The following is a 57,671-nucleotide window of genomic DNA, read 5'->3' as shown; positions in this document are numbered from 1 at the left end:
CGCCGGTCAAGGGGGTGGTGATGGATGTGTCCCCGGACCGTTTGACTGACCCTGACGGGCGGGCCTATTTTCAGGCGATGGTTGAAATTGATGCCGAAAACCTTGCTGAACATGAAGGCATGGCGCTTTATCCTGGCATGGCGGCGCAGTTGGAAATCGTCACCGGAGCGAGAACGATTCTTTCCTATCTGTTTGCTCCGATTACCGAGAGCTTTGATCGCGCATTTCGCGAACAGTGATTGAATTTAATAACGTATAGGACGCTATTCGATCCTATACAATCTGACAAATCCTGACAAAATCAAACTATCTCCCGTAATCTGCTCTTAAATCACAGAAATAGCCAAAAAACGGTTGTTTTTCGTCGATTATTGGGCGATCTTTGAAAAAGTGATTCTATACGGTTGTATATTAGATTTTGGGCGGAAACATACGCCCATCCGGCATATCTCTTAAATCCCATGTAGGGAGTTTGTCTTTGGGCTCGCCCGCCGATCAGGATGATGGCCTCGGCCTCACCGATATGGATATCGAACAGATACTGGATGGCCGCACGGAAGAGAATTCCGATGCGGGCGTTTCTGATTCCGGTTCGGTTTTTCCGTCGGCTTTCGGGCAACCTTCCACAGCGACCCAGATTTTTACCAATATCCAGAATGTCATTGGCACGGCTTATGACGATGTTCTGATTGGCGATGATGCCGACAATTCCCTGTCGGGCGGGGCGGGGGACGATGTTCTGGTATCCGGGGGTGGTTCTGACCGGATGAGCGGCGGCGAAGGCCGTGACACCTTTGTGTTCCGGTCTGGTTTTGATCGCGACATTGTGACTGATTTCAACCCGGCAGAAGACATGCTGGCGTTTGAAAATCTTGGTGTTACCAGTTTTGCCGATCTGGTTTCTCTGGTAGTGAATGACGGGCAGGGAAACACTGTCATCACATTTGCCACCGGGGATGTTTTGATTCTGCAAGGGGTTGCCGTTGCGGACTTGATCCCGGCAAATCTTGTGGATGCCCCGGCGATTGTTACGCTGGCCGATGAGGCTTCCGGCGGTGATGCAAATTCCGGCAATGTGACCGAAATGACTGGCACATCGGGCGATGATACGATTGCCGGGCAGGGCGGTTCGGATGTTGTCGATGGCGGCACGGGTAACGACACCCTGTCTTTTGCCGGGGCGGATGCCGGTGTGTCGGTTGATGTGGCAACGGGTATTGCGGCCACTGTATCGGGTGGCGATACGGTGGTTTTTGAGAATATCGAAAACATCATCGGTTCGGATTTTGATGATGTCATTACGGGCGATGAAGATGACAATGTTCTGCTGGGCGGCGCCGGGAATGATACATTTGCGCCGGGCGGCGGTCATGATGTCATTGATGGCGGTTCGGGGAGCAACAGTCTTGATTTCAGTGATGCCGATCAGGGGCTGATCGTTGATCTGGAGGCAGGGCAAGCCGAAAGCGATTCGACGGCACCGGTTACGGACGATATTTCGGGCGGTCAGAATGATGACAGTCCGGTTTCTGGTGAAGATGATGGTGTTGATGGGGGCGCATCCCCCCCTGATACCGGTTCGGGCGATATCGTCGAAGATGGTCGTGCTGCGGATGAAGCAGGCGACGACAATCCTATTTCGGAAACTGCCGATGCTGACACCGGCAATGGTTCGGATGTGCCGGATGCAGATGATGCGTTGTCCTCCGATGATGAGTCGGGGGCTGTTGCTGACGGCGCCGATGGTGCCGCCGACGAAGATGGCGGCGAACTTGCTGCCGGGTCTTCTCAGGATGATGTGGGCGATAACGTTGGGGATGAAGGCGTAGAACCTGACGAAACCGTTCTGACGCCGGAAAGCGAAGAAATTCCGGCTGGGTCAGGTGGGGGTGCTGACACCGGGCAGCAGGAAGGCAATCTTGGCACCGGTTCTGGTGCAGGCGATACGCCTGTATCTGGTAGTTCATCGGATCATCAGGATGACGATATTCTGTCGGATGAAACCGGTGAGGGGAATGCCACCGACGGCAGTGACCCGGAAACCGGCCTGGAAGCGGGTGATGCACCCGGCGATCCGTCGGGTGCGGATGATGTTCCGGCCAGTGCTGGCGATGAGGGCGAGGCATCGTCTGCTGAAGATGTCTCCGGCGATGCTGAAACAGAGTTCGGTAATTCTGAAAACGATGAAAACCCGATTTTGGCCGGTGGTGAAACCGGCGGGGAATACACCACCGACGGCAGTGACCCGGAAACCGGACTGGAATCGGGTGATGCACCCGGCGATCCGTCGGGTGTGGATGATGTTTCGGTCAGTGCCGGTGATGATGATGAGGCATCGCCCGCCGGCGATGCCGAAACAGAGTCCGGTGATTCTGAAAACGATGAAAATCCGATTTTGGCCGGTGATGAAACTGGCGGGGAAGACACCACCGACGGCAGTGATTCGGAAACCGGACTGGAAGCCGGTGCAAATGACGATGTCGGTTCCACCAGTGATCCGGTGGCCGGTGATGCGGGCGGCGATGTTCTGGACGGCGGAGATGAAGAAAACACCGGTTCCGGAGCGCTTTTGGGTGATGCCGCCGATCCGGAGGATGCCGGGTCGAGTGATGGTCCCGCCGATGATGGCGGGGCATTGCAGGGAATCGATCCGGAAAATGGGGGCGAAAGCGACCCGATCGTTACCGGCACCATTCAGAATGACATCCTGAATGGCACATCGGGTGATGACATTATATTTGGCGGTGTTGGCGATGATACCCTGCAAGGCGGTGCGGGTAACGATACCCTGTCGGGCGAAGCGGGCAATGATATTCTACAAGGTGGTGCCGGTAACGATATTCTAACTGGCGGAAGCGGTAACGACACCCTTCAGGGTGCTGATGGCGATGATATTTTATCGGGCGACGCAGGCGATGACGTTTTGCAGGGCGGTGCGGGCAACGATACGCTGTTTGGTGGTGACGGGAACGACATCCTTCAGGGCGGTGCAGGCGACGATTTCCTTCAGGGCGGCCTTGGCGACGACCATATTCAGGGTGGTGCCGGCATTGATACGGTGTCCTATCAGGATGCGGTTGCCGGGGTTGATGTCAATCTGGCGACGCAAACGGCCATTGGTGGTGCTGGTAATGATCTCGTCCAGATGGTTGAAAATGCTATCGGGTCGGATTTTGATGACCGGATTACCGGCGATGCGGGCGACAATATCCTGTCGGGCGGCGATGGCATTGATACCCTGACCGGTGGTGCGGGCAACGATACCCTGACCGGCGGTGCCGGGGTTGATGATTTTTACCTGACCGAAGGTTTCGGCGATGATGTCGTCACCGATTTCACCGCAGGTGAGGATATTATTGATCTGTCGCGTTTGGGTGTTGCCAGTTTCGAGGCATTGACACCGATGATCGCCGGTGACGGTGCGGGCAATACCGTCATTACCTTTACCAATCATGGTACGCTGACCCTTGAAGGTGTTGCGCCGGATGCCCTGACTGCCGACAGTTTTCGCGGATTTGGCCGTGTTTATGGCGATGACGGCAATGACACGATCATCGGCACCGACGGCGAAGATGCGATTTATGGTTTTGCCGGTGACGACATCCTGTCAGGCGGGGCAGGGAATGACGTGCTGTCCGGTGGTTTGGGTGACGATACGCTGATTGGCGGTGCTGGCGATGATACGCTGCGCGGTGAAGATGGCGTTGATACCGTTGATTACAGTGGTGCCAATGGCAGTGTAACCGTCGATCTTGCCGCCGGAACAGCCAGCGGTGCCGATGGCAACGATATTCTGGATCGTATTGAAAATGTAACCGGGTCGGGTTTTGACGATATTCTGACCGGCGATTCCGGTGCCAACCTTCTGCGGGGCGGTGCCGGTGATGACACGCTTTATGGCGGGGCTGGCAACGATATTCTGGATGGCGGGGTGGGAAATGATACCTTCTTTGCCGAGGCCGGAAACGACACCTATAGCGGTGGTGCGGGTATCGATCATCTCGATCTAAGCAGCCTTGATGTGGATATCGGCGTCAACATGAATGCCGGAACAGTGATTTCCGGGGCTGAAACTGACCTGATCAGTGGTATTGAAAACATCACCACCGGCAGTGGCAACGACACCGTAACCGGTGATGGCCAGGACAATATCATCACGACCAATGATGGCGATGACCTGATTGTTGGCGGGGCTGGCAATGACACGATTGATGGTGGGGCCGGGTCCGATACCGTGTCCTATGTCGATGCCGGAACGGTGGATGTCGATCTGAATACCGGGATTGCGGTGGCTGATCACGGTACCGATACGCTGTTTAATATTGAAAATATTACCGGGTCCAATGGTGCCGACCGGATCGTCGGGAATGATGAAGATAATCGGCTTGATGGTTTAGACGGTGCCGATCAACTGATTGGCGGCGGCGGCAATGATGTTCTGCGCGGTGGTGCCGGCAACGATATTCTGGAAGGTGGCACTGGCAATGACACCCTTTTGGGCGGCGAGGGTGTTGACACCCTGCGCGGGGGTGAGGGTGATGACACGCTGGATGGCGGTGCCGGTCACGATACCGCAGATTATGCCTATGTGACAGGCGATATGAGTGTCGATCTGGCGGCAGGAACGGCGGTCGGTGAAGGAAATGATACGCTGATCGGAATTGAAGATGTCATTACCGGTAGCGGCGACGATATCATCTCAGGTAACAGTCAGATTAACCGAATTGATGCGGGGACTGGCGATGATACGGTTCTGGGCAGCGAAGGTAACGATACGCTGGATGGCGGCACCGGGAATGATACGGTTTCGTATGAGCGGATTTCAGGGAATGTGGTGATTGATGTTGCCGCCGGAACCGTGCGTGGCGAAGGCTTTACCAATACGGTTGCGAATTTTGAGACCTATGTCGGGGGCAGTGGCAACGATACCCTGATCGGCGGTTCCGGCAATGATATTTTGACGGGCGGCGCAGGCAGCGACGTCTTTGTGATTTCTGCGGAAACCGGACAGCATGTCATCACTGATTTCGATCCGGCAACCGACCAGATCGATGTTCGTGCCGATGGCCTTAAAATCTTTGGCGATGTTGCGCCAATGATTGGCGTCGATGCCGACGGCAATGCGACCATTACCTTTGGGGATGGTGTTCTGACATTGTCGGGAGTGTCGCCGGATGATCTGAATGCGAATAATTTTGTCGGTATTCGTGGCCTTGAAGGCACGGAAAACGCTGATATTCTGACCGGAACATCGCGCAGCGACATCATTGACGGTCTTGCCGGTGACGACACCATCGATGGCGGGGCTGGAAATGATACGCTTTTGGGCGGCGATGGCAGTGACACGCTGATTGGCGGTACGGGCAACGATACGCTGGATGGTGGCAATGGTGCTGATACTGCTGATTATTCCGGACGGTCAGCCGGGGTCACTGTCGATCTTGAAGATGGTACCACCACGATAGGCAGCGAAACCGATACCCTAATCAGCATCGAGAACGTATCTGGTGGTCAGGGCAATGATATTTTGTTGGGGGACAGCGGCAACAATACCCTCTGGGGCCATGATGGCGACGACGTTCTGTGGGGGGGAGACGGTGCTGATCATCTGATGGGCGGTTCAGGCCACGATACGTTGGGTGGCGGCCTGGGTGACGATATTCTTGACGGCGGAAGCGGTAATGACACCGTGACCTATGCAGACATTACCGAAAGTGTGCAGATGAATTTGATGACCGGCACAGCAACCGGTGGCGGTGGTTCAGACACTTTGTCAAGAATCGAGAATGCCATTGGGTCGGCTGGTGATGATCATATTATCGGCACTGACGGTTCCAATACCCTTCAGGGTGGCGAGGGGAATGACACCCTTGATGGCGGTTTTGGCAATGACGTGCTGAGCGGTGGCGATGGGGCGGATGTTTTTGTGTTCCGCAAGCCGGTCATCAATGCGAACGGAATATCCACAAATTATAGCGACAGGGTGACAGATTTTGATCCGGCAATCGACCAGATTGATTTGTCATCCTTTGGTATTCCCAACTGGGAAGCCTTGCAAAAACACATCACCACCAATGCGTCCGGTGATGCCGTTATCCAGATTGACGGTGCGACCATTACGCTTTCCGGTGTCAGTCCGGATACCTTGGGTAGTGGCAGTTTTGTCGGTATCGAAAGCCTTGGCGCATCTGAAAACAATGATGAGATTCAGGGTACAGGTTTTGCCGAAATCATCGACGGCCTTGCAGGTGACGACATCATTCGCGGCGGTGGTGGTGACGATACCCTGTTTGGCGGCGAGGGGAACGATACATTGTCCGGGGACGCGGGCAATGACCTGATTGATGGCGGGGCCGGTCGCGATGCGGTCGATTACAGCGCGTCTGGCAGTGGCGTCACCGTCGATCTCGCCGTGGGGACCGGTGGTGCCGGTACATCCAGTATGGATACCCTGATCAGCATCGAAGATGTGTATGGATCGGACTTTGCCGATACCATCACCGGGGATGCCGGGGCCAATCATCTGGTTGGTAATGGCGGGAATGACATTCTGTCGGGGGGCGCAGGCAATGATACCCTTGATGGCGGAACCGGGAATGACATCCTGACCGGTGGAGAAGGTGATGATACCCTGATCGGTGGGGCGGGGAACGATACAGCATCATATGCCGAGGCAATCGGCGATGTGGTGGTCGATCTGGTCAGTGGCACGGCAAGCGGCGATGCGGGCAATGATGTGCTGTCGGGTATCGAGAATATCATTGGCGGATCGGGTAACGATATTCTGATTGGAGATGCAGGCGATAATATTCTGCGTGGTGGTGCAGGTAACGATACTCTGATTGGCGGGGCGGGGAACGATACGGTCGATTATTCCACATCTGCCCCGGTCCGTGTCGATTTGTCGGTCGGAACAGCCAGCAGCGCCGATGGCAATGATATTCTGTCCGATATCGAAAATGTAACCGGATCGTCTGGCGACGACATCCTGATTGGCGATGCCGGAATCAATACCCTGATCGGTGACGGGGGGAACGATACCTTTGTATCGGGGGCCGGGAACGATGTGATGACTGGCGGCAGTGGTGCCGATGTTTTCGTAATCAATCCCGGCGACGGACAGGATGTGATCACCGATTTCAACGTTCTTGTTGATAAAATTGATATTCAGGCTCTGCCCGTAGATTCCTACGGCGCGTTGCGCGATATGATGACGATTGATGCGAATGGCAATGTCGTCGTCAATTTCGGGGAGGGCAACAGCCTGACATTACTTGGCGTTCCGATGGGCGCAATCAACGCGAATATCTTCGTCGGCGTCCGCGATTTGGTAGGGACAGATGGCGATGATGTGCTGTCGGGAACCGATGGCGACGATGTGCTTTCGGGGCTTGATGGCAACGATACGCTGATTGGCGGTGTCGGTGACGACACGCTTTATGGTGGGGCGGGTAATGACCTTTTGTCCGGGGGCGGTGGTAACGATACGCTTGATGGTGGGGCGGGGATTGATGCGGCTGATTATCGCCTTGCCGAAGGGACAGTGAACGTTAATCTTGAACAGGGTATCGCCAGTGGTGCACATGGCGAGGATCGTCTGATCAATATTGAAAATGTGGTCGGCGGGGCCGGTAACGACATTCTGATCGGCGATGTGGGCGACAATATTCTGGATGGCGGGTCCGGTAACGATACTCTGACTGGTGGGGCGGGGAACGATACGCTGTTTGGGGGAACCGGTGCCGATACCGCTAGCTATGCCGGTGTGGAAGGTGCGGTTAATGTTGATCTGGCCGCATTTGCCGCGACCGGGGCGGCAGGGAACGATGTTCTGGTCAGCATCGAAAATGTTACCGGCGGCAATGGTGACGATGTAATTTCCGGCGATGCCGGGGACAATGTGCTGGTCGGAATGTCAGGCGATGACCGTCTGATCGGCGGCGGTGGCAATGACACACTGGATGGGGGCATGGGCCGCGATACGGTGGATTATACTGGTGCCACCAATGCCGTGAATGTCGATCTGGTTACCAGTATTGCAACGGGTGATGGTCTCGATACCCTGATCAGTATTGAAAATATCGATGGGTCGACCTTTGGCGATGTGCTGACCGGCAACAATTTGGACAATATTCTGAACGGTTTTGCGGGTAACGATACCTTGTCCGGCGGCGGTGGCAACGATACGCTGGATGGCGGAACCGGGGACGATCTGCTGATGGGTGGCACAGGCGCGGATACCCTGATTGGCGGCGATGGCAATGATACGGCGTCCTATGCCGATATTCCGGCGCGGTTGGGGGCGGCGACCCAGGGCGTTAGCGTTGATCTTTCTGCCGGTACCGCCAATGACGGGACAGGAATTGATACCCTGATCGGCATTGAAAACGTCACCGGATCGGTACGTAACGATGTTTTGGTCGGGGATGATAACGCCAATATCCTTGATGGCGGTGCCGGTGATGACATCCTGATCGGCGGGACTGGGGATGATACCCTGATTGGTGGCGAGGGTACTGATACAGCGGTTTATGCCGGTGCGCATGGTGCGGTAACGGTCAATTTGCAAGCCGGGACGGCCAGTGGTGCTGATGGCAATGACAGTCTGGCGTCGATTGAAAATGTCACCGGGTCGGACTTTGATGACGTTCTGACCGGCGATGCAGCCGACAATATTCTGTCTGGCGGGGCGGGTAACGACACCCTTGATGGGGGCGCTGGCGACGACACCATACTTGGTGGCGCCGGTGACGATGTTCTGCGTGGTGGTGCCGGACGCGATGCCGTCGATTATGCACAGGTTGCAAGCGCGCAAATCATCAATCTGGCCGACGGTACGGCAACCGGTGGCGATGGCAATGACGTCCTCGACGGGTTTGAAGACGTCATTGGCACCGCCTATAACGATGTCATTACCGGCAATGCTGCCAATAACAACCTTGTCGGAGGGGCTGGCGACGATACGCTGGATGGCGGGGCTGGCGACGATATTCTGGATGGCGGAACCGGTGACGATTTGTTCATCGGCGGGGCTGGCAACGATACCTATCTGGGCGGGGCTGGCAACGATACGGTTGATTTCGGCGCCGTTGCCGCAGCGGTCAGCATTGATCTTGCCGCCGGGACCGCAATGGGGGCAGCCAGTGGCGCAGATGTCCTGACCGGCATCGAAAACATTATTGCCACCGGTTTTGACGATGTTGTGACCGGCAATGACGATAACAACGTCATTCGGGCCGGTGACGGCAACGATACGGTTTCGGGGGGCGGTGGCAACGATACGCTGTCAGGTGAAGCTGGAAATGACGTTCTTCTGGGCGGTGACGGCGACGATGTTCTGGACGGCGGGGCGGGTGATGACCTTCTGATTGGTGGGGCGGGCAATGATACGCTGGATGGCGGTGATGGCATCGACACCGTTTCCTATGCCGACACCGTGCAGGGTGTGACCGTCAATCTGACAACCGGGAGAGTGACCGGTGATGGTGTGGACCGTCTTGCCAATATCGAAAATGTCACGGGCTCCGATTTTAATGACCTCATCATCGGTGATAGCGGCGATAACCTTTTGCAAGGTGGTCTGGGTGACGATACCCTGACGGGCGGCGGTGGCAACGATACGCTGGATGGCGGTGACGGGCGCGACATGGTTGACCTGTCGGTCAACGGCAATGATGTGACAATCGATCTGTCCGCCGGAACCGCGACCGATGGGACTGATACTGATACCCTGATCAGCATTGAAGATGTACGCAGTGGCGCTGGCAATGACATCCTGATCGGCAATGACGTCGCCAATCGTCTGGAAGGCGGTTCCGGTGACGATACCCTGCTGGGCGGCGGCGGTAACGATATGCTTCTGGGCGGTGAAGGCAACGACACGCTGGATGGTGGCGCTGGTGATGACATCCTGATTGGCGGAGCGGGCGATGATGTCCTGCGCGGCGGAGATAGTTTCGATACTGCGTCCTATGCCGATCTGTCCGGACCGATTACCGTCGATATGGAAAACAATCTTGTCACCAGTGCGACGGGCCATGACACGCTTGACAGTGTCGAAGCCGTCATTGGTTCGTCTGGCAACGATACTTTTCTTGGTAGCAGTGGCAGCGACACCTTTGACGGCGGTGCAGGCAATGATTTCTTTGATGCCGGTACTGGCGATGATCGTCTGACAGTGGGTGCGGGGAATGACACGGTGATGTTCCGGATTGGGGATGGCAATGATGTCATTACCGATTTCGGCCTGACTGGTGATGTTATCGACCTGACCGCCTTTAACATCGCCGGTTTTGGTGCATTGCAATCGATGTTTGTCGATGATGGCAACGGCAATACCATCATCCAGTTGAACCCGAACGACTCCATCACCTTGCTGGGCGTTTCGCCCGATCAGCTCGGTCTTGATCATTTCCAGGGCGTTGATGCGCAATTGGGTACCGAAACGCCCGATGAGCTGGTTGGAACCGATGGTGATGACATCATCAATGGTCTTGAGGGTGACGACAGCCTTGAAGGCGGTATGGGCAATGACCGTCTGATCGGTGGCGACGGCGATGATACTCTGAACAGTGGCGATGGTGATGACTGGCTTGTTGGCGGTTCGGGCAATGATGACCTGAATGGCGGTGCTGGTAACGACACCATTGATTATTCCGGGGAAAGTGCGGGGATATTTGCGGATCTGGTCCATAATACCGTGACCGGTGGCGATGGCGATGATGTGCTTTCCAGCATCGAAAATGTCGTGGGAACGCAATTTGACGATATGCTGACCGGTAATGATGATGACAACACCCTCAATGGCGGGGCGGGAAACGACATATTGTCGGGCGGTGATGGCAATGATGTGCTGCTGGGCGGGCTTGGTGATGACACACTGTCAGGTGGCGCGGGTGACGATATCATCAATGGCGGAGCCGGAAACGACACCGTTGATTATTCTGCGGCAAGCCAGGGGGTAAATGTCAATCTGCGGACCGGTGTGGCGACGGGCGAGGGTAACGATACCCTGACGGGCATCGAAAATGTGATTGGTTCCGGTTTCAACGATATTGTTTTCGGCGATGCCGGGAATAACAGGATAGAAACCGGCGCAGGCAACGATGTGGTTAATGCCGGGGCCGGGGATGACATTGTTGTTGCCGGAAGCGGCAGTGACGAAATTTATGGCGGTATCGGCGACGATCAACTGGATGGCGGCGAGGGTGACGATGTCATTGATGGCGGCGCAGGCAATGATGTTCTGGAAGGCGGAGCCGGTGACGATATCGTGCATGCGGGGACCGGGAATGACACCATCATTGGCGGTGCGGGCGATGATATTATCGATGGTGGTGAGGGCATCGATACTGTCGATTATTCCGGCCTGAACAGTTCTGTTTTTGTTGATCTGCGCAATCAGTATTCCGAAAGCGCCGAAGGCATCGACATTATCCGTAATGTTGAACGTGTGATCGGCACCGATTACGCCGACCTGATCATCGGGACTGACGGGGTCAATACCCTTGATGGCGGGTCGGGCAATGACACGCTGATTGGCGGCGCGGGCGATGACATCATCATTACCGGGGAAGGTTCCGATCTTATTGTTGTCGCACCGGGGGGCGGCAGCGACACCATCACCGATTTTGATCCGTCGTCCGACATGATTGATCTGTCGGCCTATGGTATTGATACCTTTGATGAATTGTCATCCAGAATGTTTGCCGATGCGTTTGGCAATACGGTCATTTCGCTGGCGCCGGGCGAAAGCCTGACGCTGGAAGGTGTCGATCCCGATGATCTTTCCGCCGGTAATTTCTATGGCTATGAACGCATCGAAGGTACGGAAAATGATGACGTTCTGAATGGCAGCCAGATCGGCGATGAAATTTACGGGCTGGCGGGTGATGACACCATTTACGGCCATGCCGGGGATGACATCATGAATGCCGGAGACGGCGATGACACCCTGACCGGCGGGGCGGGCGACGATACCCTGCGCGGTGGCGAGGGTAACGATACGGCAAGCTATGCTGATACCGATGGTGACGTTCAGGTGAATCTTGGTGCGGGAACGGCAACCGGGGCTGCGGGCAATGACGTTCTTGACAGCATTGAAAATGTGGTTGGCGGGTCTGGCAACGATGTTCTGATCGGGGATGGCAACAACAATATTCTGGATGGCGGGCAGGGTGACGATACCATCATGGGGGCCGGTGGTGATGATATCCTGATTGGCGGTACCGGGATCGATACTGTTGATTACAGTGATGCGGCGACGGGTGTCACAGTGGATCTGGCCGAAGGAACCGCCGGGGGTGGTGCGGGCAATGACAGCCCGGATGGTTTTGAAAACGTCACCGGGTCGGCATATGACGATGTGATTGTCGGTGATGCCGCCAGCAATGTGATCAATGGCGGTGCCGGGAATGACACATTACAGGGTGGTGTCGGGGACGACACGTTGATTGGTGGTGCCGGTGATGACATCGCCGATTACAGTGACCGCATCGATGATGTTGTCGTCGATCTGTCGCAGGGTACAGCCTTGACCAGTGATGGCAACGATACCCTGATCGAGATTGAAGGTGTAACCGGTGGGACCGGGAATGACACGCTAATCGGATCGGACGGCGATAATATTCTGTCGGGCGGCGTAGGAGATGACGTCCTTGTCGGTGGGGCTGGCAATGACACAATGTCTGGTGGATCGGGCGCCGATACGCTGGATGGTGGTGATGGCGACGATGTTCTGGCATTTGGCGCGGATGGTGTTGTCGGGGCGGGCAGCGTTACCGATCATGTCGGCAGCCCCGGCATTGACGGCACCGGCGATGTTGCCGATATCGCAGGCAAGAATGTCAGCGATGATGTCTTCCTTGGCGGTGCCGGGACCGACACCTTGTTGGCCGGTGACGGCGATGATGCGATTATTCTGGACCGGGATCACGCCAATGGCAGTGCGGCTTCGCCGTCGATTGTCGATATTGAATATATTGATGCCGGTGCCGGGAATGATGTGGTTGACCTGACCAGTTCGGTGCATGGTTATGGCGATGTGACGATTGATGGCGGCGCGGGGGATGACACCTTGTGGTCGAATGCCGGAAATGACGTGATTTTCGGTGGCGATGGCAATGATTATATCGACGGCGGTGCGGGCGACGATACCGTGTTGGGTGGTGCTGGTGACGACATCGTGCTGGCCGGTGCCGGGAATGATGTTCTGGATGGTGGAACGGGTGCTGATACGCTGGATATGAGTGCGGCCCTTGGCGGTGCGAGGGTTGATCTGGCGGCGGGCACGGTGCATTCGGTGGAAACCGGTTTTGATACGGTTTCGGATTTTGAAAATGTCATTGGTTCGGTCGGCAATGATGTGATTACCGGTGATGCGGGTGATAACATCATTGACGGTGCGGCGGGCGATGACACGATTATTGCCAGTGCGGGCAACGACACCCTGACTGGTGGCAACGGGATTGATACCCTTGATCTGTCCGTGGCGGCGTCCGGTGCGACGGCTGATCTGTCGGCAGGCACGGCAAGCAGTGCCGAAACCGGTTCGGACATGGTTTCGGGTTTTGAAAATGTCATTGGTTCGGCTGGCAATGATGTTATCACCGGCGATGCGGGTGATAACATCATTGATGGCGGCGCAGGCGATGACACGCTGTCAGGCGGGGATGGCAATGATACCCTGACAGGCGGAGAAGGTGCCGATACCTTTATCTTCGCCGATGGTGGGGATGATGATCTGGTCACCGATTTCAATCCATCCGAAGATCGTATTTCCCTGCAAGATACCGGCATTACGGCATGGAGCGACCTTTTGCCGTTGCTGTCAGAAAATACAGCAGGCCATGCCGTGATCTCCCTGCCGTCGGGTGGTACGGTCACATTGATGGATGTGGCGCTGGACGATCTTGCGCCGGATCATTTTGTAGGCATCGAAAATACAGGGACGCCAAATGACGATACCCTGACTGGCGGGGATGGTGATGACGCCATTGATGCCGGTGCCGGTGACGATGTTGTTGCAGGTGGTGACGGCAATGATGTGATTGACGGTGGATCGGGTAACGATACGCTAAGCGGTGGTGCTGGTAACGACACATTGTCGGGGGGACCGGGTGCCGATACGCTGGATGGCGGCGATGGTGACGATGTTCTGGAATTTGGCGCGGATGGTGTCGCCGGGGTGGGCAGTCTCACCGATCATGTCGGCAGCCCCGGTGTCGATGGAACCGGTGAAATTGCCGATATCGCGGGCAAGAATATCAGCGACGATGTGTTCCTTGGCGGCGCAGGGAACGATACCTTGCTGGCTGGTGACGGCGATGATGCGATCATTCTGGATCGGGATCATGCCAATGGTGGTGCGGCTTCGCCGTCGATTGTCGATATTGAATATATCGATATCGGTGCCGGGAATGACGTGGTTGACCTGACCAGCGCCGTGCATGGTTATGGCGATGTGACGATTGATGGTGGTGCCGGGAATGACACCTTGTGGTCGAATGCCGGAAATGACGTGATTTTCGGTGGCGATGGTAACGACCATATCCACGGTGGCACAGGCGACGACATTCTTGATGGCGGTGATGGCAACGACATTTTGGACGGTGGTCTGGGCGACGATACTGTTTCGGGCGGTGCCGGGGATGACATCGTGCGAGCTGGTGCCGGAAATGATGTGCTGGATGGCGGCGCGGGTACTGATACGCTCGATATGAGTGAGGCCCTTGGCGGTGCGATAATTGATCTGTCTGCCAGTACGGCAAGCAGTGCCGAAACCGGTTCTGATACGGTTTCGGGTTTTGAAAATATCATTGGTTCGGCTGGTAATGATGTGATCATCGGCGATGCGGGTGATAACATCATTACCGGTGGTGAAGGTGACGATACGCTGAATGGCGGTGCTGGAAATGATATTCTGACCGGTGGAACCGGGGCAGATACCTTTGTCTTTGCCGATGGTCCGGATGCCGATCTTGTAACGGATTTCAATCCGGCTGAAGATGTTATTTCCTTGCAAGATACCGGCGTTACGACATGGAGCGATCTGTTGCCGCTGCTGTCGCAAAATGCTGCCGGGGATGCGGTGATTGCCTTGCCTGCTGGGGGGGCGGTGACGCTGGCGGGGATTGCCCTGTCGGCCTTGACCTCGGATATGTTTGTCGGCATTGAAAATACCGGCACGCCAAACGACGATACCCTTGCCGGGGGCGAAGGTGATGACGAGATTGATGCCGGGGATGGCAGTGATACGGTCGATGGTGGCACAGGCAACGATGTCATTGATGGCGGTGCGGGTGACGATACGCTGAATGGTGGCACAGGCAATGACACGCTGGATGGGGGTTCCGGCGACGACGTTCTGTCCGGTGGTCAAGGCAATGATACCCTGTCGGGCGGATCGGGTGCAGATACCCTTGTGGGCGGGGATGGTGACGATACGCTGATTTATGGTGCGGATGATGTTGCCTCTGGCCAGTCGGTGAGCAATGAGGGTAGCCCGGATGTGCCGGGGACTGGTGCTGTTGTCGATATCAGCGACAAAAATGTTTCCGATGATACCTATATCGGTGGCGAGGGGCAGGATACGCTGGTGATGGGTAGCGGCAACGATGCCCTGATTCTGGATGGCAGCAAGGTTGCCGGATCCGCTGAACCTGAAACTCGTCAGTTTGGTATGACATCGCCGGGCAGTGCCGCAGAAATGCAGGCCGCCTGGCAGGATGCCGGTTTGTATGCCTTTGATTTTGGTACGCCGCATGTCGATGAAAACGGCAAACTGATACTGGGGAACGCCAATGACAGTATTGCCTATGATGGGCGCGGCATTGGCAATAATGGCGGGTCGCCCGCAGGTAACCAGATAAACCATGATGCCGGAACCGGCCAAAGTGAAACCATCGTTGTCGATCTGGGAACAAATGCCAGCATGGCGCGGGTTCAGGTTTCCAATCTGATTGCCAACGAGGAAGACGGCGAAACCGGTCGCTGGCAGGCATTCGACGCCGATGGCAATCTGGTCGGTGAAGGCATTTTGGATGCCGGAACAGTAATCTATACGCCGGGCGATAACGGTGCCGGATATGCCGATATTGCGATTGTCGATGCGACGGGCAATCCCGTTGCGTTCCGCTATCTCAGCTTTAATGCTGAACCCTATGCCATTCCGGAAAACAATCCGTTGGGTGATAGCAGCGATTTCTTTGTCCGGTCGATCAGTTTTGAAACGTTGCCTGATTCCGAAGCCGGAGCACGGCTTGACGGGATTGAAACCATCATGGCCGGTGATGGCCATGATGTGATTGATCTGACCAGCGAGACGCTCAGCTATGGCGACGTCTTTATTGATGGTGGCAATGGCAATGACGTGATCTGGGCCAATGCCGGGAATGACACCCTGACCGGCGGTGCCGGAAACGATGACATCTATGGCGGTGCCGGGAACGATACGCTGGATGGCGGGATCGGCAATGACATGCTGGATGGCGGCGTTGGCAACGATACCCTTCTGGGCGGGGCCGGGAATGACATCCTGCGCGGCGGGGCGGGCGACGACATGATCAATGGCGGCGCAGGCAACGATTATGTTGTCTATGACGATGCCACATCCGGGGTGATGGTTGATCTGGCGAACAACACCGCCACGGGTGGGGGCGGGAACGACAAGATTTATTATGTCGATAACGTCACGGGTTCTGATTTTGACGATGTGCTGATTGGCAATGGCAATGCCAATATTCTGGATGGCGGTGCAGGCAACGATACGCTGCGCGGTGGGACGGGTAATGACACCCTGATTGGCGGCGAAGGTCGTGATGCAGTTGATTACAACACCTCGACAACCGGAGTGAATGTCAACCTTGCCACCGGTAAGGGTCAGGCAGGCAATGCAAGTAACAGCATTGATAGCCTGATTTCGATTGAGGATGTCATCGGGTCAAACCATAACGATATTCTGCGGGGTAATGCAGGGGACAACCTGTTGTCGGGCGGGGCAGGTAATGACACGCTGTATGGCGATGCCGGGGCCGATACGCTGGATGGCGGTGATGGCGTCGATATGGTCAGTTACCAGAATTCCGGCTCCGGTGTTGAAATTTATCTGGGAGATACCGACGCCCATGCCAAAACGCCGGGAGTTGGCGGTCGTGGCTTTGGCGGCGATGCCGAAGGCGATGTTTTGAGCAATATCGAACGTGTTATTGCCTCGGCCCATGACGATTATGTCTATGGCAACAGTGCTGACAATTATGTCGATCTGGGTGCGGGCAACGATATTTTCGATAACCGCGAGGCCGATATCAGCCGCGATACCATTTATGGTGGCGACGGCAATGATACCATCTGGACCGGCGACGGGGCTGACACGCTGTTTGGTGGCAATGGCGACGACAAGCTGTATGGCGAAAAGGGCGATGATACCCTTTATGGCGGTAATGGCAATGACTGGCTGGATGGTGGCGAAGGAAATGATACGCTGGATGGCGGGGTGGGTAATGATACCATCGTCACCGGATCGGGTGCCGACCATATCCTGATCAGCAGCAATACCGGTCACAAGGTCATCACCGATTTCAATACCAGTGTGGATCGTATTTCTCTGACCTCGCTGGGCCTTACGCAATGGTCGCAACTGACGTCACGCCTGTCCGAAGTCAATGGCAATCTGGTGATTGATATTGGTCCGTCCGGGTCGGTGACTTTGCTGGGAGTCCGTTTGAACGCCATTAACCCGGATATGTTTGTCGGCATAGCCGGGCCGGTTGGTCCGACCCAGTTTGACGATTATCTGGTTGGCACCAGTGGCGATGACTACATCAACGCCCTTGCCGGAGATGACACTGTTTATGGCGGTGATGGCAACGATACCCTGAATGGCAATGAAGGCGATGACACACTGTCCGGTGGTTCGGGTGATGATAGCCTATCGGGCGGTATCGGGAATGATACATTGTCTGGTGACGATGGTAATGACAGCCTGAACGGCAATGAAGGCGACGACGTTGTTTCAGGCGGTGCCGGGGATGATACCCTTATTGGCGGTTCGGGTGATGACACGCTGTTTGGTGATGACGGTGGCGATTACATCGACGGCATGGAAGGCCACGACACCATTCATGGCGGCGAAGGCAATGACAGCCTTCTGGGTGGTTCCGGCAATGATGTGATCGACGGTTCAGGTGGCGATGATGTTATCTGGGGCGGTGATGGCGACGATATCGTCAATGGTGATGCCGGTAACGATACCTTGTGGGGGGGTAACGGCAACGACACGCTTTCTGGCGGCGATGGCAATGATCTGATGTTTGGCAATGACGGCCACGACCTTTTGAATGGCGGGGCTGGGAACGATACGCTGGATGGCGGTAATGGCAACGATACCTTTACCACCGGTTCGGGTGCCGACCTGATCATTGTGTCCGGCAATTCCGGCGACAAGGTGGTGACGGATTTTGACCCGGCAGAGGACCGTATTTCGCTGGCAGGGCTTGGTATTACGCAATGGTCGCAACTGACTCCGCGCCTGTCCGATGTCAATGGCAATCTGGTAATCAATCTGGGCGGCGGGACATTGACCCTGCTGGGTGTCGGTCTGGCCCAGGCGACGGCCAGTATGTTTGACGGGGTTGATTCCGGTCCGACACCGTTTGACGATGTGCTGTATGGCACCAGCAACAACGACAACATCAACGCACTGTCGGGTAACGATACGGTTTATGGTCTTGGTGGTCAGGACACCCTGTATGGCATGGCGGGCGACGATACCCTGTATGGCGGGGACGGGAACGACAAGCTTTATGGCGGTGCCGACAATGATGTTCTGGATGGTGGCAGCGGTCAGGATACCCTGTGGGGTGATGACGGCCATGATACCTTGCAAGGTGGTGATGGCGACGACAAGCTGTATGGTGGAAATGGCAATGACGTCCTTGACGGCGGCAATGGCAATGACCGGCTTGAAGGCAATGATGGGGACGATACGCTGTCGGGTGGCTCAGGCGATGATTCGCTTCTTGGCGGTGCCGGAAACGATATCTTGCATGGTGACGCCAATAATGACCGCCTGTGGGGCGGCGACGGGGACGATACATTGTTCGGCGGTACCGGCGATGACAGCCTGAATGGCGATAGCGGAAATGACATTCTGGAGGGCGGGGATGGTCATGATCGTCTGTGGGGTGGATCGGGCGACGATACCCTGACTGGTGGCCTCGGAAATGACTATCTGAATGGCGGCAGCGGCAATGACACCGCAAGTTATGCCGATGCTACGGCGTCGGTTGCGGCAAACCTTGCCTCGGGTAGTGCGTCCGGCGGGGCTGGAACTGATGTTCTGGTGTCGATTGAAAATCTGATTGGCTCGAACTTTAACGATTTTCTGTTTGGCGATGCCGGGGCCAATTTGCTGTCGGGTCTTGACGGCAATGATCTGTTGTCGGGGGGCGGTGGCAATGACAGCTTGCAGGGCGGTGACGGTAATGATTTGCTGAATGGCGGGGCCGGAACCGATTATCTGGATGGCGGGGCCGGCGACGACGAACTGGAATATCATGCCGATGCGGCGTGGACGTCGGGCTATAATGCGAAATATGTCGGCGATCCGGAAAATGGTGGCACCAACGAGCAGATCAATCTTGCCGGATATAAAAGGTCTCAGGATATTTTTGACGGTGGTGACGGGCATGACACGCTGACCATGAGTGCCGGGAATGACGCCCTGTTCCTGCATGACGATCATACCGCCCCCGAAATCTCACCGCGCCTGATTGATGTCGAGGTAATCAATGCCGGAAATGGCGATGATCTGGTCGATCTGAGCAGTGACACCGAGACCTATGGCGATGTCACCATTGATGGCGGCAGTGGCGATGACATTATCTGGTCGAATGCCGGCGATGACCTGCTTTTGGGGGGAGATGGCAACGATACGCTGTATGGCGGATCGGGCAATGATACCCTGTCGGGCGGGGCCGGTCAGGATATTTTGGCCGGAGGTGCTGGCGATGATGTTTTGATGTATCATGCCGACAATGTCTGGAGTTCGCAGTGGCATGCTCTTAATGACGGGTCGCCGGATACGGATAGCCACACAAACACCAATGGCAACGGTCATGGTGGTCATTTCGGCAATGGCTGGGGCCACGGGACGAATGGGGATTCCGGCACCGGCGAATATGTCAACGTTGGTGGCTATAACCAGTCGAACGATATTTTCGATGGCGGCGACGGACACGATACCTTGCGCCTTGGCGATGGCAATGATGCCTTGTTCCTGGCCGATACTGTCAGCGATCCGGGTATTTCACCGCGCATCCGCAATATCGAGGTAATCGAGGCCGGGGATGGCAATGACATCATTGATCTGACCAGCACCTATGAAAGTTATGGCGACGTTACCCTTGATGGCGGCAATGGCAACGACATTCTGTGGAGCAGTTCCGGCAATGATGTTCTGCTGGGCGGGGCGGGGAATGACACGCTATATGGTGGGGCGGGTAACGATACCCTGACCGGTGGGTCGGGCTGGGATGAATTTGTGATGGCGCGCAGCGACGGCCACGACATCATTACTGATTTCACCGCAGGCGAAGACATCATCAATCTGAGCGAATGGAATTTCAGCAATTTCAATCAGGTTTACAATGCCATGACCACCAATGCCGATGGCAATACCATCCTTGATCTGGGCAATGATGCATCGGTGACATTGATGGGGGTGGATCGCAACGATCTGGACGAAAATGATTTTGGTCTTTGACCGGGTTGTCAGTCTGCCGGATAAAAATTGCCGCCGGTTTATTCGGCGGCAATTTGTTTTGGGGGATGTTGTGCTGCATCGGACAGGATCTGACGCAGCATATTCGCATCTGTGATGCGCCGAATGAGTGCAAAAAAATCATCGGCCTCTGCATAGCCGCGACGTAGCAGGGCCATCCATTGTTTTATCCGGCCTGCCTTATGTTCATCATTGTCGGTATCGACCATTAGATCAAGATATGTGACCATCAACTGCAAGATATCCGGCCATTGCCATGTTTTCCATGCCGGTCCACCGGTTCTATCTTTGATTTTCCGGGCAAGATCCGGTGTTGCAATTGCTCCGCGTCCCAGCATGAAAGACGAGCAACCCGAAATATCGCGGCAGCGGATGAAATCTTCGACTGTCCAGATTTCGCCATTGGCTGTCATGGTGATCGAAATTTCTTCGCGAATGCGCGCCAGATATTCCCAATGCGCAGGCGGTTTATAGCCTTCCATTTTGGTGCGGGCATGTACGGTAATATGTTGTGCGCCACCTGCCTCAACCGCCCGGGCATTATCGAGAAACAATTCCTTGTCGGCATAACCCAGTCGGATTTTCGCACTGACCGGAATATCTGCCGGAACAGCGCGGCGCACTGCACGGATGATGTGAAACAGATTGTCCGGGCATTTTAACAGGGATGCCCCGGCTTCGTGCCGGTTTACCGTCTTGGATGGACAGCCAAAATTGATGTCAATGCCCGGTGCGCCCAGTTGTGCGGCAACAACCGCATTTTCCGCCATCAATTGCGGGTCATGGCCCATCAATTGTACCAGAACCGGTTGTCCCGATGCAGTTTTGCCGCCGGTCATCAATTCCGGGCAATAACGGTAAAATACATGGGCGGGGAACAGGTTTTGCGACACACGGATAAATTCGGTGACGCAATGATCAAAGCCGCCGGTCGCGCTCAGCAATTGCCGAACGCGCCAGTCTACCAGCCCTTCCATCGGTGCCAGCACCAGATGCGTCATGATCAATCCATTGTTTCTTTGAGTGTCGCCTTTTACCACATCCTGTTGCCCTGTCCCGGTCAAAAACATAAATCTGCACTGCCCGGATACGTTTTATGCCGAAAAAAAATGATCATTTGACGCATGTCGTTGACGTGCAGGGAAGCCTGATCCAGATTGGGCTTCATCGTTATTGAAGGAGGCATAATTGCTTTATATCATTGAAAAAGCACTGGAAGAAATCGAAGCCATGTCGCGTGAGAAACGCGAAAGTCTGTCGCATCTTGACGCCGAAATTAATGACGCAGTTGAAAAACTGAAAGTGCTGAGAGACAAGCTGGAAGAAAACCGCGAGACGAAATAGGTCGATATGAGAATTGAGGCCCTCCACCCGATATCTACCGGAATATGGCTTATTTGACATTCCGGGATTCGGGTGGGGGGATCATGCGCAGAAGTTCTTCAACTGCCGCCGTGGGGTTGATGATACCGGCCAGAACATCGATCTCGATCGTTTGCAGGCGGGCGGCAACATCGGGGCGGGCGGTAAAGGTTTCCAGCAGGCGATCCCGCAACATGGTGCGCATCCAGTCATGTTGCTGACGGGACCGTTTGGCGGCAAATTCGTCTTCGGTTTCCATGATCTGGCGATGCTGGCAAATCAGGTCCCAGACCTGATCCAGCCCCTCGCGGGTCAGGCTGGAAATCATGATCGATTGCGGGCGCCAGTGTTTGCTGGTTGGTTGTAAAATACGCAGGGCCGATGAATATTCACGTTTGGCCTCCCGCGCTTTGGCCGGGTCGGCATCGGATTTGTTGACGGCGATGACATCGGCAATTTCCAGAACGCCTTTTTTGATCCCCTGCAATTCATCACCCGCGCCGGGCAACATCAGGACCAGGAAAAAATCGGTCATCTGGGCGACCATGGTTTCACTTTGTCCGGCCCCAACGGTTTCGACCAGAACCACGTCAAACCCGGCGGCCTCGCACAGCAAAATCGTTTCGCGGGTCATACGATTGACCCCACCCAGATAGCCGCTGCTGGGCGAAGGGCGGATATAGGCGTTTGGATCGATAGAAAGTTCGTTCATCCGGGTTTTATCGCCCAGAATCGATCCACCGGATCGCGCACTGGTCGGATCGACAGCGAGAACTGCCACTTTTTTACCAAGGCCGGTCAGGTTTTTGCCGAATGCCTCGATAAAAGTCGATTTGCCGACACCTGGCACGCCGGTAATGCCGATGCGGTGTGCACCGCCGGTATTGGGCATCAGGCAGGCCAGAACATTCTGCGCCTGTTTGAAATGATCGGGGTTGCGGCTTTCGACCAGTGTGATGGCACGTGATAAAATGGTGCGATTGCCTGCCAGAACCCCGTCAACAATTTCGTCGGTGGTCAAGCGCCGTCTGCGCACCACCGGTCGCGGCGATGTCCTGCCGGGGCCACCCGATATGGTGCGCAATGTTTCGGTCACGTTGTTCTTTCCCGTCAGGCGGCGTTCGCCGGTGTTGCGGCAATCAGTTTTTCTAGCAGTTCTGATGCCGCTTCGGCAATCACCGTTCCGGGCGGGAAAATGGCCTCGGCCCCGGCGGCAAACAGCCGGTCGAAATCCTGCGGCGGGATCACGCCACCGGCAACAATCATGATATCCTCGCGGCCCAGCTTGTCGAGTTCCTTGCGCAATTGCGGCACCAATGTCAGATGACCAGCCGCCAGTGAACTGGCCCCGACAATATGCACATCGTTTTCAACCGCCTGCTTTGCGGCTTCTTCGGGGGTCTGGAACAACGGGCCGATATCGACATCAAATCCCAGATCGGCAAAGGCGGTGGCGATGACTTTTTGCCCGCGATCATGGCCATCCTGGCCCATTTTGGCAATCAGGATGCGGGGGCGGCGGCCTTCAATTTTCTGGAAATTGTCGATCAGGGTGCCGACTTTTTCCAACGCTTCGTTATTGGCTCCAACCTCGGTTTTATAGACGCCGGCGATGGAGCGGATCACGGCCTGATGACGGCCATAAACCTTTTCAAGGGCATCGGAAATTTCGCCGACCGTGCACATGGCGCGGGCAGCCTGCACGGCCAATTCCAAAAGATTGCCGGTATTGTTTTGGGCCGCATGGGTCAGGGCATCAAGCGCATTGGCAACTGCTGTATTGTCGCGTTCGGTGCGCAGACGTTCCAGTTTGGCAATTTGTTGACGGCGGACTTCTTCGTTATCGACCTGAAGCACATCGACCGGGCGGTCATCGGTGACGCGGTATTTGTTAACGCCAACCAAAGTCTGGCGTCCGGCATCAATGCGGGCCTGGGTGCGGGCGGCGGCTTCTTCGATCCGCATTTTCGGAATTCCGGCTTCAATTGCTTTGGCCATGCCGCCCTGTTCTTCGACCTCGACAATATGCGCCCATGCCTTTTCGGCCAGATCACGGGTCAGGCGTTCAACATAATAACTGCCACCCCAAGGGTCGATGGACCGGGTGGTGCCGCTTTCCTGTTGCAGGAAAAGTTGGGTATTACGGGCAATCCGGGCTGAAAAATCGGTCGGCAGGGCCAATGCCTCGTCCAGCGCATTGGTATGCAGGGACTGGGTATGGCCCTGGGTGGAGGCCATGGCTTCGACACAGGTGCGGATGACATTATTGAATACATCCTGCGCGGTCAGCGACCAGCCCGATGTCTGGCTGTGCGTGCGCAGCGATAGCGATTTGGCACTTTGCGGATCAAATTGTTTGATCAGTTTGGCCCAGATCATGCGTGCCGCCCGCATTTTGGCGATTTCCATAAAGAAATTCATGCCAATCGCCCAGAAAAACGACAGGCGCGGCGCAAATTGATCGATACTCATGCCGGTTGCCATGCCTGCACGGGCGTATTCAACGCCATCGGCAAGGGTATAGGCCAGTTCAAGGTCGGCTGTCGCCCCGGCTTCCTGCATGTGATAGCCGGAAATCGAAATGGAATTGAATTTCGGCATATGTTGTGAGGTAAAGGCGAAAATATCGGAAATGATCCGCATCGAGGGTTTGGGCGGATAGATATAGGTGTTCCGCACCATGAATTCCTTGAGGATGTCGTTCTGGATGGTGCCGCTGAGTTGTGCGTGCTTTACCCCCTGTTCTTCGGCAGCGGCGATATAAAGCGCCATCACCGGCAAGACTGCGCCATTCATCGTCATGGATACCGACATTTGATCCAGCGGAATGCCGTCAAACAGCGTGCGCATGTCGTAAATACTGTCAATTGCCACCCCTGCCATGCCGACATCGCCAGTGACACGGGGATGGTCGCTGTCATAACCGCGATGGGTGGCAAGATCGAAGGCAATCGACAGGCCTTTTTGTCCTGCTGCCAGATTGCGGCGGTAAAAGGCATTGGATTCTTCGGCCGTTGAAAACCCGGCATATTGCCGGATCGTCCAGGGTTGCTGAACATACATGGTCGGATAAGGGCCGCGCAAAAACGGCGGCAGGCCCGGCATGGTATGCAGATGATCCAGTCCGGCCAGATCGTCCCTGCCATAAACCGGTTTGACCGGAATGCCTTCGGGTGTTTGCCAGCTTTCGCCAGTCAAAGAGGCAGCAGGGGATTGCGCATCGCCAAACAGCGGGATATGGGCGAAATCGGGAATCCGGGTCATGGTTATTTCACTCCCAGATGATCAAGGGCGGTGCGGCATACCGCCGTCACATCGCTGCCGATGAAAATAAAATCGTCAATTCCGGCATCCTGCCAGACTGCCCGGTTATCACCGGGATGCCCGGCCAGATAGATACGGGTGGCGCCACTTTGCCGCAGGGCGTTGGCAAAGGCCGGGGCGTGATCGGCATATTGCGCGTCCGATCCGCAAATCACGGCGATATGTGCGCCGCTTTTGGCAAAGGCGGTTGCCGCATCCGGTGCACTGGTAAAACCGGTGTTGCGGGTGGTGGCAATGCCGCCGGCCTCAAAAAAATTGCGAGCGAACATGGCGCGGGTAGTGTGGTGGGCCACCGGGCCGATATTGGCCATAAAAATCTGGGGGTGCTTGCCATTGGTTGCAGCATGTTGCAGGGCGCGACGGCGTAACTCTTCAAAATCTTCGGCCAGGCGATGCTGTGGCAGGGGGGTGATCATAACGCCTTTCGGGTTGTCTCCATAAAGGGCGGTATGAAGGGCTGCAATACCGGCTCCATTCCGGGCGGCATCAACCAGACTGGTAAAATCCGGTGCGCTGATTATCGACCCGGCGGGGGATTTTGCCCGTGCCGTTTTGCGCAGGGCCTCAATATCGGGCTGTGCGGGCATCACGGGTTTTTCGTCAATATCGGGGAATTCCGAAACCCCGGTCAGGGGATCGCGCCGGGTGGCGATTTTGGTGCGGCGGGCCTGCCATGCTTCATCAGTTTCCGTCGCCAGCGTCCCGTCAAGTATCTGCGGGATGATGCCGCCATTCTGTTCAATCGACTGGAATTTGGCCCAGGCATTTTCGGCGATGTTTTTGGTCAGGTTTTCAATAAACCATGCGCCGCCTGCCGGGTCGATCACACGATGGACATTGCTTTCTTCTTGCAGGATCAATTGTGTGTTGCGGGCAATGCGCCGCGAAAATCCATCCGGAAGCCCCACCGCATGGTCAAAGGGCAGGCAGACAATACTGTCGGCCCCGCCCAGACCGGCGGCAAAGCTGGTTACTGTGGTGCGCAGCATATTGACCCATGGATCAACCTTGCTGATCACGCGCTCTGCTGCCATTGCTGTTATACTGCTGCTGTGGCACGGTGCGCCCGATGAGCCCAGAATCCGTTGCCACATCAGACGCAAGGCGCGCAATTTGGCAATCCCGGCAAAAAAATCGGTATCAAGGGCGGTGGTAAAGGTGATGGTGCTGGCCGCTTTGTCAACTGTCATGCCGCCATCAGTCAGGGCACGCAAATAGGCCACCCCGGTTGCCATCGCAATGGCCAGTTCCATGCTATCGGTTGCCCCGGCATGGTGCCATGCGGTGGTATTGACATTGATAGCGGTGGCGGCGGGGTATTTTTCCGCAATGTCGCGGGCAAAACCGGCGGCCTGTTTCATGGCGGATGATAAATCGGCGGGCCAATATCCGTCGCGGACCAATGTGCCCAGCGGATCGAAATTAAAGGCGGGGGCTTTCTCACCTTCGTCCTGATCCAGCCTTGCGGCCAGAATCGCACTGGCAGCAATGGTCGCGGTTCCTGCATCCAGACTGACCGGGGCCAATTCACTGTAAAAATCGGCCAGTGCAATTTCCAGATCGGCAAGGCTATAGATCATCACGCCGCCCAGACCGGCATCATCACTATGGGCATCGCGCCCGGTACGGGCGGCGGCATCAAGACGCAGGATGATCGATGTTGTGCCATTTTCCAGATCCTCAAGAATGGCCTCATTGACCGATTTGGGATCGGGATGGCTGTGCAACTGCCGGATATCCCAGCCATTCCGGGGGGTGTCCTGCCGTGTTGCGGCGATCAGGGCATCGTGGATGCCATCAGTGGCGAAACTACTGTCATGCGCGGTATAGATCGGCTGAAAGTCAAAACCATCCGGGCTGCGCGTGACCAGTTTTTTGTCAAACGGCGCGCCTTTCAGGGCGGCTTCGGCCAGTTCGCGCCATGCGGCGTAATCGACCGCCGGAAATTCAGATGCCAGTTTCAAAGTCTGATCGGTCATGACGTGTTCCCGTCGCGGTCGGCAGTATATGTCAGAAAAACTGACGCGAGTCGTTTATAAGGTGACTATCAGAGCGGATCACGTACCCAAAAAGGGCGTGATCGGGCTGATATGACGGGCTGTTTATAGCATTGTCCTTTAAATCCGTAAACAGGCATGGAAATACCTATTTAAGATTCCGTAGCGTCATAATGATCCCTTGATGTGACCATAAACATATGATGTTTCAATATAGTGGCCGGAATTTTACAGGCATTCGTATCGGGTTTATGCGGTGATCAGGGGTTTATACTTTTGCCGGATAGGGGGAACAATGCCGGGATAGGGGCGAGTTTAACCAAATCGACATTTTCGTTGGTTAGTCTGCGCTTGTCCCAATACCTCGGAGTGATGCCATCCATGAATGCGCTCAGCGCCATGCCGCCCCGTGCCGGATTTTCCGGTCTGGTGGCTTTTGCCGATGACAGTCCCAGTGCCAAGGCCGCCCTTGAGACGGTTCTGCGGCGGGCCGGATATGCTGTTGCCGGTTTTGACTGCGCCGATGATCTGATCGATTCTCTGGATGGTTTGGCACCGCGCGCCATCATCCTTGATCTGGAAATGCCGGGGATGAGCGGCTTTGAAGCCTTTTGTGAAATTCGCCGTCGCTATCCGGCCAATCTGGCGGTGCCGGTGCTGTTTTTCTCGGCCCATTATGACGCTGATACCCGTGCGCAGGCCGAAGCCCTTGGGGCGGCTGATTTTATCAGCAAGGATTCCAGCCCGATGGTGGTGATCGAACAGCTTGGCCGGGTTCTGGAAAACGCCATAAGCCATTAAACAATAGCCGAAAATAAAACCCGCCGACCGCACAGGGCGGTCGACGGGCCAGCTCCCTTGTCCCGACACCGGACTTTTCAGGCGGTGTCTTTGAAGGCGTATCCTTCGTTACCGAAGTGATACACGCGGTCTGAGTCCAGCACCCCGCCAGGGGGAATGACGGGCATGTCGGCCAGCCGCGCATAAAGATCTCCAAAACTTGCCAATGTCGCTTCGAACAGCTGATCAAAGCTGTCGAGAACGAAATAGGTTTTTTGAAAATCGTCGATCTTGTAATCCGTTCGCATCACACGTTCCAGTTCAAAAGCGATGCGATTTGGTTTTGAATCTGTCAGGCAGTAAATTGTTTCGCTTTTGGACGACAAAATCCCTGCGCCATAGGCCCGAAGCCCGTCCTGTGTGTTGATCAGCCCGAATTCGACCATGTACCAGTAAAGCCGGGCGAGCTGTTTAAGCCCGCCTTTGGCGATGGCCTCGAATCCCTTGCGGCCATAGGCGGCCAGATAATCGGCAAAGACCGGATCAAACAGCATCGGCACATGCCCGAAAAAATCATGAAAAATATCGGGTTCGACAAGATAATCCATCTCGGCGGGGGTGCGCAGCCAGACCGTCACCGGAAACCGCCGGTTGGCCAGATGATCAAAAAATACATCATCGGGAATCAGGCCGGGTACGGCGACCAGTTGCCAGTTTGTGGCGGCATAAAGCTGTTCATTGATCCGGCCAAAATGCGGGATCTGGCCCTGTGCATCCATTTTTTGCAAATTGGCGATATATTCCGGGGCGGCATGGCCGGGCAGGATCGCAGTTTGACGACGATATAGCCGTCGCCATAAATCATGTTCGGCTTCGCCATAGGCGGCCCAGTCCTGCGCCACCGTGAAATCAGCCGCACTATCATGATAATCGCCACGCAGATTTGGCAAGGAATTCCGGTCCATCCTGTGTCTCCAACCTGTGTTGGGGGAATGATGGTTTATGGAATTATTCTACATCTTTTTCCGGGTCATTTCGGGGCGATTTTGGTATGGTGGGGCTGATTATTTGGCAATTTATGATCTTAAAAACCAGTTTGACGGTGAATTATGACATCAGTGCCATTGTCGGCCAGCGATTTGAAGATTTTGCATATCCTGCAACGCGATGCCGGGATCAGTAATGTTGAACTGGCGGAACGGGTGGGCATGTCGCCATCCCCCTGTTTGCGCCGGGTCAAACAGCTTGAAGCCAGCGGGCTGATCCGCAGAAAAGTGGTATTGCTGGACCGTAAACTGGCCGGGCTTGGCGTGATGGCGACCATTCAGGTGCGGCTGGAACGCCATACCGAAGCCGGGGCCGAGGCCTTTGCCACCGCCATGCATGATTTGCCGGAAATCATGTCGTGCTGGGCGATGACCGGCGGGCAGGATTTTTTGCTGATTGCCGTGGCATCGGACATTGAAAGTTTTGGCGATTTTGTCACGCACAAATTGCTTAGCCTGTCCAATGTCCGGGATGTGCATTCCAGTCTGGTGCTGAAGGATTACAAAACCGAAACCGCCCTGCCATTGCATCAGATGAGCCTGAAATAAAGCGATTGCTTGCCTTTGGGGTCTGCTTTGCGGCATAGGAGGATCATAACAATGCCAGTCCCCGGAGAAACGCCATGACCGCCCCGATTGCCAACCCGATTCTTGTCGAAACCACCCGAGGTTCGATGGTGGAAAGTTTTCATCGCGGTCGATATGTGGTGATGAAGGCCGATGGAACGGTGGTGGCCGCAGGGGGCGATATTGATGCCTTGATGTATCCGCGTTCCGCCATCAAGCCGTTATTGGCGATTCCGTTGGTGGAATCGGGGGCGGCGGATGCATTCGGGCTGGAGGACCAACATATCGCGCTGGCCTGTTCATCGCATAATGGCGAGGAACGCCATGCGCAAACGGTGGCGGCGTGGCTGGAAAAGATCGGGTTGTCGGTTGATGCGCTGGAATGTGCGCCGCATTATTCGCTTAGCCTGAATTCCGCAATCAAACAGGCCGCAGACCATGTGACCCTGACCAGGGCGCATAACAATTGTTCGGGCAAACATTCCGGTTTTCTGACCACGGCACAGCATCTGGGCGATGACCCGGCGGGTTATATCGATGAACCCCACCCGGTGCAGCAACGCCTGATCCGCGTGCTGGAAGACATGGGCGATTGCGATTTGTCATCCACCCCGCGCGGCATTGATGGCTGTGGCATTCCGGTGATTGGCATGCGGTTGCGTGATCTGGGGCTGGCGATGGCGCGGATGGCCGATCCGTCCGGCCTGTCCGATGCCCGGCGGGCGGCGGTTTTGCGCATTCGCAAGGCCTGTGCCGCCGATCCGTTCATGGTGGCCGGAAGCGGACGGTTTTGCACGGCAATCATGGAAGAATGCGGCGAGGATGCACTGGTCAAGGTCGGGGCGGAAGGGGTTTATTGCGCAGCATTCCCCGCGGCAGGACTTGGCGTGGCTCTTAAAATTGATGATGGCACGCAACGCGGGGCCGAAGTCGCCATGGGGGCGATTTTGCGCCAATATGGCGTGATCGATGATGCCCGTGCCGGTGTCTTGCAGAAATATCTGACGCCGGTACTGACCAATTGGGCGGGCAAATATGCCGGTGATCTGCGCCCGGCTTTCTGATCGGCACTGTTCTTATTTTTTGGCGGGCGGGGGAACGATTTTGCCGGTGCGGTCCTCGGCGGGCAGGGAGACAAAAAATGTTGTGCCTTTACCCATTTCGGTTTCAAACCAGATGCGCCCACCATGCTTGACCTGCACGATGTCATGGGTAATTGCCAATCCCTGACCGGTGCCTTTGCCGACTTCTTTGGTCGTAAAAAACGGGTTGAAGATTTTTGATCTGTTTTCTTCGGCAATGCCGGTGCCGGTGTCGCTGATGCTGATCAGGATGCTGTCATCAAGAAAGCGTGTCGTGATGTGGATTTTGCTTTCTTCCATCGATCGGCCACTTGATGCAATCGCCTGGGCGGCATTGACGATCAGGTTCAAAAAAACCTGGTTTATTTCGTTGATAAAGCAGGGGATATGCGGGATTTCCGGCTCGAAATCCTCGGTCAGGTGGGCGTTATGTTTCCATTCATTGCGCGAAATCACAATGACATTGGCCAGAACCCGGTTGATGTCGGTGGCAGTTTTTTCGGCCCCGCCCGGATGGGAAAATTCCTTCATCGACAGGACAATTCGCGCCACCTGATTGATCCCGTCCAGCGATTGTTGTGTCGCATGAGGGATTTCATCAAGCAGAAATTCCAGATCGGTGGCGCGCAGTTTTTTGGCAAATTCGTTAAAGGTGCCATCGGGCAGATATGCGCGATTTTGCCACAGCGTATGGAGTGCCAGCCCCAGAATGCGCGACAATGACCCGTACCCGTCATTGAGAAATTTCAGATTGTCGCGAATATATTGACTGGGCGTATTGATTTCGTGAGCAATCCCCCCGGCAAGATGGCCGATGGCCTCAAGTTTCAGGGCTTCGCGCAGTTCATTTTCCAGTTTGACCTGCGATATTTCGGCCTGTTTGCGCCGGGTGATATCGCGGAAAATGTAAAGATAGCTGGTTTCGCCCCTGAAATAGGCCGGACTGACGATGACTTCCATCGGGAATGTATCGCCATCGAGCCGTTGGCCCATGGTTTCGGTATAGTCATAGCGCAACATGCCGCTGCTGATATTGATGCAGCGATTGAGCAATTTGTGCCGCACGGTTGATTTGCGATCGACAAACATGATTTCGACCGATGTGCCCTCAAGCCGTTGACTGTTGCCGCGCAACAAGACCCGGGCCGACTGGTTGCAATCCAGGATTTTGCCCGCGCCATCGATAATCAGGATGCCTTCCACCACACTGTCAAGGATGGTTTGCAGGCGTTCGGCGGATTCTTTTTCGCGGTTATGCTGTGCCTTGAGCAAGGCATGAACACGCGGTACGGCCTCGGTCGGCAGGTTCAGTTCATAAACGGCATTCAGCAAACTGTCTTCGGTGGTTTTGATATCAGCCGGGTGCAGGATATGAAGGTTTTCCGGGGGTGTCCCGGCCTTGCTTGCCATCATTCTTCTGCCCCCGTGGCAGGTCGGTCTTCATCGGGTGTGGGCGGGCGCGCACCCCGGCGAATTTCAATCGGTTCGCGGAATTTGTGCAGGGTTTCAAAAACCCGAAGCCGTTGCAATTGCAGTTTGCTGATGAATTGTCCGTGGGTCAGCAGAATACGGTTTTCAACGGTTTCGATGTCGGTCATCAGAAAATCATCAACCCGCAAATCTTTCAGCAGGACAATCATTTCCCGGCCTTCGGGGGGGCCTTCATATTCCTGCCCGTCATCGACAAAGGCCAGCAAGGATCGCAAGTGATCGAACAGCACCGGGTCATAGCGGTGCCGATGGCGTGCCAGTTCGTCAAAGTCATGTTCCATCGGCGCATCGCCAATGACCCGTGCCCCCAGATCGTTGAGGATCCGCAAAATCCGGGCACCCAGCGGTATTTCCATACCAAAGGCGGCCCCGTCGGGAAAGCCGGTGCCGTCGAAATTGCGGTTCTGCAAATGCACGATTCCGGCAATCTGTTCCAGACGGGGAATGTTGGCGATCAGACGGCGGCCGACCTCGGGGGTGCGCATGACAATATCGCGTTCCAGCGGTTGCAGGGTTTTGTCCTGTGCCATGCGTGCCAGAATATCGGGCGGCAGCGACACCAGCCCGATCGGGCAGAGCAGGGCAGCAAGGCCCAGTTCCCACGGTTGGGGATATCCGACATCATGTACGATCATGTCGCACCATTTCTTGACCCGCATCGCCCGGCCAAACACCACCGGGTTCAGTTGCGCCAGAACTTCGGTCAGGACCTTGACGCTGCCCGCCAGCGTTTGTTCGATCAATTGCCGTTCGGCGGTAATCAACTGATATTGCCGCAAACCATCGCGCAGTCCGGCTTCCAGTGCCGCATCTTCGTAGGGTTTGTTGAAAAACCGGAAAATCTTGCCGCGATTGATGGCCTCGACCGCCGTGGTCTGATCGGCATTGCCGGTCAACATCATGCGGACGGTTTCGGGGCTGCGTTTGCCAATTTCTTCCAGCACCTTGATGCCATCCATGCCGGGCATGCGCATATCGGCAACGCAAATTGCAATCGGCCCTTCATCTGCGAGGATTTCGAGCGCCTGTTCACCGCCCACGGCGGTCAACAGGTTGAATTTTCCCCGCAATTGGCGGCGCAATGCGCCCAGAAGATTTTCATCATCGTCAACAAACAGGATTTTTGGCGTTTCCATGAGCGTTTCCCCTCCCTGTTATCGGGATAGTGTTTCGTATTTTTCATGAACAGTGGCGGCAATTTCCCGCCATGTTTCAATATTGTTGGCCTTGCCGATGCTGGCGAGATAGTCCATGTCGATCTGGGTTTGGGGCGTTTTTCCGGCCTGTTGCAGGGCGACTTCCTTGGCCAGATGCTGGGCAGCATAAATCGCCGTCAGGGCAGACATTTCGAGATGTGGTACATCCATTGGCCGGTGGTGATAGGCAACAGCCTGTACCACCGGGTCGGGAAACCCCCACAATCCCAAAAGATACGCGCCGATTTCAGGATGGGCGGCCCCAAATTCCGCCAGTTCGGCATCGATGATCGGGATGCCTTCCTGTTCGACCCGCAGGATGACCTTTTCCATTTCAGCCGGGCGGCTGAGATACAGCACCAGACTGCCGATATGGCTGAGCATGCCGGTGGACGGAATCATCTGGCATACCCGTTTATCAAGGCCTTCCTTTTCGGCAATCAGGGCGGCGGTAACCCCGATTTGCTGGCTGCGATTACAGAGCAGGGTCAGTTGCCCGGTCAGTTTTTTCGATCCCTCGAAACTGCGGAAAAGACCAATGAACAGGGCCAGGGATTTAAGTGTTTCCGTGCCAATCATGCGCACCGCATGCGAAACCGATGTGATTTTCATGGCAATGGAAAAATAGGCGGAATTGGTCATTTTCAGGACTTCGGCGGTCAGGGCGATGTCCGATGACACAATCGATGCAATCCTGTCATTTCCGGCCTTGGGATCTTCCAGGGCATTGAGCAACCGCGTATAGGTGTCGGGCGGGGATGCCAGTGTGTCGATTTCGGCGACCAGCGACCGCAATTCCGGCTTGGTCAGCAAGCCCCGCAATTCCAGTGCATGCTCAATGGTTTTGACCAGAAAATCATCTTCGCAGGGTTTGGCAAGATATTGATGGGCGGGGCCAACGGTCCGCAAAACCGCTTCGTCCTCGGCAAATCCTGACAAAATGATCCGGGCGGCATGGGGGTGGGATTTCTGGATTTGCTGCAACAATGCCGATCCGTCCATGCCCGGCATGCGCATGTCGGTGACCACAACATCAAACGATGTTTCCGCACAGCGTTGCAGGGCCTCGGCCCCGCTACTGGCAAAGGTGGTTTGCCATTCGGGACGCAGGGACCGCATGCGTCGGCGAAGGCCGCTCAGGATATTGGTATCGTCATCGACAAACAGAATATTGTTCATCCGGATCTCCTGCGCCATTGCATCGTATATGTGGTCGTCTGGTCAGGATAAAAAGTGTGCTTGCGTGTTTAAGTGAAAGTTTTTCCATTTAAAAAGAGCAATTGTGTCTTCATGACGGAGAATAGGGGATTTTTCCAAACGGCATCATCCCCATATGGGAACCAAAAAATGCAGGCTTGTTTTTTTGGGAATGTCATCAACACATTGATTTTCCGATGTTTTCGATCAGATGGCGGCAGGCATGCAAAGTTTTTTCAGATTTTTTGAAAAAAGTTCTTGATTTGTTCTTTTCGTTGTGGCATAACAGAAAAGTCAAGGGGATAAATCCGCCCGGACCGAAACCCGCAAGGCCTTGTGCCTTGCGGGTTTTTGCGTTTGGGCCAGAGGAAAGAAATGATGATGCAGCGATATAAAGACAGACAGGATGGCGGGCGAACCACCCGCAGGACCCTGACCGGCGGGTGGAAAAGCCATTACGGGGGCAGTGCGCGGGTCCGCTAACCCGGCCATTTGTCAAGACGCCCGAGTTGCGTCTTGTCGGTGGCGCGTCCTGCCCGGACTGTGCCGGGAGCCATTAGGCCTTGCCGGGGGTGGCAGGAACGGGTGGTGGGTCCGAAGGCGGCCTGTTGGCGAAGCTGGCAGATACCCGGCGGCTGTCTGGATTCCCGCGTTCGCGGGAATGACGGTTCTGGGTGAGATCCGTCTTTGTCGCCACAGCCCCGAAAGCGGGGGCATGGTGCGGCGGGGCCGGTTGACGAAGGGCGAAAGCCCGGCGGTGGAAGGAAGACCCAGGGCTGCATTTTCGGATGCGGCGGGTGAGGCAGACGGGGGTATGGGCGCCATATCAGGTACCCCTGATGGAACCTCGCCAAAATCCCACGGGGGTAGTCCGTCTTGTGTGCATCGGTCCTGCCCGGTTGGCGATTTGGGGGGCATCACAGCCGTTATCTGGCGGTTTTCCGGGGCGGAGGGGTGTGGTTTGGCAATTTTACCGCTTGTTTTCAGGGATCATGATTGATTACTGAAAGCGAGTCGGCGAGGCCAGATTGTTTGATTTCATTAATCGGAAGTGATCATTGAAATCAAGGCAGGAAGACGGAACCCGTCACACCCGCGAAAGGCGGGGGTGACGGGGTGTTTTTGGATCAGGTCCGATCTTAACTTTGGTATTAACTGCGGTAATCGGCGTTGATCGAAATATAGCCATGCGTCAGATCGCAGGTCCAGACCGTGGCACTGCCATTGCCAAAGCCAAGATCGGCGTCGATGTCGATATATTGGCCCTTGATATGGGCGGTGACGGGGGCCTCGTCGAAATCGGCAACCCGTTCGCCCTTGCGGGCCAGCGGAATGCCGCCAATCGAGACCGTCAAATGATCGGAATCGGCCTTGACCCCGCATTTGCCGACCGCCATGACGATCCGGCCCCAATTGGCGTCTTCACCGGCAATTGCGGTTTTGACCAGGGGGGAATTGGCAATTGCCTTGGCGGCGATTTTGGCTTCGCGATCATTCAGCGCACCGGTGACATTCACCGTGATGAATTTGCTGGCGCCTTCACCGTCGCGCACCACCTGATGGGCGAGATCGCGCAGCACGGCTTCGAGGGCATCCTTGAACCCGTCAAGGGCAGGGTCGTCAAGGCCGGTCGGAGCAGGATTGCCCGCCGCCCCGGTGGCGGCGACCAGAAGGGTATCGGATGTCGAGGTGTCGCTATCGACTGTGATGGCGTTAAAGCTGCGATCATTGCAATCGGCAAGGATGGCTTGCAACACATCATGGGGCAGGGCGGCATCGGTAAAGACAAAGGCCAGCATCGTCGCCATATTGGGTTCGATCATGCCCGATCCCTTGGCGATCCCGGCGATTGTGACATCAACCCCGTTGATCGGGGCGGTGGCCGAGGCCCCCTTGGGGAAGGTATCGGTGGTCATGATGGCGCGGGCGGCATCGAGCCAGCCCGCCTTGTTTTCGAGCATGGCCGGGATGGCGTCGGTGATGCGGTCGGCGGTAGCCGGTTCGCCGATCACCCCGGTCGAGGCGGTAAAGATTTCGGTTTTGGCACAGCCCAGAATGTCGCTGGCAACGGCGACTTCGTCGGCAACGAATTTTTCCCCGGCTTGTCCGGTAAAGGCAATGGAATTTCCGGCATTGACCAGAAAGGCCCGCGCCGATCCGCCCTTGAGGGCCTCGCGGCCCCAGCGCACCGCGGCCGATGCCGTGGTCGATGTGGTGAAAACACCGGCAACCGTGGTGCCCGGTGCCAGTTCGGCCAGCAACACATCCGGGCGACCCTTATAGCGGATGCCAAGGGTGGCGGTATGCAGATGCAACCCGTCAATACCGGGCAGGTCCGGAAAACCGGCAGGAGCCAAAGGAGAAATCACTGTCGAAGCCATCTGTTTGATGATCCCAAATTGGAACGGTATGCGACCGTCCTGTTGTACGCAGGCCGTGGCCTGTTGCCAATAAAAACGGGGCAAACCCGAATGGTTCACCCCGTTTGGTTGTCTGTATCAGTCCGGAAACGTCCAGAATGCCGTTTGGCTTATTCTTTCGGGGTTTCGGAGCTGTCTTCTTCCGCCGGGGTATCAAGCGTATTGACCACATCGTTCCCTGATCGCAATTCTTCAATCAGGGACAGGTAAACTTCCTGGGTCAGTTCGGCGGCCAACTGGTTTTCCTGTTCTTCATAGGTCGGCTGCACGCCTTCGCGGGTTTCCTCGACCTTGATCACATGCCAGCCAAACTGGGTCTGGACCGGTTCCTTGCTATAGGTGCCTGCTTCCATGTCAAAGGCGGCATCGGCAAAGGGCTGAACCATTTCACCACGGGCAAAGAAACCAAGATCGCCACCGGTCGGGCCGGACGGGCCGGTTGATTTTTCCTGTGCCAGTTCGACAAAATCGGCACCGTCGTCAAGGGCGGCAATCACGGCCTTGGCGTCTTCTTCGGTTTCCAGAAGGATGTGACGGGCGTGAACGGTGTTTTCGGGCACATTGGTTTTGACAAATTCGTCATAGCGCGCGCGAAGGGCTTCTTCGGTGACGGCTTCTTCGATTTTGCGATCCAGATAAATTTCGGCAATCACGCGGCGCTCAAGGGCGGCCATGCGTTCCTTGACTTCGGCATCGTCTTTCAGACCGGCGTCGGTCGCGGCAATCGTCATCAGACGCTGATTGATTTCGCGATCCAGCAACATCGGCAGCAGGGCTTCAAACGGATACTGGCGATATTGTTCGGGCAGGCCGACTTGCGTGGCGCGGACTTCGGATTCCAGAATGTCTTCGCCATTGATCGTGGCAAGAACCCGGTCTTCGACCGGTGCGGCATCCTGTGCCATGACAGGAGAGGCGAAGATGGCCGTTGCCAGCGACGCGACAAGCAGGGATTTGCGCAGCATAATTTCTCCGGTTTCTTTTATGAAGGGGACATGCCCCGTGTCTCTCATCTTACGGATAAAACACATCCGATTAAGGCAGACAAGGGGCTGTCCGCCAGAAACACGGTTTTTTCAAAGCTTTCGGGCAGAAATGTGATGGTTTTGCCAACCGCTTGGGGGGCATGGATCACGCCTGAACGTTGAACAGGACTTCGCCAACAGTGCCGATACTGCCATCATCGCGTTGAAAATCGGCGGATGCCACCAACAAGCCGCCGACCAGTTCGCGGTCCAGCGGCGTGATGACGGCAAGATTGATGCTTTCGATACCGTGTTCCTGAAGATTTTTTTGCGATCCATCGGCAAACAGCAGGATCAGGGACGAAAACACGCTGTCATTGCGGTCAATCCGGTCATCCCTGTTCTCGTCATATTTCGCCAGTTCGGCAAAGCCATCCACGGCACCGTTCTGGTCGCCAAACAGTTCGGTACCATCGTCAATGATGCCGTTGTTGTTGCGGTCCAGTGCGAGCAAGGCGTCATTCCCCGCCACCCATGCAGTGCGGTCCTGTGTGCCGTTGCCATCGATATCGAAGACAATACCGTCGTCAAGGGATGTGACATCAATGCCGTTGCCGTCCAGATCAAGGATCAACGGGTCCTGCTGGGTGATACCCAGGATTTCCAGACGCACCTGTTCGATATGGGCTTGAAAATCAGTGATGGAAATGCTGGTTTTGCCGCCATTGGTGGCGATGCGCAGTTCCGAGGCATTGATGCTGATGCTGTTGGAGATCAGCCGAAACGATCCGATATCGCCGCCCATCGCATTGACCTGTTTGACCGCATCGGCCAGTTGCCGGGCAATTTGTGCGCCGCTTGCCGGTGGTGTTCCGGGTGATGCTGCGCTGGAAACCTGATGGATATCGCGCATGCCCGCCGTCAGGTTATTGGCCATTTCGCGGGCCTTGGCCGGGGGAATGCCCAGCATTGCCAGAACAATGAACATGTCCCGGCTCATCCGGGTTGCGGCTTCTTCAAGGATGGTGCCTGCGGCGATGTCCAGACTGACGCCGCTGATGGCGGCAAGGCCGACATTGCGCGGCGGGACGGGCATCGGTGCAGATATGGCGGCGGTCATGCGTTGCGACCCGCGCGATGCGGCCATAACGCCCTGATCCGCATTGCGGGGAAACCATGCCCCGGCGGTTTGCCAGCCGAGCCCACGGTCAGATGGTGCGCGATCAGATGGTGTATTGAATCCAAGCATATCCTGCGCCTCCTTCCTGAAGGGCCGAGGGGATGGAGCCGGAATATATCGGCCCAATCCCGGATATTATGTCAGACCAGAACATCCTGTTCGGTTTGCGGGGCGGTAACCGCCACCTGATTGCCATCGGGCAGGGTGAAAACGCTGCCTTCCGGTCCGGCACCAAAACGGCCCAGCGGCATCAGCATATCGACCGTCATTTTCAGAATCGGGTCTGTGCCATTGTCGGGCAGGGTTTCTTCGATGCTGCGCACGATCAGGGCGGCACTTTCCATGATCTGTTTGTTCAGATCGGCCATGCGTTCGGCGGCAAGGCTGGCGGTCGATGTTTCTGCATCGGTGGCCGGGTCGGTGTCGTCGCTGCCCGATGTATCACCCATCAGTTCGCGGATGAAATCGGCAATGCCGTTGCCATTGATGTCAAACAGCAAGCCACCATTGGCGGACGATGCCGGATTGCCGAGCATATCGACAAGGCTGCCACTGCCAAGGCCATCCATCACGGCACCGAGTGCGCCCATCGCATTGTCCATATTATTGCCAATGGCAACGGCGGTGGTTTTGGTGACAGAAATCTGGGTGGCTTCGTAATTGAATGAAAATTCGCCGGTATTGCGGTTGATGCTGATATCCAGGGATTGTGCAGCCATCATGGCGCTTTCAGAAACCCCGGCGGCCATGCTGCCAGAACCGGCATAGGCGATTTCAGTCCGCGAATAGGATGCCACCGATTGTTTGAATGAAAAGTCAAAATCACCGGTCCCGGCGGCCATGTTGCGAATCTGCTCGAACATTTTGTTGGTGGCGGCTTCGGCCTGTTTTTCGTCCATCCCGGCAAGGGTGAACATTTCGATCATTTTGTCCTTGATCAGGTCAAGGGCGGCATCCAGCGCGCGTGAAAACAGGTCTTCGGCCGAAACGGTTTCGCTGGCCGGTGCGGCGACATCATTGTTTTTGCCCGCCTGCTGGCTGGCCTGCGCATCATCGGACAGCGCGACCGGATCAACCGACTGTCTGGGGGATTGGGCAGAGGCACCGGTTTTGCCGTTGCCAACGGTCAAGGGCTGCCGTTCATCGGTGAGTGCCGGAACGCCCTGACGAAAGGGATTAAGCGATGAAATATCCACGATGTTCCTCCTCCTGAGGCCGCTTTTCAGTGTCGGCACATGCCGATGCAGACTGAAAAGGACGAGCTACATGCTCTTTTTTGCGAAATCGATTTGTAGAATGTAGCTGTTTTTTGCGCCTTTCTCAAGCGAGAAGCGCATGTGATGACAAACATCATGGTTCGGTCCGTTGACAGATGGCGGACAGGGTTCTATCTGTGATCGGGCCCCGGTGTCTGTACTGTCTGTCTGTACCGTTGCTCTTGTTTGTTTTTTCATTTGCCCAGGAACGTTATTAATGCTCGGCGTCATTGCCCGGAAAATTTTCGGTTCTGCGAACGATCGTGAAGTCAAGGCCCTTGCCGCCACGGTCGCGCAAATCAACGCCTTGGAACCCGAGGTCAGCGCCCTTTCAGACGATGCCTTGCGCGCCCGCACCGACGGGTTGCGCGACCGGCTTGCCAAGGGGGAAAGCCTGAACGATATTTTGCCCGATGCCTTTGCCACAGTGCGCGAGGCGGCCAAGCGGGTGCGCGGCGAACGTCATTATGACGTGCAGCTGATGGGCGGCATTGTTTTGCATGGCGGCAAGATTGCCGAAATGAAAACCGGCGAAGGGAAAACCCTGGTTTCGACCCTGCCGGTTTATCTGCATGCGCTGAGCGGCAAGGGTGTTCATGTCGTCACCGTCAACGATTATCTGGCCCGTCGTGACGCGGAATGGATGGGGCAGGTTTACGGTTTTCTGGGAATGTCGGTTGGCGTCATCATGCATGGCATGACCGATGAACAGCGCCGGGCGGCCTATGCCTGCGATGTGACCTATGCGACCAATAACGAACTGGGTTTTGACTATCTGCGCGACAATATGAAATTCCGTCTGGAAGACATGACGCAGCGCCCGTTCAATTATGCCATCGTCGATGAAGTGGACTCGATCCTGATCGACGAAGCGCGGACGCCGCTGATCATTTCCGGCCCGGCCGAAGACAGTTCGGAATTGTATCGCGCCATTGATGCGCTGATCCCGAAACTGGCCGATGCCGATTATGAAAAAGACGAAAAGGCCCGTGCCGTCACCCTGACCGAAGACGGCACCGAACATGCCGAACAGCTTTTGGGTGAAATGGGCATTCTGACCGAAGGCACGCTGTATGATCTGGGCAATGTGCATCTGGTCCATCACGTCAATCAGGCGTTGCGGGCCCACAAGCTGTTCCAGAAAGATACCGACTATATCGTCAAGGACGGCAAGGTCGTGATCATTGACGAATTTACCGGCCGCATGATGGAAGGTCGCCGTTATTCGGACGGCCTGCATCAGGCATTGGAAGCCAAGGAACATGTGACGATCCAGAATGAAAACCAGACGCTGGCGTCGATCACTTTCCAGAATTTTTTCCGTCTTTATCCGACTCTGGCCGGGATGACCGGCACGGCGATGACCGAAGCCGAAGAATTTGAAGAAATTTACGGCCTTAAAGTCGTGGAAATGCCGACCCATCGCGACATTGCGCGGAAAGACGCCGATGACGAGATTTATCGCACCGCCAATGAAAAATGGAATGCGATTGCCGATCTTTTGGCAGAATGCCATGAACGCGGGCAGCCGGCCCTTGTGGGCACCGTGTCGATTGAAAAATCCGAACGGCTGGGTGCGCTTTTGAAAGAGCGTAAAATTCCGCATGAAGTCCTGAATGCCAAGCAGCATGAACGCGAAGCCTATATCGTGGCACAGGCCGGGGCACCGGGCGCGATTACCATTGCGACCAACATGGCCGGTCGTGGCACCGACATCAAACTGGGCGGCAACGTTGAAATGCGGGCCGAACTGGAACTGAACAATGTCGAGAACGAGGCCGACCGGGCCGCCGGGATCGAACGCATCAAGGCCGAAGTGATTGCCGACCAGCAAAAGGTTCTGGCGGCGGGGGGCCTGTTTGTGATTGGCACCGAACGCCATGAATCGCGGCGCGTCGATAACCAGTTGCGCGGCCGTGCCGGTCGTCAGGGCGACCCGGGGGCATCGAAATTCTTCCTGTCGCTGGAAGATGACCTGATGCGGATTTTCGGGTCCGAACGCATGGACGGCATGTTGCAGAAACTGGGCCTTCAGGAAGGCGAGGCGATTTATCATCCGTGGATCAACAAGGCGCTGGAAAAGGCCCAGCAGAAAGTTGAAGCGCGGAACTTTGACACCCGTAAAAATGTGCTGAAATACGACGATGTGATGAATGATCAGCGCAAGGTGATCTATGAACAGCGTCGCGAATTGATGCAGGCCAAGGATGTTGCGCAGGATGTTGCCGACATGCGCAGCGAGGTGATCGAGGATCTGGTGATCAAATGCTGCCCGGAAAAGGTTTATCCGGAACAGTGGGAAGCCGGAACCCTGCATGAGGAATCCATCCGCCTGTTCGGGCTTGATCTGCCGACCCGTGACTGGGTGAAGGAAGAAGGCATTGATGCCGCGGTGATCCGCGAACGCATTGAAAAGGCGGTTGATTCCAAAATGGCGGCCAAGGTTGCCAATTATGGGGCGGACATCATGCGGCAGGTTGAAAAAAGCCTGTTGCTGCAATTGCTTGATCAGAACTGGAAAGAACATCTTCTGGCGCTGGATCATTTGCGGCAGGGTATTGGCCTGCGTGCCTATGGCCAGCGCGACCCGTTGAATGAATTCAAGCGCGAGGCGTTCAACCTGTTTGAAACCATGCTGGTCACCCTGCGCGAACGTGTGACCCAGATGTTGTCGCATGTTGAATTGCAGACCGCGCCGCGCCCCGAAGATTTGCAGCCGCGCCGCGCCCCGCAGGAAATGCACGAAAACAATCCGGGGGCGGATGGTGCCGATACTGAGGCCGGGGCGACGGTTCAGTCGCGTCAGGCGTCACAGACTGTCGATCCGGCGAACCCCGCAACATGGGGCCGTGTTGCGCGCAATTCATTGTGCCCCTGTGGGTCGGGTAAAAAATACAAACATTGCCACGGTCAGATCGTCTGAGTCTGACGGATTTGTTCTGTTGAAAACGCCGCGCAAGGACAATTTGCGCGGCGTTTTTATTACGCCCCCTGATATGTGCCAGCCTGAAAGGATTTGTTTGATCATGAGAGAGCCCGGCATTTTGGGAAAAGACACGATCAAACGGGTCGTCAATGTTCTGATGGCTTTGCTGTTTGTCCTGATCCCGGCGGGGACGCAGGCAGCAACGGATGCGTATGAAGAGGCAATTGCAAAAATGGCGGCGGAACCCGCCGCCGCCGAAACCGCGATGATGCAGCGCGACGACGGGGTGGGGGAACTCGATCGCATGTTGTTTCTGTTTGCGTTCAAGCCCCAAGACGCGGCGCGTGATGACACCATTCGCGCCTTGCAGGGTAAAATCCATCGGGCGGTTATCCCGATGATCAGCGATCTGGGACTCGAGATCATGGCCGATCCCGTGCCGTTCGATGGATCGGTCGAAAGCCTTTTGCCGACGGTTATCATTGCCTCAAATATGGGGTACGCCAACAGCCATTCAGCCTTTTATGCGATCCCCTGTGCCATTTTGCAGCGCGAACCGGCCCTGCTGGCGGTGCTGTCGCCGCTTTGGGGCAGTAACCGGGACAATTTCATGCCGCGGTCCGGCTGCGATTGGGGGCGGGGCGCGGTGGCCGGTTATCCGGCAGACCTGCTTGATGCCTATGTCCGGGCGGCTTATGCCACCAGCGGCGACATGTTTGCACGCGATCGCGGTACCATTCGGTTTGCGCATATAGCCGGGCAGAGACAGGACATGCAATATGCGATGATCGCGCCCGCAGATATGCCGCCCGCCCCCGCAGGAGACATCCGGCCGTTTGAAACATGGTCTTATCTGTCGCTTGCCAATCGCAGGATATATGAAGGGATCGACCGTCATGCCCGCGCCCTTGAAGACGCGGTTTTTGCCTATTGGCAAGGGCAGGGGAAAAGTGAAGACATGGCACGCCAACATGCCCGCGATACCTTGTTTTCCGTGGTTTTCGGTGGCGATTGCCAGACGCCGGTTCCCGGGGATGCGATGCGGGTGATGTTGCTGGAAGACCGCCCGACAAGTGCCATTGCAGCACAGGCAAAACAGGGCAAGGGCGGCGATGATACGCTGTTTGACCTGTGCGCGATTTATGCCGGGATTGATCCCCTGATCCATATTGCCGTGGTGCGCCCGGACACCCTGCCGGTTCTGTCTGAAAACGGGTATTTCCCGGATGTTGAAGGCCGCAACAGGTTTGGCAAAACCGCCCTGATGACGGCGGCCCAATACGGGAATTTGACGGCGGTCAAATGGTTGCTGGATCAGGGGGCGGATGTTGGCGCCCTTACCGATCCGGGCGATGAATGGTTTTATCCGAGGCATGGCAGGCGCAGTGTGCTGCATTATGCGGTGGCGTCGGGGGATGTTGCGATTGTCCGGGCTCTGATTGACGCCGGGGGCGATGTTTCTGTCACGGATGATCAGGGGTTTGATTTGCGGGATTATCTTTTGGGGCGGGATGATTTGCCGGGCAATGTCGCCCTGACGCAGGCGGAAAAGGATGCGATTTTGTTGCTGCTTGGATGACCGGGGCATCCGGTCTTAAAGCTGCCTCTTGGCGAAAAGGGGCTTGCAGGATAAAACAGGGACATGACCATACAAAATCAGGAAAAGGGCTGCATGTCGGTTGATTTGCGACAGGGCAGAATCCCCGGAAAAACCGTGTTTGTCAGTGCCGTGGCGCTGGTTGATATTGATCATCGGGTGTTGATTGCGCAACGCCCCGAAGGCAAATCCATGGCCGGGCTTTGGGAATTTCCCGGCGGCAAGGTGGAGCCGGGCGAAACGCCGGAAATGGCGCTGGTGCGCGAGCTGAAAGAAGAGCTGGGCATTGATATCACCGAAAGCTGTCTGGCGCCTTTTACCTTTGCCTCGTTCACTTATGATGATTTTCATCTGATGATGCCGCTTTATCTGTGCCGGGTCTGGAAAGGCGAAATCACACCGATGGAAGGCCAGGCGGTGAAATGGGTGCGGCCGATCCGGCTGGGCGATTATCCGATGCCGCCCGCCGATGTGCCGCTGGTCGCGATGTTGCGCGATTTTCTTTGAGATAAAGGTAAAAACAATGTCCCGCAAAGTCCGCGCCTGTCTGATCATCATCGGCAATGAAATCCTGTCGGGCCGTACCCAGGACAAAAATCTTTCTTATCTGGCGCAAGAACTTAACAAGATCGGGGTGGCCCTGACGGAAACGCGGGTGATTCCCGATATTGCCGAGACCATCATTGAAACGCTGAATGAATGCCGGGCGAAATTTGATTATGTCTTTACCACGGGGGGCATCGGCCCGACCCATGACGACATCACGTCCGAATGTGTGGCGCGGGCCTTTGGGGTGGCGCTGGAACTCAATGACCAGGCGCACAAACTGCTGCAAAGCCATTATGAAAACCCCGAAGATCTGAACGCAGCCCGCCTGCGGATGGCGCATATTCCGGCTGGTGGCGAGTTGATTGACAATCCGGTCAGCAAGGCACCGGGATATCGCATGGAAAATGTCTATGTCATGGCCGGGGTGCCGATGATCATGCAGGCGATGTTTCAGGGCATCAAACATCAATTAACCGGCGGTCGCCCCATGGTGTCGCGCTCCATCGGTGCCTATATTGCCGAAGGCACCATTGCCGGGGCGCTGGGCGAGGTGCAAAAGGATTTCCCCGATACCGATATCGGGTCCTATCCGTTTTTGCGTGAAGGCCGTCTGGGCACGACCCTTGTGGTGCGTGGCGAGGACCCGGCGCAGGTCGATGCCGCCGCGGCCCGGATTGTGGCCCTTGTCGGCAGTTATGGCAAAGAGGTTATCGACGAATCGGTGTGAATGAACTGCCAGAAAGGGCGTGGTGCAGCATGACAATGAAGCCGGATTTACCCAAACCTGCCCGATCAGGTGATGGCAAGACGATTGTCAAATTCATGCTGGGTCATATGTTGTATGGCGGTTTTGGTGCGGTGGTTTTCGGGGTTCTGGTGCTGTATTTCGATATTGCGTCACTGCGCACCCTGTTATCGACCTCGCCCGATGCACCCTTGCTGGTTTTCATGCTGTTTTTTGGCCTGTTTGTGACCTTTGGCAGCATTGCGATTGGCATTGGCGTGATGAATTTGGGCAGTTTTTCCGATAATGACGAATATCGCGACGAACGACGCGAAGACTGATGTTGCCGCCCGGCCCGATCAGGGCCGGTCGGATTTGGTGCGAACCTGAATGATCTTTGCCACGATCATGCCGACAATCCACACCGCCAGCGGAACGGTAAAGATATAATCGAACATCGGATGTTCCATATCGCCGCCGGAAATCGCCAGAATATAGCCAACCCAGCAGGCGGTCAGAAGGTATCCCATGATTTTGAAATAATGGCTGTTGGGCAGTTTGCCCTTGTCGCCGGTATTGCCGCTGTTGGTGTTTTCGCCCGTCATCCTGATCGTTCCTTTTTGTGCCGGTTCTGTATTTGATGCCGCTTGTTGCCCGATCAGCGTTCCAGCGTCAAGTCATGCGGATCAATCCGGTCCTGCCAGCCATGCCGGACCAGTTCGGGCACCACATGATCTTCTTGCGGATAACCGATACATAAATAGGCAATCAGCCGCCAGTGATCGGGCACATCAAGGGTTTGGCGGACGGTTTCGGGTTCGAGAATCGAGACCCAGCCAACGCCAATGCCCTTGACCCGGGCCGCCAGCCATAACAATTGCACGGCGGCGACCGCTGAATAATCCAGCATTTCGGGCATGGTTTTGCGACCAAGTCCCATGCCTGCCTCGGTTTCCTCGTCGGCAAAAACCGCAAGCTGTACCGGGGCCTGATCCATGCCCTGCAATTTCAGCGAGGCATAAAGCCGGGCCCGTTCGCCGTGATAATCATTCAGGGCCTCGGCATTGGCGCGTTCAAAACTGTCGCGAATGGCGCGGCGGCGCACCGGGTCATTGACCTTTACAAAGCGCCAGGGCTGACAATTGCCGACCGACGGGGCAAGGCAGGCCTCGCGGATCAGATCATCCAGATCGTTTTGTGCAAGGGGGTCGCTTCGGAACCGGCGGACATCGCGGCGCCACAACAGCAATTCGATGAACTGTTTTTGAAAAATGCTGTCAAAGACCGGCGGGGCCGGGTCGTGAGGTGTGGTCATGGTGCGGGCCTGTGTAACGAAAACCGGTTCGGTCACCCTAACGTCGTGTCGGCGGATCGCCAAGCTTTGCCGAACCGTTCCGGATTAAAAATCGAAATTCATCTTCAAAGTGCCGGTCAGGGGATTGGCGGTATTCTGATCGAAGGTCAGGGTCTGGTTGATTTCAAGGCGCATGGAACCGGCAATATCGGCCCAGCGATGATCCAGCCCGCCGCCCAGTCGCAATTTTGTATCGGTGCGTTCGGTGCTGGCAAAGGGGGCGATGATGCCATAATCGCCCGGCAGAGTGTGCAGAAAGCCCAGTTCACCCCGCATGCCTTCTTGCGGGGCGGTGCCGGGCGAAAATTCGCGATAGGCGCGGAACGAGGCATTCAGCCCCCAGTCATCGTAATGATAGCGCGTACCGGCAAAATAGCGTTGCGTATCATCCTGATCAAATCCCTGATTGAGAATCGACAGGGTCATTTTTTCACCGACAAAAGGGACGAACGTATGACCGCCGATTGCAAAGCGGTAGCTGGCCTCGGTCTTGCGGTCAAACAGGGTGGTGCGGGCCAGATGGCCATTCACAATCTGACCGCGATGGTCGATATATTGCGCAAAATATTCCTGTGCCTCGATCAGATTGCCATCAAGACTGATCGTGACGGGCAAGACCGGCAGGGTTTGTTCTGCCCCAAACCCGACCGAGGCGCTATAGGTCGTGCTGGAATTGCTGGACTGGTACGCGCCGGATTCTGATCGCCGGTCGATATCGCTGACGCCAATGCCCAGCGCCCCGCGCAAATCCAGCCAGTCAGTGACACGGGTGACGGCATAGGGCGAAAAGGTGACGCTGTTTTTTTCATACAGGGTCTGACTGGAGGACATCTCGCCTTCGGTGCTGCCCCAGCCGACGGAAATGCCGAATACCGACCAGTCATCGGGGCGGTAATCCACCCCGGTATCAATCGAAATCACATCCCCGGACAGGCCGGGATTAAAGCCGTCGCGGGTGATGCGATTATTGATGTCGCGCCGGTTGCCATGAATCCAGACACTCATGATCCGGTCATCATTCAGGCCGTCCTGTGTGGGGAAGGTGCCGCCTGCACTGTCAAAATCAAGCCGTTCGGCAATGGCAACCAGGGCCTCGCGGCCACTGTGGCTTTCGATTTCACGCGCGATGTCTGTTCCCATGGCAAGGGCACCGGGCGGCATGTCTTCTGCCTGTGCCGTCGGGTCCAGAAACAGCGGGCGCAGAGTGGTGGTGACAAAATCACTGTCAAGATGCTGATACAGGCGGTTCATGTGGCGCTGACGGTTTTCCTGCTGCCCAAGGGTTTCGGATCGCAGGATCGGGGCTTCGCTACGTCGGGGGGGAGTGTTTTCGGCAGCCCGTGCTGCCACATCGATGCGTATCAGGCCGGAGCCAGAGAACAAGCCTGTGGCGGCGACGCAAACTGTCCCAAGCGGTATCATGTACCAGCGATATCTCATCGGACCATGTGTCTTGTTTGCAGAAGGGGGCGCATCCCCTGCGATAACGGGTAAAGATGGGAATAATGTGATGATCGTCGGGGAAATGAGGCCAATTGTGGTATTTACGGTGTTGCGCCGGGATAAAAGCCGCGCTAGAACGCTTCCTGCCCTGGATCATTTGCGATCCGCGCCGTGCGGGCGTGGCGAAATTGGTATACGCAGCGGACTTAAAATCCGCCGGTCCTAACAGACCTTGCCGGTTCAAGTCCGGCCGCCCGCACCATTTTCACTGCCTTTAAATAACCTGTTTCAACGGGCATCTTCCGGGTTGGCGATATCTGTCAACAGGAGGAAAAGATGATCCATTTACTGGTGTTTGGTGTGATGGCCGTGGTTGTTGTTCTGAGCTGACAGGCCGGTTGCGGTTTTGGTCGTTGTTGTCGGAGTTTACCGGATTTAAATCTGAACGGCCTATGGGAATAGGATACCATTCCCTGCCGGAGCCGCAGCAACGTGAATGATCAGGACCAGGACGCGGATACCCCGCGCAAGAAAGAACGGATCGGAAAATATGTCGTCCCCGAAGAACGGGCGGCCAATATTGTCAAACAGCTTGATGAATTCCTGCGCAAGGGGCCGAAACGCGGTTTGAAATATAACCGTTGGCAGCAACTGGCGTGGTATGAAATTGTCGATGAAATCAAGCGCGCCGAAGCCGCCCAGAAAAACGAGGACAGCCTTGCCAAGGCCGCCTTTTTAAGCCTTGCCGTCGGATTTGGCACCATCGGTTTTTGGGGGCTGGTGATGTTTGCAGGCACCGGTTTTGGGGCCGTCGGGGCGGTTGTGATTGTGATTGCGGGGCTGGTCGTCTGGCGGGCCCTGTCAAAGGCGCGGTGGTTCAAATGAACAGGGATGCAGCCGAAACCGTTGCGATACAGGCCATTGCCCATGTGGTCGGCGATGATGATTTGTTGCAGGGCCTGCTGGCACAGACCGGCATGGATTTGACCGATCTGCGCGAGGGGATCGGCACCATTGGCGTACAGGTTGGCGTGCTGGATTTTTTATTGTCGCACGAACCGTTTTTGATGGGGTTTGTCGAGGCCATCGGGTGCAGCCCCGAAACCCCGGCGCGTGCCCAGATGGTGTTGTCCGGCGGGCCGGTCTGGCAGGATTAATTCACGGCGACCCGGCTGCGTCATTGGTATCGTCATTGGCGCTGTGCTGTTCCAGTACCTGATCAATCAGGCCCCAGTCCAGAGCCTGATTTGCCGTCATGAAACGGTCGCGGTCCAGCGTGTGTTCCACTTCCTCGTAACTGCGTCCGCAATGTTTGGCGTAAAGCGAAATCATGCGCTGTTTGGTCAGGCGCATTTCTTCCGCATGGATCAGAATATCCGATGCCTGCCCCTGAAAACCGCCCAAAGGTTGATGCACATGCAGGCTGGCATTGGGCAGGGCGGCGCGGTGGCCCGGTTCACCAGCCATCAGCAGGAACGACCCCATCGACCGGGCGGTGCCCATGCACAGGGTATGCACAGGCGCTTTTATGTAGCGCATGGTGTCATACATCGCCATGCCGCTGGTGACGACACCGCCGGGGGAATTGATGTAAAGATGGATCGGTTTTTTGGGGTTTTCGGATTCCAGAAACAGCAATTGCGCGCAGACAAGCGACGAGATCGCGTCATTCACTTCACCATTGAGGAAAATGATCCGTTCGCGCAAAAGCCGCGAAAAAATGTCAAAGGATCGTTCGCCTGCGCTGGTTTGTTCAACCACCATCGGGATCAATTGCATCATATTGCGCATGGAGAAGCTCCGGGGTTCGAAAAAGGGGGCGGGCGAGGCGGTTCAGGCCGCACACATCATTTTCGCGGTGTTGCTGTTGGCCGCTTTGGCCGGGGTGAGGCATCTTGCATCGGTCAATTGATGAATGATGCGAAGGCAGGTGCTGTTTTCGCCGGTTTGCGTGAGATGAAAGGTCACAATGCTTTCCAGATAGGGCGGACAGGTGTCGCGCATCTGATAGGTCACTTCTTCGCCGGGAATTTGCCGTACCGGTTTGGCATTGCGCAAATTGGCACCGGGCAACCAGCTTTCGCGAATTTCGGGAATGCTGATCGCGCGCCAGATATTTTCCTTGGATGCATCCAGTCTGTATTCAAATTCAAGGCGACGGGAAGCTGTCGTTTTTTGGGTTTTGGCGATGCGCGTCTTGCTGTCGGTCACTGATCCATCTCCTTTAGGGTCTGGCGCAAGGCATCTATCCGGTCTGGCCAGAAGGTGCTGTATCGGGCCACCCATTGAACAATCAGCGCCAGCCCATCGGGCTTGACCCTGTAATGGACAAAGCGTCCCTGTCGTTCCTCCTGCACCAGTTTTGCCTGACGCAGGACTGCCAAATGTTGGGACATGGCAGGCTGGCTGATGCTTATGCCTTCGCGAAGAGCACTGGCATTCATGCTTTGGGTGCTGGCAAGCTTTTCAAAAATTGCGCGCCGGGTCGGATCGGCCAGAGCTTTGAATATGTCGTTTTCCATCATACAAACACATAAGCATGGACTTATGTGTTTGTGCAAGGCAAATTATTTGAGAGGGGCAGTTCTGGCAGGATTGAACCGGTTCAAAAAGAAAAGCCCGGCAAAAACAATCCTGCCGGGCTTTGATCGTTTCAGGCGGGGGGATCAGAACGCCAGCGACATGCTGTCGTAACCGTAAATCCACACCAGAAGGCCGCCACCGAGCAGCACCCGATAGAGGGCAAAGGGCGCAAAGGTCGATTTTTTCAGCCATGACATCAGCATTGCAATGGCCATCAGTGCGGTCAGGAAGGACAGGCCACCGGCCAGCAGGGCATCCTGTGTCAGGGCCATGTCATCGGCCCTGTACAAATCAATCCCGGCCAGCAGCCCGGCCCCGATAATCACCGGAATCGACATCAGCATTGAAAATTGTGCGGCATCGGCCCGTTCGTAGCCCATCAGACGGGCGGCCGTCATGGTGATGCCCGAACGGCTGACGCCGGGGATCAGGGCCAGGACCTGTGCCAGACCAATAAACAGGGCCCCGCCCCAACGCATATGTTCAAGGCGGTTGATGGTCATGCCGATCCGGTCCGCAATCCACAGGACAATCCCGAAAATCAGGGTCATCCAGGCAATGAGTTCAACGGATCGCAATTGTTCCTCGATCCCGGAAACCTTGAGGTAGAACCCGACGGCGACCACCGGAATGGTTGCAAGGATGATATGCAGTGCCATGCGGGCCGATGGTGTCATGCGCCCGGAAAACAGCCGAAAGAATCCGCCGATCATGGCGAAAACATCCCGCCAGAAATAAACAAAAACCGCCAGCAATGTGCCGACATGAACGGCAACATCAAGGAGCAACCCCTGATCGGCCTCGCCGGTTATTGCCGGGACCAGCACCAGATGGCCGGACGAACTGATCGGCAGAAATTCAGTGATGCCCTGAATGACTGCGAGAAGAATGATGTGCTGTAAGGTCACCCCGGCCTCGGATCTGATTTCCCCAAAACTGATTGCTTATAGCAGGTTGGCGGGGCAAGGCGAATGATTGTTATAGTACCAAAATGGTACTATTGAAAGTTTCTTCCGCCCGCGTAAAGCCGCGGAATGCCAAAGCCCTGACGATGAATGGGGAAATAAATGTCAGTAATATTGTCCTATGATGTATTTTGTGCTGGATTCTGATTTCGGCGCCGCGTATATAGGGGCACCCGCACGCAACAAAACAGCCTTTTTGGGGGCAGTGATGACAGAAAAGATGCTCACATTTGTTCATCTTGAACAAAAATATCCGCACAAGCGGGATGCCGATGAGCGTCGCCGTGACTTTGACGAAATCTATCAGGGTTTTGAAACCGACGCGGCTGCGTCGCAATCATCGCGTTGCTCGCAATGCGGGGTGCCGTTCTGTCAGGCGCATTGCCCGCTTTATAACAATATTCCCGACTGGTTGCGCCTGACCACCGAAGGCCGTCTTGAAGAAGCCTATCAGATTTCGGCGGCCACCAATAACATGCCCGAAGTGACCGGTCGCATCTGCCCGCAGGATCGCCTGTGCGAAGGCAATTGCGTGATCGAACAATCCACCCACGGCGCGGTGACCATCGGGTCGGTCGAAAAATATCTGACCGATAACGCCTTTGCCAATGGCTGGGTCAAGGTGCCTGCGCCGACATCGGAAAACGGCATGTCGATTGGCATTATCGGCGGGGGCCCGGCCGGTATGGCCGCAGCCGAGCAATTGCGCCTCAAGGGGTATGCGGTGCATATCTATGACCGTTATGACCGGATCGGCGGTTTGCTGGTTTATGGCATTCCGGGCTTCAAACTGGAAAAACACATTGTCGAACGCCGGGTGAAGTTGCTGGAAGATGCCGGTGTGGTGATGCACACCGAATTCGAGGTCGGTCGCGATGCGACATTGGCGCAATTGCGCGCCAAACATGACAGCATTCTGATTGCCACCGGTGTTTATAAATCCCGCGATCTGATGGTGCCGGGGGTTGGCCTGAAAAATGTCTATCCGGCCCTTGATTACCTGACGGTTTCCAACCGCCACGGGCTGGGCGATGCCGTTCCGGCCTATGAAGACGGGACGCTGAATGCGCAGGGCAAGAATGTTGTGGTGATTGGCGGTGGCGATACCGCAATGGATTGCGTGCGTACCGCCGTGCGTCAGGGGGCCAAATCGGTTAAATGTCTGTATCGCCGCGACCGTGCCAACATGCCCGGTTCGCAACGCGAAGTCGCCAATGCCGAGGAAGAAGGCGTTGAATTTGTCTGGCTGACCAACCCCGAAGCCTTTGTCGGCGATGATGCCGTGACCGGTGTGCGGGCGGTGAAAATGCGTCTGGGTGCGCCCGACGCCGGTGGCCGCCAGACCCCGGAAATCATCCCGGATTCCAGCTATACCATGGATGCCGATATGGTCATTCTGGCGCTGGGCTTTGAACCCGAAGATCTGCCCGCCCTGTTTGAGGCCCCGGAACTGGGTGTTTCACGCTGGGGCACGGTTAAAATCGATTTCCGCTCGATGATGACCAATCTGGATGGCGTTTTTGCCGCCGGTGATATTGCGCGGGGCGCATCTTTGGTGGTCTGGGCCATCCGCGATGGCCGTGATGCGGCAGACCGTATGGATGAATATTTGTTGGCGCGGAAAGACGTTGCGGCCTGATCCCGCAATGCTCCGAGGAGAGAGAGCCATGAACAAGATGATACATGACAGCGGTGCTGGTGCGATTGCCCGCTTTGAAAAGAATGCCGAACATCTTGCCGCGCACGGCCTTTATGATGTCGAAGACGAACACAGTTCGTGCGGGGTTGGTCTGGTCGGTGCGATTGACGGCAAGCCGCGCCGGGAAGTCGTCGAAGCCGGGATCGAAGCCCTTAAAGCGATCTGGCATCGCGGGGCGGTGGATGCCGATGGCAAAACCGGCGATGGTGCCGGTATCCATTTGCAAGTGCCGCAGGATTTTTTCCGCGCCCATTTGAAACTGATCAATCAGGAAGCCCCGGATTCATTGATTGCGGTCGGGCAGGTTTTTCTGCCGCGTATCGATATGAGCGCGCAGGAACGGTGCCGCGCCATTGTTGAAACCGAAATCCTGAAAATGGGGTATGGCATTCTGGGTTGGCGTCAGGTGCCGGTCAATGTGTCGGTGATTGGCGAAAAGGCCAATGCCACCCGGCCTGAAATCGAACAGGTTCTGGTGCGGGTGCGCCCGGATGTCGATGAAGAACAGTTTGAAGTCGATCTGTATGTGATCCGTCGCCGCATTGAAAAAGCGGTGCTGTCCGAAGCGATCAAGGATTTCTATATCTGTTCGCTGTCCAGCCGTTCGATCATCTATAAGGGCATGTTTCTGGCCGAACAGGTTGATATTTTTTATCCCGACCTGCGCGACAGCCGGTTTGTCTCGAATTTCTGTGTTTATCATCAGCGTTATTCGACCAATACCTATCCGAGCTGGCCGTTGGCACAGCCGTTCCGCGTTTTGGCCCATAACGGCGAAATCAACACATTGCGCGGCAATGTCAACTGGATGAAAAGCCACGAAGCCCGCATGGGGCATGTAGCCTTTGCCGACACCATCGAGGATTTGAAACCGGTGATCCAGCCCGGATCGTCGGATTCTGCGGCCCTTGATGCCGTGTTTGAATTGATGGTGCGGGCCGGTCGTGATTTGCCGATGGTGAAAACCATGATGGTGCCCGAAGCCTGGTCGAAAAAGGCATCGACGCCCGACAGCTATAAAAACCTGTATGCCTATTGCAATGCCGTGATGGAACCGTGGGACGGCCCGGCCGCCCTTGCGGCCTATGGCGGGGACTGGCTTTTGGGCGGGACCGACCGCAATGGTTTGCGTCCGCTGCGCTATGCCGTGACCGGCAATGGTTTGCTGATTGCCGGTTCCGAAACCGGGATGGTGCATATCGACGAGGAAACCTGTGTCGAAAAAGGTCGCCTTGGACCGGGCCAGATGATTGCGATCAATCTGCGAGATGGCGTTCTGTATCATGACAGCGAATTGAAAGACCGGCTGGCCGGTCGTCGGGACTGGTCAAAATGGCTGGCCCAGACCAAGGTTCTGGATGATCTGTTATTGCCCGAAACCACCGAACCGGCCTATCTGGGCAAGGAAGAATTGCTGCGCCGTCAAAAGGCGATGGGTCTGAGCCACGAAGACCTTGAACTGATCCTGCATCCGATGGGCGAAGACGGCAAGGAAGCCATTGGTTCGATGGGCGATGACACGCCGCTTGCCATCCTGTCGGACCGGTATCGCGGGTTGCATCATTTCTTTCGCCAGAATTTCTCGCAGGTGACAAACCCGGCGATTGACAGTCTGCGCGAAGCGCGGGTGATGAGCCTGAAAACCCGGCTGGGCAACCTTGGCAACATTCTGGACGAGGATGAAAGCCAGTGTGATTTGCTGCAACTGGAAAGCCCGGTTCTGACCAATGGCGAATATGCCGCCATGCGCAATTATATGGGCCAGACCGCCGTTGAAATCGACACCACCTTTGACATCAATGGCGGCAAGACGGCCTTGCGCGATGCGATTACCCGCATCCAGCAGGAAGCCGAAGAAGCCGTGCGCGGCGGTGCGCTGCATGTGATTTTGACCGATGAAGGCATTTCGACCGACCGGGCGGCCATTCCGATGGTTCTGGCGGTGGGCGGCGTGCACAGCTATCTCGTCAAGAATTCGTTGCGGACTTATATTTCGCTGAATATCCGGTCATCCGAATGCATGGATGTGCATTATTTTGCGGTTCTGATCGGGGTGGGTGCCACGACGGTCAATGCTTATCTGGCGCAGGAAGGTTTGCTGGACCGTTATGCCCGTGGTCTGTTCCCCAATGTCAAGGGAACGGCGGAAATCATGCGGAATTACAAAGCCGCGATTGATCAGGGATTGCTCAAGATCATGTCCAAAATGGGCATTTCGATCATCAGTTCCTATCGCGGGGGGTATAATTTTGAAAGCATCGGCCTGTCGCGGTCTTTGGTGGCGGAATTTTTCCCCGGCATGCCGTCGCGGATTTCCGGCATTGGCCTGCAAGGCATTCAGCGCCGCACCATTGCGCAGCACAAGGACGCCTTTAACGGCAATGTTGTGACCCTGCCGGTTGGTGGTCTTTACAAATACCGTCGCAGCGGCGAACGCCATGTCTGGACCGGTCCGCTGATCCATACGTTGCAATCGGCGGTGACGACCGGCGGGTATAATACGTTCCGTAAATTCAGCGAAGGTTTGCGCCAGCGCGAACCGTTGCATCTGCGCGATCTTCTGGATTTCCGCAGTGACCGCAAGCCTGTCCGTCAGGAACAGGTGGAAAGCATCACCGAAATTCGCAAACGGTTTGTCACGCCGGGCATGTCGCACGGGGCGCTTTCGACCGAGGCGCACGAGGCACTGGCGATTGCCATGAACCGGATCGGGGCGAAATCCAATTCGGGCGAAGGCGGGGAATCGCGCGAACGGTTCCGTCCGCGGGCCAATGGCGACAATGCCCGTTCGTCGATCAAACAGGTGGCATCGGGCCGGTTTGGGGTGACGGCGGAATATCTGAACAATTGCGAAGAAATCCAGATCAAGATCGCCCAGGGTGCAAAACCGGGTGAAGGCGGGCAGTTGCCCGGTTTCAAGGTGACGGTTGAAATCGCCAAGCTGCGTCATGCGACACCGGGGGTCACCCTGATTTCGCCGCCGCCGCATCACGATATTTATTCGATCGAGGATCTGGCCCAGCTGATTTATGACCTCAAGCAGATCAATCCGCGCTGCCGGGTGTGTGTCAAGCTGGTGTCGCGGTCGGGCGTTGGCACGATTGCGGCGGGTGTGGCCAAGGCCAAGGCCGACGTTATCCTGATTTCGGGCTATGACGGCGGCACGGGGGCCAGTCCGCAAACCTCGAT

At 56.0% G+C, this 57,671-nt stretch carries 34 protein-coding genes and 1 tRNA gene (2 of these 35 cut by a window edge); 16 read left to right on the top strand and 19 right to left on the bottom strand.

Annotated elements, in window-relative coordinates:
• Positions 1-239: the end of an HlyD family type I secretion periplasmic adaptor subunit gene (locus tag Q8O73_RS12360; protein ID WP_305558470.1), read on the top strand. Its footprint begins 1,066 nt before the window's first position; the window shows 239 of its 1,305 coding nt (coding positions 1,067-1,305); its start codon lies off the left edge, out of view; it ends in the stop codon at positions 237-239.
• Positions 240-478: 239 nt separating this feature from the next.
• Positions 479-20,761: a M10 family metallopeptidase C-terminal domain-containing protein gene (locus Q8O73_RS12355; RefSeq protein ID WP_305558469.1), complete on the top strand. Its 20,283-nt coding sequence runs from the start codon at positions 479-481 to the stop codon at positions 20,759-20,761.
• 38 nt (positions 20,762-20,799) lie between these two features.
• Here the strand turns inward: Q8O73_RS12355 and Q8O73_RS12350 are convergent, their stop codons facing one another.
• On the bottom strand, positions 20,800-21,780 hold the full coding sequence (locus Q8O73_RS12350; protein WP_305558468.1) for a tRNA-dihydrouridine synthase: 981 nt from the start codon (positions 21,778-21,780) through the stop codon (positions 20,800-20,802).
• A 187-nt stretch (positions 21,781-21,967) separates the two neighbouring features.
• Between Q8O73_RS12350 and Q8O73_RS12345 the strand changes: the two genes are divergently transcribed.
• Entirely contained in the window at positions 21,968-22,123 is a 156-nt protein-coding gene (locus Q8O73_RS12345; RefSeq protein ID WP_305558467.1) for a hypothetical protein, read from the top strand.
• 49 nt (positions 22,124-22,172) lie between these two features.
• Here Q8O73_RS12345 and meaB read toward each other — a convergent pair whose 3' ends face one another.
• From meaB to Q8O73_RS12330, 3 genes are read right to left on the bottom strand one after another with little or no spacing between them, the layout of a single operon-like run.
• Positions 22,173-23,237, bottom strand: a complete 1,065-nt coding sequence (gene meaB / locus Q8O73_RS12340) for a methylmalonyl Co-A mutase-associated GTPase MeaB (RefSeq protein ID WP_305558466.1) — start codon at positions 23,235-23,237, stop codon at positions 22,173-22,175.
• A 14-nt stretch (positions 23,238-23,251) separates the two neighbouring features.
• Positions 23,252-25,405 carry a methylmalonyl-CoA mutase gene (gene scpA / locus Q8O73_RS12335; RefSeq protein ID WP_305558465.1) on the bottom strand — a complete coding sequence of 718 codons (2,154 nt, stop codon included), beginning with the start codon at positions 25,403-25,405 and terminating at the stop codon, positions 23,252-23,254.
• Positions 25,406-25,407: 2 nt separating this feature from the next.
• The gene (locus tag Q8O73_RS12330) at positions 25,408-27,444 is read right to left on the bottom strand and encodes a methylmalonyl-CoA mutase family protein (protein ID WP_305558464.1); all 2,037 of its coding nucleotides are present in this window, start codon (positions 27,442-27,444) and stop codon (positions 25,408-25,410) included.
• A gap of 399 nt (positions 27,445-27,843) precedes the next feature.
• On the opposite strand from Q8O73_RS12330, the gene Q8O73_RS12325 reads away from it, so the two are divergent.
• The gene (locus tag Q8O73_RS12325) at positions 27,844-28,263 is read left to right on the top strand and encodes a response regulator (RefSeq protein WP_305558463.1); all 420 of its coding nucleotides are present in this window, start codon (positions 27,844-27,846) and stop codon (positions 28,261-28,263) included.
• Between the two features lie 77 nt (positions 28,264-28,340).
• Here Q8O73_RS12325 and phhA read toward each other — a convergent pair whose 3' ends face one another.
• A complete protein-coding gene (gene phhA / locus Q8O73_RS12320; RefSeq protein WP_305558462.1) occupies positions 28,341-29,207 on the bottom strand; it encodes a phenylalanine 4-monooxygenase in 867 nt (288 codons plus the stop codon).
• Positions 29,208-29,351: 144 nt separating this feature from the next.
• On the opposite strand from phhA, the gene Q8O73_RS12315 reads away from it, so the two are divergent.
• Both Q8O73_RS12315 and Q8O73_RS12310 read left to right on the top strand, forming a co-directional pair.
• Complete coding sequence (locus tag Q8O73_RS12315) at positions 29,352-29,837, top strand: Lrp/AsnC family transcriptional regulator (protein WP_305558461.1); 486 nt, start codon at positions 29,352-29,354, stop codon at positions 29,835-29,837.
• A 74-nt stretch (positions 29,838-29,911) separates the two neighbouring features.
• Positions 29,912-30,919, top strand: coding sequence for an asparaginase (locus Q8O73_RS12310; protein ID WP_305558460.1), 1,008 nt, complete (start codon positions 29,912-29,914; stop codon positions 30,917-30,919).
• A 12-nt stretch (positions 30,920-30,931) separates the two neighbouring features.
• Here Q8O73_RS12310 and Q8O73_RS12305 read toward each other — a convergent pair whose 3' ends face one another.
• The 7 genes from Q8O73_RS12305 to Q8O73_RS12275 form a co-directional block, all read right to left on the bottom strand.
• On the bottom strand, positions 30,932-32,350 hold the full coding sequence (locus tag Q8O73_RS12305; RefSeq protein ID WP_305558459.1) for a nitrogen regulation protein NR(II): 1,419 nt from the start codon (positions 32,348-32,350) through the stop codon (positions 30,932-30,934).
• Positions 32,347-33,564, bottom strand: a complete 1,218-nt coding sequence (locus tag Q8O73_RS12300) for an HD domain-containing phosphohydrolase (protein WP_305558458.1) — start codon at positions 33,562-33,564, stop codon at positions 32,347-32,349. Before Q8O73_RS12300 ends, Q8O73_RS12305 begins: the two co-directional genes overlap by 4 nt.
• Before the next feature lie 18 nt (positions 33,565-33,582).
• Positions 33,583-34,803: a response regulator gene (locus tag Q8O73_RS12295; RefSeq protein ID WP_305558457.1), complete on the bottom strand. Its 1,221-nt coding sequence runs from the start codon at positions 34,801-34,803 to the stop codon at positions 33,583-33,585.
• A gap of 1,169 nt (positions 34,804-35,972) precedes the next feature.
• Complete coding sequence (gene argJ / locus Q8O73_RS12290; RefSeq protein WP_305558456.1) at positions 35,973-37,202, bottom strand: bifunctional glutamate N-acetyltransferase/amino-acid acetyltransferase ArgJ; 1,230 nt, start codon at positions 37,200-37,202, stop codon at positions 35,973-35,975.
• A 149-nt stretch (positions 37,203-37,351) separates the two neighbouring features.
• The gene (locus Q8O73_RS12285) at positions 37,352-38,206 is read right to left on the bottom strand and encodes a peptidylprolyl isomerase (RefSeq protein ID WP_305558455.1); all 855 of its coding nucleotides are present in this window, start codon (positions 38,204-38,206) and stop codon (positions 37,352-37,354) included.
• Positions 38,207-38,372: 166 nt separating this feature from the next.
• Entirely contained in the window at positions 38,373-39,455 is a 1,083-nt protein-coding gene (locus Q8O73_RS12280; protein ID WP_305558454.1) for a hypothetical protein, read from the bottom strand.
• A gap of 71 nt (positions 39,456-39,526) precedes the next feature.
• Complete coding sequence (locus tag Q8O73_RS12275; protein WP_305558453.1) at positions 39,527-40,582, bottom strand: hypothetical protein; 1,056 nt, start codon at positions 40,580-40,582, stop codon at positions 39,527-39,529.
• 277 nt (positions 40,583-40,859) lie between these two features.
• On the opposite strand from Q8O73_RS12275, the gene secA reads away from it, so the two are divergent.
• The 5 genes from secA to Q8O73_RS12250 all read left to right on the top strand — a co-directional run bounded on the left by secA (position 40,860) and on the right by Q8O73_RS12250 (position 46,779).
• Positions 40,860-43,565 (top strand): preprotein translocase subunit SecA, encoded by a 2,706-nt coding sequence (gene secA / locus Q8O73_RS12270; RefSeq protein WP_305558452.1) that lies wholly within the window; start codon positions 40,860-40,862, stop codon positions 43,563-43,565.
• 103 nt (positions 43,566-43,668) lie between these two features.
• Complete coding sequence (locus Q8O73_RS12265; RefSeq protein WP_305558451.1) at positions 43,669-45,147, top strand: ankyrin repeat domain-containing protein; 1,479 nt, start codon at positions 43,669-43,671, stop codon at positions 45,145-45,147.
• A gap of 93 nt (positions 45,148-45,240) precedes the next feature.
• Complete coding sequence (mutT, locus tag Q8O73_RS12260) at positions 45,241-45,672, top strand: 8-oxo-dGTP diphosphatase MutT (protein WP_305558984.1); 432 nt, start codon at positions 45,241-45,243, stop codon at positions 45,670-45,672.
• Between the two features lie 16 nt (positions 45,673-45,688).
• Positions 45,689-46,441 carry a molybdopterin-binding protein gene (locus Q8O73_RS12255; RefSeq protein ID WP_305558450.1) on the top strand — a complete coding sequence of 251 codons (753 nt, stop codon included), beginning with the start codon at positions 45,689-45,691 and terminating at the stop codon, positions 46,439-46,441.
• Positions 46,442-46,470: 29 nt separating this feature from the next.
• The gene (locus Q8O73_RS12250) at positions 46,471-46,779 is read left to right on the top strand and encodes a hypothetical protein (protein ID WP_305558449.1); all 309 of its coding nucleotides are present in this window, start codon (positions 46,471-46,473) and stop codon (positions 46,777-46,779) included.
• A gap of 18 nt (positions 46,780-46,797) precedes the next feature.
• Here Q8O73_RS12250 and Q8O73_RS12245 read toward each other — a convergent pair whose 3' ends face one another.
• From Q8O73_RS12245 to Q8O73_RS12235, 3 genes are all read right to left on the bottom strand, one after another.
• The gene (locus Q8O73_RS12245; protein ID WP_305558448.1) at positions 46,798-47,043 is read right to left on the bottom strand and encodes a hypothetical protein; all 246 of its coding nucleotides are present in this window, start codon (positions 47,041-47,043) and stop codon (positions 46,798-46,800) included.
• Between the two features lie 53 nt (positions 47,044-47,096).
• Positions 47,097-47,753: a 5,6-dimethylbenzimidazole synthase gene (gene bluB, locus Q8O73_RS12240; protein WP_305558447.1), complete on the bottom strand. Its 657-nt coding sequence runs from the start codon at positions 47,751-47,753 to the stop codon at positions 47,097-47,099.
• An 84-nt stretch (positions 47,754-47,837) separates the two neighbouring features.
• A complete protein-coding gene (locus Q8O73_RS12235; RefSeq protein ID WP_305558446.1) occupies positions 47,838-49,142 on the bottom strand; it encodes an autotransporter domain-containing protein in 1,305 nt (434 codons plus the stop codon).
• A 266-nt stretch (positions 49,143-49,408) separates the two neighbouring features.
• On the opposite strand from Q8O73_RS12235, the gene Q8O73_RS12230 reads away from it, so the two are divergent.
• The 3 genes from Q8O73_RS12230 (at position 49,409) to Q8O73_RS12220 (ending at position 50,392) form a co-directional block, all read left to right on the top strand.
• Positions 49,409-49,497, top strand: a tRNA-Leu gene (locus tag Q8O73_RS12230).
• A 230-nt stretch (positions 49,498-49,727) separates the two neighbouring features.
• On the top strand, positions 49,728-50,120 hold the full coding sequence (locus Q8O73_RS12225; protein ID WP_305558445.1) for a hypothetical protein: 393 nt from the start codon (positions 49,728-49,730) through the stop codon (positions 50,118-50,120).
• Entirely contained in the window at positions 50,117-50,392 is a 276-nt protein-coding gene (locus tag Q8O73_RS12220; protein WP_305558444.1) for a DUF3572 domain-containing protein, read from the top strand. The genes Q8O73_RS12225 and Q8O73_RS12220 overlap by 4 nt, the downstream gene beginning before the upstream one ends.
• Position 50,393: 1 nt before the next feature.
• Here the strand turns inward: Q8O73_RS12220 and Q8O73_RS12215 are convergent, their stop codons facing one another.
• The 4 genes from Q8O73_RS12215 to Q8O73_RS12200 form a co-directional block, all read right to left on the bottom strand.
• Positions 50,394-51,026: an ATP-dependent Clp protease proteolytic subunit gene (locus tag Q8O73_RS12215; protein ID WP_305558443.1), complete on the bottom strand. Its 633-nt coding sequence runs from the start codon at positions 51,024-51,026 to the stop codon at positions 50,394-50,396.
• Between the two features lie 42 nt (positions 51,027-51,068).
• Positions 51,069-51,446 (bottom strand): hypothetical protein, encoded by a 378-nt coding sequence (locus tag Q8O73_RS12210; protein WP_305558442.1) that lies wholly within the window; start codon positions 51,444-51,446, stop codon positions 51,069-51,071.
• Positions 51,443-51,757, bottom strand: coding sequence for a helix-turn-helix transcriptional regulator (locus Q8O73_RS12205; protein WP_305558441.1), 315 nt, complete (start codon positions 51,755-51,757; stop codon positions 51,443-51,445). The genes Q8O73_RS12210 and Q8O73_RS12205 overlap by 4 nt, the downstream gene beginning before the upstream one ends.
• A 144-nt stretch (positions 51,758-51,901) precedes the next feature.
• Complete coding sequence (locus tag Q8O73_RS12200; protein ID WP_305558440.1) at positions 51,902-52,726, bottom strand: undecaprenyl-diphosphate phosphatase; 825 nt, start codon at positions 52,724-52,726, stop codon at positions 51,902-51,904.
• 265 nt (positions 52,727-52,991) lie between these two features.
• Here Q8O73_RS12200 and Q8O73_RS12195 point away from each other — a divergent pair, with 265 nt between their 5' ends.
• Complete coding sequence (locus Q8O73_RS12195) at positions 52,992-54,422, top strand: NAD(P)-dependent oxidoreductase (RefSeq protein ID WP_305558439.1); 1,431 nt, start codon at positions 52,992-52,994, stop codon at positions 54,420-54,422.
• A 28-nt stretch (positions 54,423-54,450) separates the two neighbouring features.
• Positions 54,451-57,671, top strand: the 5' portion of a protein-coding gene (gene gltB, locus Q8O73_RS12190) for a glutamate synthase large subunit (protein ID WP_305558438.1). It continues 1,330 nt past the right edge of the window; only the first 3,221 of its 4,551 coding nucleotides appear in the window; the start codon lies at positions 54,451-54,453; its stop codon lies beyond the right edge, outside the window.

The sequence above is a fragment of the Thalassospira sp. genome (genome assembly GCF_030690045.1).
In the GTDB taxonomy this organism is placed as follows: Bacteria; Pseudomonadota; Alphaproteobacteria; order Rhodospirillales; family Thalassospiraceae; genus Thalassospira.
Note: the sequence above shows the minus strand (reverse complement) of the source record. Positions and strands in the feature narration are given on the sequence as shown.

Coding starts and splice junctions, on each gene's coding strand:
- Q8O73_RS12215 (WP_305558443.1), bottom strand. CDS start 51,026: ATGCGCAATATGATGCAATTGATCCCGATGGTGGTTGAACAAACCAGC.
- bluB (WP_305558447.1), bottom strand. CDS start 47,753: ATGACCACACCTCACGACCCGGCCCCGCCGGTCTTTGACAGCATTTTT.
- Q8O73_RS12245 (WP_305558448.1), bottom strand. CDS start 47,043: ATGACGGGCGAAAACACCAACAGCGGCAATACCGGCGACAAGGGCAAA.
- Q8O73_RS12305 (WP_305558459.1), bottom strand. CDS start 32,350: ATGATGGCAAGCAAGGCCGGGACACCCCCGGAAAACCTTCATATCCTG.
- Q8O73_RS12255 (WP_305558450.1), top strand. CDS start 45,689: ATGTCCCGCAAAGTCCGCGCCTGTCTGATCATCATCGGCAATGAAATC.
- scpA (WP_305558465.1), bottom strand. CDS start 25,405: ATGACCCGGATTCCCGATTTCGCCCATATCCCGCTGTTTGGCGATGCG.
- Q8O73_RS12250 (WP_305558449.1), top strand. CDS start 46,471: ATGACAATGAAGCCGGATTTACCCAAACCTGCCCGATCAGGTGATGGC.
- Q8O73_RS12265 (WP_305558451.1), top strand. CDS start 43,669: ATGAGAGAGCCCGGCATTTTGGGAAAAGACACGATCAAACGGGTCGTC.
- mutT (WP_305558984.1), top strand. CDS start 45,241: ATGTCGGTTGATTTGCGACAGGGCAGAATCCCCGGAAAAACCGTGTTT.
- Q8O73_RS12330 (WP_305558464.1), bottom strand. CDS start 27,444: ATGACCGATCAGACTTTGAAACTGGCATCTGAATTTCCGGCGGTCGAT.
- argJ (WP_305558456.1), bottom strand. CDS start 37,202: ATGGCTTCGACAGTGATTTCTCCTTTGGCTCCTGCCGGTTTTCCGGAC.
- Q8O73_RS12350 (WP_305558468.1), bottom strand. CDS start 21,780: ATGACGCATCTGGTGCTGGCACCGATGGAAGGGCTGGTAGACTGGCGC.
- Q8O73_RS12195 (WP_305558439.1), top strand. CDS start 52,992: ATGACAGAAAAGATGCTCACATTTGTTCATCTTGAACAAAAATATCCG.
- Q8O73_RS12295 (WP_305558457.1), bottom strand. CDS start 34,803: ATGAACAATATTCTGTTTGTCGATGACGATACCAATATCCTGAGCGGC.
- phhA (WP_305558462.1), bottom strand. CDS start 29,207: ATGGACCGGAATTCCTTGCCAAATCTGCGTGGCGATTATCATGATAGT.
- Q8O73_RS12280 (WP_305558454.1), bottom strand. CDS start 39,455: ATGCTTGGATTCAATACACCATCTGATCGCGCACCATCTGACCGTGGG.
- Q8O73_RS12325 (WP_305558463.1), top strand. CDS start 27,844: ATGAATGCGCTCAGCGCCATGCCGCCCCGTGCCGGATTTTCCGGTCTG.
- secA (WP_305558452.1), top strand. CDS start 40,860: ATGCTCGGCGTCATTGCCCGGAAAATTTTCGGTTCTGCGAACGATCGT.
- Q8O73_RS12310 (WP_305558460.1), top strand. CDS start 29,912: ATGACCGCCCCGATTGCCAACCCGATTCTTGTCGAAACCACCCGAGGT.
- Q8O73_RS12285 (WP_305558455.1), bottom strand. CDS start 38,206: ATGCTGCGCAAATCCCTGCTTGTCGCGTCGCTGGCAACGGCCATCTTC.
- Q8O73_RS12220 (WP_305558444.1), top strand. CDS start 50,117: ATGAACAGGGATGCAGCCGAAACCGTTGCGATACAGGCCATTGCCCAT.
- Q8O73_RS12300 (WP_305558458.1), bottom strand. CDS start 33,564: ATGGAAACGCCAAAAATCCTGTTTGTTGACGATGATGAAAATCTTCTG.
- Q8O73_RS12205 (WP_305558441.1), bottom strand. CDS start 51,757: ATGGAAAACGACATATTCAAAGCTCTGGCCGATCCGACCCGGCGCGCA.
- Q8O73_RS12315 (WP_305558461.1), top strand. CDS start 29,352: ATGACATCAGTGCCATTGTCGGCCAGCGATTTGAAGATTTTGCATATC.